Source organism: Nocardiopsis sp. N85, assembly GCF_028882275.1.
Classification (GTDB): domain Bacteria; phylum Actinomycetota; class Actinomycetes; order Streptosporangiales; family Streptosporangiaceae; genus Nocardiopsis; species Nocardiopsis lambiniae.
This window is the reverse complement of sequence record NZ_JARBUT010000028.1, coordinates 1-54,319: the sequence shown is the minus strand read 5'-3', so window position 1 is coordinate 54,319 and position 54,319 is coordinate 1. Positions and strand designations below refer to the sequence as shown.

At 71.8% G+C, this 54,319-nt stretch carries 62 protein-coding genes and 4 tRNA genes (1 of these 66 cut by a window edge); 37 read left to right on the top strand and 29 right to left on the bottom strand.

The window, feature by feature from the left end; genetic code table 11:
• On the bottom strand, positions 1-489 hold the 5' end (the start) of the coding sequence (locus PWG71_RS26980; RefSeq protein WP_274812840.1) for an MMPL family transporter. 2,016 nt of this gene lie to the left of the window's left edge; 489 of the gene's 2,505 nt are visible here — the first part of the coding sequence; the start codon lies at positions 487-489; the stop codon falls past the left edge of the window.
• Between the two features lie 59 nt (positions 490-548).
• Positions 549-1,214 carry a TetR/AcrR family transcriptional regulator gene (locus tag PWG71_RS26975; protein ID WP_274812839.1) on the bottom strand — a complete coding sequence of 222 codons (666 nt, stop codon included), beginning with the start codon at positions 1,212-1,214 and terminating at the stop codon, positions 549-551.
• 389 nt (positions 1,215-1,603) lie between these two features.
• On the opposite strand from PWG71_RS26975, the gene PWG71_RS26970 reads away from it, so the two are divergent.
• On the top strand, positions 1,604-2,815 hold the full coding sequence (locus tag PWG71_RS26970) for an MFS transporter (protein WP_274812837.1): 1,212 nt from the start codon (positions 1,604-1,606) through the stop codon (positions 2,813-2,815).
• Positions 2,816-2,911: 96 nt separating this feature from the next.
• Positions 2,912-3,808 carry a LysR family transcriptional regulator gene (locus PWG71_RS26965; protein WP_274812836.1) on the top strand — a complete coding sequence of 299 codons (897 nt, stop codon included), beginning with the start codon at positions 2,912-2,914 and terminating at the stop codon, positions 3,806-3,808.
• A 20-nt stretch (positions 3,809-3,828) separates the two neighbouring features.
• On the opposite strand, the gene PWG71_RS26960 is transcribed toward PWG71_RS26965, so the two are convergent.
• On the bottom strand, positions 3,829-4,680 hold the full coding sequence (locus PWG71_RS26960) for an NmrA family NAD(P)-binding protein (RefSeq protein WP_274812835.1): 852 nt from the start codon (positions 4,678-4,680) through the stop codon (positions 3,829-3,831).
• 219 nt (positions 4,681-4,899) lie between these two features.
• On the opposite strand from PWG71_RS26960, the gene PWG71_RS26955 reads away from it, so the two are divergent.
• On the top strand, positions 4,900-6,159 hold the full coding sequence (locus PWG71_RS26955) for an FAD-binding protein (RefSeq protein WP_274812834.1): 1,260 nt from the start codon (positions 4,900-4,902) through the stop codon (positions 6,157-6,159).
• A gap of 176 nt (positions 6,160-6,335) precedes the next feature.
• On the opposite strand, the gene PWG71_RS26950 is transcribed toward PWG71_RS26955, so the two are convergent.
• On the bottom strand, positions 6,336-7,301 hold the full coding sequence (locus PWG71_RS26950; protein WP_274812833.1) for a hypothetical protein: 966 nt from the start codon (positions 7,299-7,301) through the stop codon (positions 6,336-6,338).
• Positions 7,302-7,345: 44 nt separating this feature from the next.
• On the bottom strand, positions 7,346-7,897 hold the full coding sequence (locus PWG71_RS26945) for a TetR/AcrR family transcriptional regulator (RefSeq protein WP_274812832.1): 552 nt from the start codon (positions 7,895-7,897) through the stop codon (positions 7,346-7,348).
• Between the two features lie 93 nt (positions 7,898-7,990).
• On the opposite strand from PWG71_RS26945, the gene PWG71_RS26940 reads away from it, so the two are divergent.
• The 3 genes from PWG71_RS26940 (at position 7,991) to PWG71_RS26930 (ending at position 9,586) form a co-directional block, all read left to right on the top strand.
• Positions 7,991-8,611, top strand: coding sequence for a DUF2867 domain-containing protein (locus PWG71_RS26940; protein ID WP_274812831.1), 621 nt, complete (start codon positions 7,991-7,993; stop codon positions 8,609-8,611).
• The gene (locus tag PWG71_RS26935) at positions 8,608-9,042 is read left to right on the top strand and encodes a DUF6463 family protein (RefSeq protein WP_274812830.1); all 435 of its coding nucleotides are present in this window, start codon (positions 8,608-8,610) and stop codon (positions 9,040-9,042) included. Before PWG71_RS26940 ends, PWG71_RS26935 begins: the two co-directional genes overlap by 4 nt.
• A gap of 67 nt (positions 9,043-9,109) precedes the next feature.
• Positions 9,110-9,586: a DUF4240 domain-containing protein gene (locus PWG71_RS26930; protein ID WP_274812829.1), complete on the top strand. Its 477-nt coding sequence runs from the start codon at positions 9,110-9,112 to the stop codon at positions 9,584-9,586.
• Here PWG71_RS26930 and PWG71_RS26925 read toward each other — a convergent pair.
• A complete protein-coding gene (locus PWG71_RS26925) occupies positions 9,550-10,506 on the bottom strand; it encodes a 1-aminocyclopropane-1-carboxylate deaminase/D-cysteine desulfhydrase (protein ID WP_274812828.1) in 957 nt (318 codons plus the stop codon). The genes PWG71_RS26930 and PWG71_RS26925 overlap by 37 nt on opposite strands.
• A gap of 59 nt (positions 10,507-10,565) precedes the next feature.
• Here PWG71_RS26925 and PWG71_RS26920 point away from each other — a divergent pair, with 59 nt between their 5' ends.
• Both PWG71_RS26920 and PWG71_RS26915 read left to right on the top strand, forming a co-directional pair.
• Positions 10,566-11,663: a CdaR family transcriptional regulator gene (locus tag PWG71_RS26920; RefSeq protein ID WP_274812827.1), complete on the top strand. Its 1,098-nt coding sequence runs from the start codon at positions 10,566-10,568 to the stop codon at positions 11,661-11,663.
• Between the two features lie 64 nt (positions 11,664-11,727).
• Entirely contained in the window at positions 11,728-12,942 is a 1,215-nt protein-coding gene (locus tag PWG71_RS26915; protein ID WP_274812826.1) for a glycerate kinase, read from the top strand.
• Positions 12,943-12,975: 33 nt separating this feature from the next.
• Here PWG71_RS26915 and PWG71_RS26910 read toward each other — a convergent pair whose 3' ends face one another.
• Together PWG71_RS26910 and PWG71_RS26905 are read right to left on the bottom strand one after the other, a co-directional pair.
• Positions 12,976-13,212, bottom strand: a complete 237-nt coding sequence (locus tag PWG71_RS26910) for a hypothetical protein (protein ID WP_274812825.1) — start codon at positions 13,210-13,212, stop codon at positions 12,976-12,978.
• 24 nt (positions 13,213-13,236) lie between these two features.
• Positions 13,237-14,133, bottom strand: a complete 897-nt coding sequence (locus tag PWG71_RS26905; RefSeq protein ID WP_274812824.1) for an EamA family transporter — start codon at positions 14,131-14,133, stop codon at positions 13,237-13,239.
• Positions 14,134-14,201: 68 nt separating this feature from the next.
• Here PWG71_RS26905 and PWG71_RS26900 point away from each other — a divergent pair, with 68 nt between their 5' ends.
• Positions 14,202-15,080 (top strand): LysR family transcriptional regulator, encoded by an 879-nt coding sequence (locus PWG71_RS26900; RefSeq protein ID WP_274812823.1) that lies wholly within the window; start codon positions 14,202-14,204, stop codon positions 15,078-15,080.
• On the opposite strand, the gene PWG71_RS26895 is transcribed toward PWG71_RS26900, so the two are convergent.
• A complete protein-coding gene (locus tag PWG71_RS26895) occupies positions 15,077-16,489 on the bottom strand; it encodes an alpha/beta hydrolase family protein (RefSeq protein WP_274812822.1) in 1,413 nt (470 codons plus the stop codon). The two genes, PWG71_RS26900 and PWG71_RS26895, sit on opposite strands and share 4 nt — an antisense overlap.
• Positions 16,490-16,684: 195 nt before the next feature.
• Complete coding sequence (locus PWG71_RS26890; RefSeq protein ID WP_274812821.1) at positions 16,685-17,203, bottom strand: lamin tail domain-containing protein; 519 nt, start codon at positions 17,201-17,203, stop codon at positions 16,685-16,687.
• 796 nt (positions 17,204-17,999) lie between these two features.
• Here PWG71_RS26890 and PWG71_RS26885 point away from each other — a divergent pair.
• The 3 genes from PWG71_RS26885 (at position 18,000) to PWG71_RS26875 (ending at position 19,255) form a co-directional block, all read left to right on the top strand.
• The gene (locus PWG71_RS26885) at positions 18,000-18,608 is read left to right on the top strand and encodes a TetR/AcrR family transcriptional regulator (protein ID WP_274812858.1); all 609 of its coding nucleotides are present in this window, start codon (positions 18,000-18,002) and stop codon (positions 18,606-18,608) included.
• 261 nt (positions 18,609-18,869) lie between these two features.
• Positions 18,870-19,130, top strand: coding sequence for a PspC domain-containing protein (locus PWG71_RS26880; RefSeq protein WP_274812820.1), 261 nt, complete (start codon positions 18,870-18,872; stop codon positions 19,128-19,130).
• Positions 19,130-19,255, top strand: coding sequence for a hypothetical protein (locus PWG71_RS26875; protein WP_274812819.1), 126 nt, complete (start codon positions 19,130-19,132; stop codon positions 19,253-19,255). Before PWG71_RS26880 ends, PWG71_RS26875 begins: the two co-directional genes overlap by 1 nt.
• An 85-nt stretch (positions 19,256-19,340) precedes the next feature.
• Here the strand turns inward: PWG71_RS26875 and PWG71_RS26870 are convergent, their stop codons facing one another.
• Positions 19,341-20,654 (bottom strand): MFS transporter, encoded by a 1,314-nt coding sequence (locus tag PWG71_RS26870; protein WP_274812818.1) that lies wholly within the window; start codon positions 20,652-20,654, stop codon positions 19,341-19,343.
• A gap of 345 nt (positions 20,655-20,999) precedes the next feature.
• Positions 21,000-21,350, bottom strand: coding sequence for a metallopeptidase family protein (locus PWG71_RS26865; protein ID WP_274812857.1), 351 nt, complete (start codon positions 21,348-21,350; stop codon positions 21,000-21,002).
• 137 nt (positions 21,351-21,487) lie between these two features.
• On the opposite strand from PWG71_RS26865, the gene PWG71_RS26860 reads away from it, so the two are divergent.
• From PWG71_RS26860 to PWG71_RS26845, 4 genes are all read left to right on the top strand, one after another.
• Positions 21,488-23,020 (top strand): metallophosphoesterase family protein, encoded by a 1,533-nt coding sequence (locus PWG71_RS26860; protein ID WP_274812856.1) that lies wholly within the window; start codon positions 21,488-21,490, stop codon positions 23,018-23,020.
• Between the two features lie 105 nt (positions 23,021-23,125).
• Positions 23,126-23,198: transfer RNA gene (locus PWG71_RS26855), tRNA-Glu, on the top strand.
• An 84-nt stretch (positions 23,199-23,282) separates the two neighbouring features.
• Positions 23,283-23,357, top strand: a tRNA-Asp gene (locus tag PWG71_RS26850).
• 25 nt (positions 23,358-23,382) lie between these two features.
• Positions 23,383-23,456 (top strand) — tRNA-Phe (locus PWG71_RS26845).
• Between the two features lie 139 nt (positions 23,457-23,595).
• On the opposite strand, the gene PWG71_RS26840 is transcribed toward PWG71_RS26845, so the two are convergent.
• Positions 23,596-23,751 (bottom strand): hypothetical protein, encoded by a 156-nt coding sequence (locus PWG71_RS26840; protein WP_397221037.1) that lies wholly within the window; start codon positions 23,749-23,751, stop codon positions 23,596-23,598.
• Between the two features lie 6 nt (positions 23,752-23,757).
• On the opposite strand from PWG71_RS26840, the gene PWG71_RS26835 reads away from it, so the two are divergent.
• Entirely contained in the window at positions 23,758-23,988 is a 231-nt protein-coding gene (locus PWG71_RS26835; protein WP_274812817.1) for a hypothetical protein, read from the top strand.
• 241 nt (positions 23,989-24,229) lie between these two features.
• Here PWG71_RS26835 and PWG71_RS26830 read toward each other — a convergent pair whose 3' ends face one another.
• From PWG71_RS26830 to PWG71_RS26795, 8 genes are all read right to left on the bottom strand, one after another.
• On the bottom strand, positions 24,230-24,751 hold the full coding sequence (locus PWG71_RS26830; RefSeq protein ID WP_274812816.1) for a GNAT family N-acetyltransferase: 522 nt from the start codon (positions 24,749-24,751) through the stop codon (positions 24,230-24,232).
• Between the two features lie 13 nt (positions 24,752-24,764).
• Positions 24,765-26,342 carry an asparagine synthase-related protein gene (locus PWG71_RS26825; protein ID WP_274812815.1) on the bottom strand — a complete coding sequence of 526 codons (1,578 nt, stop codon included), beginning with the start codon at positions 26,340-26,342 and terminating at the stop codon, positions 24,765-24,767.
• A 40-nt stretch (positions 26,343-26,382) separates the two neighbouring features.
• A complete protein-coding gene (locus PWG71_RS26820; RefSeq protein WP_274812814.1) occupies positions 26,383-26,541 on the bottom strand; it encodes a hypothetical protein in 159 nt (52 codons plus the stop codon).
• 232 nt (positions 26,542-26,773) lie between these two features.
• On the bottom strand, positions 26,774-26,956 hold the full coding sequence (locus PWG71_RS26815; RefSeq protein WP_274812813.1) for a hypothetical protein: 183 nt from the start codon (positions 26,954-26,956) through the stop codon (positions 26,774-26,776).
• A gap of 276 nt (positions 26,957-27,232) precedes the next feature.
• Positions 27,233-27,802, bottom strand: coding sequence for a hypothetical protein (locus PWG71_RS26810; RefSeq protein WP_274812812.1), 570 nt, complete (start codon positions 27,800-27,802; stop codon positions 27,233-27,235).
• Positions 27,802-28,047 (bottom strand): hypothetical protein, encoded by a 246-nt coding sequence (locus tag PWG71_RS26805; RefSeq protein ID WP_274812811.1) that lies wholly within the window; start codon positions 28,045-28,047, stop codon positions 27,802-27,804. The genes PWG71_RS26810 and PWG71_RS26805 overlap by 1 nt, the downstream gene beginning before the upstream one ends.
• 139 nt (positions 28,048-28,186) lie before the next feature.
• The gene (locus PWG71_RS26800) at positions 28,187-28,432 is read right to left on the bottom strand and encodes a hypothetical protein (protein ID WP_274812810.1); all 246 of its coding nucleotides are present in this window, start codon (positions 28,430-28,432) and stop codon (positions 28,187-28,189) included.
• Between the two features lie 8 nt (positions 28,433-28,440).
• Entirely contained in the window at positions 28,441-28,830 is a 390-nt protein-coding gene (locus PWG71_RS26795) for a hypothetical protein (RefSeq protein ID WP_274812809.1), read from the bottom strand.
• 225 nt (positions 28,831-29,055) lie between these two features.
• Between PWG71_RS26795 and PWG71_RS26790 the strand changes: the two genes are divergently transcribed.
• Positions 29,056-29,907, top strand: a complete 852-nt coding sequence (locus PWG71_RS26790; protein WP_274812808.1) for a helix-turn-helix domain-containing protein — start codon at positions 29,056-29,058, stop codon at positions 29,905-29,907.
• Positions 29,908-29,926: 19 nt separating this feature from the next.
• Positions 29,927-30,127: a DUF397 domain-containing protein gene (locus tag PWG71_RS26785; protein ID WP_274812807.1), complete on the top strand. Its 201-nt coding sequence runs from the start codon at positions 29,927-29,929 to the stop codon at positions 30,125-30,127.
• A gap of 166 nt (positions 30,128-30,293) precedes the next feature.
• On the opposite strand, the gene PWG71_RS26780 is transcribed toward PWG71_RS26785, so the two are convergent.
• Complete coding sequence (locus PWG71_RS26780; protein WP_274812806.1) at positions 30,294-30,605, bottom strand: hypothetical protein; 312 nt, start codon at positions 30,603-30,605, stop codon at positions 30,294-30,296.
• Positions 30,606-31,287: 682 nt separating this feature from the next.
• Between PWG71_RS26780 and PWG71_RS26775 the strand changes: the two genes are divergently transcribed.
• The 3 genes from PWG71_RS26775 (at position 31,288) to PWG71_RS26765 (ending at position 33,868) form a co-directional block, all read left to right on the top strand.
• On the top strand, positions 31,288-32,082 hold the full coding sequence (locus PWG71_RS26775) for a GntR family transcriptional regulator (RefSeq protein ID WP_274812805.1): 795 nt from the start codon (positions 31,288-31,290) through the stop codon (positions 32,080-32,082).
• Between the two features lie 126 nt (positions 32,083-32,208).
• The gene (locus PWG71_RS26770; protein WP_274812804.1) at positions 32,209-33,012 is read left to right on the top strand and encodes a nucleotidyltransferase domain-containing protein; all 804 of its coding nucleotides are present in this window, start codon (positions 32,209-32,211) and stop codon (positions 33,010-33,012) included.
• 34 nt (positions 33,013-33,046) lie between these two features.
• Complete coding sequence (locus tag PWG71_RS26765; protein ID WP_274812803.1) at positions 33,047-33,868, top strand: alpha/beta fold hydrolase; 822 nt, start codon at positions 33,047-33,049, stop codon at positions 33,866-33,868.
• Between the two features lies 1 nt (position 33,869).
• Here PWG71_RS26765 and PWG71_RS26760 read toward each other — a convergent pair whose 3' ends face one another.
• The 3 genes from PWG71_RS26760 to PWG71_RS26750 form a co-directional block, all read right to left on the bottom strand.
• Positions 33,870-34,574: a DUF2306 domain-containing protein gene (locus PWG71_RS26760; protein ID WP_274812802.1), complete on the bottom strand. Its 705-nt coding sequence runs from the start codon at positions 34,572-34,574 to the stop codon at positions 33,870-33,872.
• Between the two features lie 256 nt (positions 34,575-34,830).
• Positions 34,831-35,172, bottom strand: a complete 342-nt coding sequence (locus PWG71_RS26755; RefSeq protein WP_274812801.1) for a hypothetical protein — start codon at positions 35,170-35,172, stop codon at positions 34,831-34,833.
• Positions 35,173-35,534: 362 nt separating this feature from the next.
• Complete coding sequence (locus PWG71_RS26750) at positions 35,535-35,942, bottom strand: RNA-binding S4 domain-containing protein (protein WP_274812800.1); 408 nt, start codon at positions 35,940-35,942, stop codon at positions 35,535-35,537.
• A 119-nt stretch (positions 35,943-36,061) separates the two neighbouring features.
• Here PWG71_RS26750 and PWG71_RS26745 point away from each other — a divergent pair.
• The 13 genes from PWG71_RS26745 (at position 36,062) to PWG71_RS26690 (ending at position 48,037) form a co-directional block, all read left to right on the top strand.
• Positions 36,062-36,136, top strand: a tRNA-Asp gene (locus tag PWG71_RS26745).
• 199 nt (positions 36,137-36,335) lie between these two features.
• Positions 36,336-37,061 (top strand): rRNA methyltransferase, encoded by a 726-nt coding sequence (locus PWG71_RS26740; protein WP_274812799.1) that lies wholly within the window; start codon positions 36,336-36,338, stop codon positions 37,059-37,061.
• Between the two features lie 364 nt (positions 37,062-37,425).
• Positions 37,426-37,821, top strand: a complete 396-nt coding sequence (locus PWG71_RS26735) for a hypothetical protein (RefSeq protein WP_274812798.1) — start codon at positions 37,426-37,428, stop codon at positions 37,819-37,821.
• Between the two features lie 129 nt (positions 37,822-37,950).
• Positions 37,951-38,793, top strand: a complete 843-nt coding sequence (gene narJ / locus PWG71_RS26730; protein ID WP_274812797.1) for a nitrate reductase molybdenum cofactor assembly chaperone — start codon at positions 37,951-37,953, stop codon at positions 38,791-38,793.
• Positions 38,794-38,873: 80 nt separating this feature from the next.
• Positions 38,874-39,017 (top strand): respiratory nitrate reductase subunit gamma, encoded by a 144-nt coding sequence (locus PWG71_RS28890; protein ID WP_446725106.1) that lies wholly within the window; start codon positions 38,874-38,876, stop codon positions 39,015-39,017.
• Positions 39,018-39,290: 273 nt separating this feature from the next.
• Complete coding sequence (locus tag PWG71_RS26725; RefSeq protein WP_274812796.1) at positions 39,291-39,572, top strand: GNAT family N-acetyltransferase; 282 nt, start codon at positions 39,291-39,293, stop codon at positions 39,570-39,572.
• A 201-nt stretch (positions 39,573-39,773) separates the two neighbouring features.
• A complete protein-coding gene (locus tag PWG71_RS26720) occupies positions 39,774-40,373 on the top strand; it encodes a GNAT family N-acetyltransferase (protein ID WP_274812795.1) in 600 nt (199 codons plus the stop codon).
• A gap of 237 nt (positions 40,374-40,610) precedes the next feature.
• Positions 40,611-40,826: a heavy-metal-associated domain-containing protein gene (locus tag PWG71_RS26715; protein ID WP_274812794.1), complete on the top strand. Its 216-nt coding sequence runs from the start codon at positions 40,611-40,613 to the stop codon at positions 40,824-40,826.
• Between the two features lies 1 nt (position 40,827).
• Complete coding sequence (locus tag PWG71_RS26710; RefSeq protein ID WP_274812793.1) at positions 40,828-41,019, top strand: hypothetical protein; 192 nt, start codon at positions 40,828-40,830, stop codon at positions 41,017-41,019.
• The gene (locus tag PWG71_RS26705) at positions 41,016-43,232 is read left to right on the top strand and encodes a heavy metal translocating P-type ATPase (RefSeq protein ID WP_274812792.1); all 2,217 of its coding nucleotides are present in this window, start codon (positions 41,016-41,018) and stop codon (positions 43,230-43,232) included. The genes PWG71_RS26710 and PWG71_RS26705 overlap by 4 nt, the downstream gene beginning before the upstream one ends.
• Positions 43,233-43,576: 344 nt before the next feature.
• The gene (locus tag PWG71_RS26700; protein WP_446725105.1) at positions 43,577-44,848 is read left to right on the top strand and encodes a cytochrome P450; all 1,272 of its coding nucleotides are present in this window, start codon (positions 43,577-43,579) and stop codon (positions 44,846-44,848) included.
• Positions 44,849-45,050: 202 nt separating this feature from the next.
• Positions 45,051-46,115 (top strand): cytochrome P450 family protein, encoded by a 1,065-nt coding sequence (locus PWG71_RS26695; RefSeq protein ID WP_274812854.1) that lies wholly within the window; start codon positions 45,051-45,053, stop codon positions 46,113-46,115.
• A gap of 239 nt (positions 46,116-46,354) precedes the next feature.
• Entirely contained in the window at positions 46,355-48,037 is a 1,683-nt protein-coding gene (locus PWG71_RS26690) for a serine/threonine-protein kinase (protein WP_274812791.1), read from the top strand.
• A gap of 62 nt (positions 48,038-48,099) precedes the next feature.
• Here PWG71_RS26690 and PWG71_RS26685 read toward each other — a convergent pair whose 3' ends face one another.
• The 3 genes from PWG71_RS26685 to PWG71_RS26675 form a co-directional block, all read right to left on the bottom strand.
• Entirely contained in the window at positions 48,100-49,023 is a 924-nt protein-coding gene (locus PWG71_RS26685; protein WP_274812790.1) for a glutaminase, read from the bottom strand.
• Between the two features lie 189 nt (positions 49,024-49,212).
• Positions 49,213-49,899, bottom strand: coding sequence for a response regulator transcription factor (locus PWG71_RS26680; RefSeq protein ID WP_274812789.1), 687 nt, complete (start codon positions 49,897-49,899; stop codon positions 49,213-49,215).
• Positions 49,896-51,077 (bottom strand): sensor histidine kinase, encoded by a 1,182-nt coding sequence (locus tag PWG71_RS26675; RefSeq protein WP_274812788.1) that lies wholly within the window; start codon positions 51,075-51,077, stop codon positions 49,896-49,898. The genes PWG71_RS26680 and PWG71_RS26675 overlap by 4 nt, the downstream gene beginning before the upstream one ends.
• Before the next feature lie 143 nt (positions 51,078-51,220).
• On the opposite strand from PWG71_RS26675, the gene PWG71_RS26670 reads away from it, so the two are divergent.
• Positions 51,221-52,033: an NAD-dependent epimerase/dehydratase family protein gene (locus PWG71_RS26670; RefSeq protein ID WP_274812787.1), complete on the top strand. Its 813-nt coding sequence runs from the start codon at positions 51,221-51,223 to the stop codon at positions 52,031-52,033.
• Between the two features lie 72 nt (positions 52,034-52,105).
• Here PWG71_RS26670 and PWG71_RS26665 read toward each other — a convergent pair whose 3' ends face one another.
• Positions 52,106-53,263 (bottom strand): acyl-CoA dehydrogenase family protein, encoded by a 1,158-nt coding sequence (locus tag PWG71_RS26665; RefSeq protein ID WP_274812786.1) that lies wholly within the window; start codon positions 53,261-53,263, stop codon positions 52,106-52,108.
• A 148-nt stretch (positions 53,264-53,411) separates the two neighbouring features.
• On the opposite strand from PWG71_RS26665, the gene PWG71_RS26660 reads away from it, so the two are divergent.
• A complete protein-coding gene (locus PWG71_RS26660; protein WP_274812785.1) occupies positions 53,412-54,143 on the top strand; it encodes a TetR/AcrR family transcriptional regulator in 732 nt (243 codons plus the stop codon).
• Positions 54,144-54,319 lie beyond the last annotated feature (176 nt).

The following is a 54,319-nucleotide window of genomic DNA, read 5'->3' as shown; positions in this document are numbered from 1 at the left end:
CGCCTCGGTCAGGTCGAGTGTCCCGTCGGCCTCCGCCTGCTCGCGGGCCGCGTCGAGCTCCGCCTGCCCGGCGTCGAGTTCTTCGAGTCCCTCGTCGATCTCCGCGCGGCCCTCCTCCAGCTCCCGGGCTCCGTCGGCGCGCTCGGCCTCGGTGGCGAACGGGTCGACGGCGGCCGAGACCCCGGGGACCTCGGTGGCCCGCTCGGCGCGGTCGGCGATCGCCTCGCGCTGCTCGTCGGTGAAGGGCGATCCGCCCTCGGTCCGGTACACGACGGTCCCCGCTCCGCCGCCCATGTCCGAGAACTCCGCGGACCGGAGTCGGTCCACGTCGTCGGTGGGTGTGCCGGGGATGGAGAAGCCGCCCTCCAGCTCCCCGGAGAAGAGGAGGAACGCGGCGCCGGACGCCACGAGCAGTGACAGCCAGATCGCGATGACGGTGCGGGCGCGGTGTGCGCACGCCCGTCCGAGTCCGTAGAGCAGTTCAGCCATGGATGTGCCTTCGCCGAAGGAGAGAGGGATGGGGAGGAGTGGTGGGGGCACGGGTGCGCTCAGGTGGTGCCGACCGAGCCGTAGCCGTCGCGGGTGACGGTGAGGATGCGCTCCAGCAGCGTGGACCAGACCCGGCGGGACGCGTCGTCCAGGGCCCCGCCGGTGATCCGCTCCCAGTGCTCCACGATGACCGCGCCGCCGCCGATGACCGCGCCGCACATGAGGTCGACCACGAGCGGGTCGGCCCGCGGGTGGCGGCGCATCACGATCGCCGACAGCCGTGTTCCCACGTCGGTCATCGCCCGCTCGAACAGCGCCGCCCGGCCGGCCGGGGGCGTGCCGCCCCCCTGCCGGACGAAGTGCTTGAGCCGGGTGATGGGGGTGAGCAGGTCGGTGCCGCGGATGGCGTCGGCCAGGGAGTCGAAGATGTTCGCCCCGTCGTCGTCGGTGCCGTCGTCCGCCGCGTCGAGGTTGGCGCCGATCCCGTCGACGATCTCCTCCAACATCCGGCCGAACACCTCCAGGAGGATGTCGTCCAGCGACCGGAAGTGGTTGAACACGGTCCGCCGGGAGACGTCGGCGCGCTCGGCGAGCTGCTCGACGGTGAAGCCGGTGTCCCCGCGCTCGGCCGTCAGCGCGGCGGCGGCGTCGATGATGGCCCGGCGGTGGCGGGACTTCAGGGCCTCGCGCCGGTCGGTCGGGGGTGGAATGGGCCGATCGTTCACGGTTCCACGCTAGACACCTGAGTGCACTGAGTGCAACGACGCACTGAGTGCACCGTGTCACACTCGCCGGACGGCCCAGCGCGTCGTGCACGGCCCGGCCGACCGGCACGCGCGGGGCCCGCCGCGCCCCTTCGGACGGTTCACCGGCCGAACACGGCGGCCCCTGGACCCGTGGCGGACGTCGCCGGTGAGCCGATGCCCGGTGCCGGCAGGGGGATCTCCGTGCGGCCCCGAGCGCGCGCCCCGGTGCTCCGAGCGCGGGAGAGCCTTTATGGAATTCACGATGACCACAATGGGAACGGGCGGCACGGGCACGCATCTCCGATCACGATGGATCCCATGAAAAGAATGCATTGGACGTCCGGTATTTCCCCGCCGACGATGAATGCATGACGAATCCCCTTTCCGATGCCGGGGCGCGGACACCCGCCCGCCGACCGCGCACCTCCCCGGTCCTGGCGGTCATGGCCGTGGCCGCGGGTCTGTCGGTGGCGGGCAACTACTTCGCCCAGCCGCTGCTCGGCCTGCTCCGCACCGAGCTGGGCATGACCACCACCGCCGCCGGCCTCACCGTCGCGGCGGCCCAGATCGGCTACGCGATCGGCCTGGGCCTGCTGGTCCCCCTCGGCGACCGCTACCCCCGACGCGGCCTGGCCGCCACGCTGTTGGCGGCCACCGGCCTGCTGCTGGCCGCGGCGGGCACGGCGCCCACCGGGTGGCTCCTGCTGGCGGCCACCGGCCTGGCCGCCGTCACCTCGGTCGGTGCCCAGGTCCTCGTCCCCTTCGCCGCCGAGCTCGCCCCGCCGCAGCGCCGGGCCCGCGACATCGGCATCGTCATGGCCGGAGTCCTCGCCGGAGGCCTGCTCGGCCGCGCCGCCTCCGGTGTGGTGGCCGAACTCGCCGGGTGGCGGACCGTCTACTGGGCCACCGCCGTCCTGCTGCTGGTCACCGCCGTCATCGTCCTGCGCGTCCTCCCCGGCGGCGGTGGCGACCGGAGCGAGGCCACGCGCCCGCTGCGCCTGTGGCGTTCCACGGCCGCCCTGCTCGCGGAGCTGCCCGGGCTGCGCCGCCCCATCGCGATCGCGGCGCTGACCATGGCCTCCTTCACCGTCCACCTGACCGTCGTGACACTGCTCCTGGTCGACCATCCCTACCGGTGGTCCCCGGCGACCATCGGCCTCGTCGGCCTCATCGGCGTGATCGGCCCCCTCGCCATGCCGCTGGCCGGGCGCCTCGTCGACCGCGGGTACCCGCGCGCCGTCCTCGTCACCGGCCTGCTCTCGGCCGCCGCAGGGTGGGCCGTGATGCTCCCCGCGCAGGGCGGCGGGGTCGGCTGGCTGCTCGTCGGCCTGGTCCTGCTCAACGTGGGTCAGACCGCCGTCCTCAACGCCTCCCAGACCACCGCCTACGAGCTGCGGCCCCGGGCGCGCAGCCGGATCAACGCCGTCTTCATGACCCTGTTCTTCGCGGGGGGATCCGTGGGCGGGGCGCTGGCCCCCGTGGTCTGGGTGAACGCCCACTGGACCGGGGCGTGCCTGCTGGGGATCGGCCTTGTCGGGACCGCGCTGCTCGTCGCCGCCGTCCCGCGCCGCCGGGCGTGAACGGCCCGGGCACGGTCCGCGAGGAGGCGCGGGGAGCGGGTCTCCACGCCCTTTTCCACCGGGAGGTCCGGGAAGAACGGTCGTTACGCTACCGCCATGGAACTCCAGCAGATGCGCTACGTCGTCGCCATCGCCGAGACGAGCAGCTTCACCCGGGCGGCCGAACGCTGCCTGGTCGCCCAGTCCGCGCTCAGCCACCAGGTCGCGCGGCTGGAGCGGGAGCTGGGCGCGAAGCTCTTCGAGCGCACCAGCCGCCGGGTGCGGCTGACGGCGGCCGGCGCGGCGTTCCTCCCCGCCGCCCGCCGGTGCCTGGAGGCCGCCGAACAGGCGGCCTCCGACGTCGCCGCCGCCGTCGGCGAGGTGCGCGGGCGGCTGGAGGTGGGCCTCATCCCCACCGTCGCCGCGGTCGACGTCCCCGGCGCCCTGCGCGACTTCCGCCGGCGGTACCCGCAGGTGCGCATCGGTCTTCGGGTGGGTGCCAGCGACGACCTCGTCGAACGGGTCAAGGCGGGGGACATCGAGGTGGCCTTCCTCGGGCTGCCCACCACGGCGCACCCCCAGGGCGTCAACGTCCGCGAGCTGGCCTGGGACCGGCACGTCGCCGTGGTCGCCCCCGACCACCCGCTGGCGGTGGAGAAGGAGGTGAGCCTGGAGCGGCTCGCCTCGGAGGTGTTCGTGGACATGCCCGCAGGGACGGCCGGACGCGTCCAGTCCGACCAGGCGTTCGAGGCCGCGGGCCTGGTCCGCGACGTCGCCTTCGAGGTGACCTCCGCCGAGTACATGGCCCGGCTGGTCGGGGAGGGGCTGGGCATCGGGCTGCTCCCCTCCGCCTACGTACCGCAGCTGACGGGCGTGACCACCATCGAGGTCACCGACGTGACGGGCCGCGTCGAGTACGTCGTCTGGGCCCGGAGCGGCACCACGCCCGCGGCCCGCGCCTTCCTCGACATCCTCGGCCTCCCCGAGCCGGGGAAGACGGCGGCCGCGGGCTGAGCCCGTGGCCGCCGCCCGTGTCACGGCCGGCCCAGCCACGCCTCCAGGGTCAGCAGCCCGGGGTGGCGGGCGCGAAGCCCCGCGATGTCGGCTCGGAAACCCTTCCCGCCGATCCAGGCGAACATCTTGGCGACCTCCGGGCTCCCGGCCCGCAGTTCCGCGTCCGCGAGCCGCTCGAAGCGGGTCGGGACGCCGTCGGCCGCGGTGAACACCTCGGCGATCCGACGCACGGTCAGCTCGTCCCCGGCGATGTCGATCCGACGGCCGGCGAACTCGGCTGCCCCGTCGAACACCGCAGCGGTGATCCGCCCGATGTCGGCCAGCGCGATCATCTGTAGCGGGGCGTCCGCGTCCAGCGCGAGCGGGACGACCCGCTCCCCGTTCCCCGGCGTCGGCAGGGTGTGCCGCCAGTTCTCCATGAAATAGACCGGACGGAGCACCGTGGCGGGTACGCCGACGGCGCCGACGTACGCCTCGATCTCCTCCTTGGTCTCGAAGTGCACCACCCCGGACCCGTGCCCGGCGGCCGCCGCGGAACCGTAGACCAGGTGCGCGACGCCCGCGTCGGCGGCCGCGTCGGCGACGTTCCGCCCCCGCCGCACCTCCGTTACGGGATCCGGGTCGGCCAGATCGCAGGGCTGGACGCTGAAGACGCCGTGTGCGCCCCGCGCCGCCGTGCGCAAGGACCCCGGGTCGTCGAGGTCGCCGGTGACCGTCTCCGCGCCGAGCGCCGCGAGCGCGCGGGCCGCGGGGGCGGCCGGGTCGCGCACGAGGGCGCGCACCGCCCATCCGCGGTCGAGCAGGGCGCGGGCGACGGCACCGCCCTGGCCGCCGGTCGCGCCCGTCACCAGAACGGTTCTCTTCGTGTGCACGCTGTTTTCCCTTCGCTTTCCCGTATTTCCGGGAAAAGCATCTCGGGAGCGGCGTCGCGCGTCCAATGTCCATTTTTCATTCCACCGATCGAAAAAGGAGATGGATGGCGGACCTCCGAGCGGTGCGGGTGCGGCGGGGTCTCCCCCGGAACGCCCGGTTCGGTAGCGTGGGCGGCCGACGCCCTCGGACTCCGCGGGCCGCGCACCCCTGGAGAGCCCATGTCCGCCCCGCCCCCTCCGGTCCACAACTGGGCCGGGAACCTCGCCTACGCCAGCCCCCGCATCCACCGGCCCGCCGACCCCGACGCCCTCCGCGCCCTGGTGCGCGACACCCCGCGGATCCGGGCCCTGGGCAGCGGCCACTCGTTCAACCGGGTCGCCGACTCCGACCACGACCTGGTGCGCCTGGACGCCCTGCCCCGGGAGATCGAGGTCGACCCCGTCGCGGCGACCGTGACGGTCTCCGCCGGGGTCCGCTACGCCGAGCTCTCCGCCGAACTGCACCGGCACGGTTCCGCCCTGGCCAACCTGGCCTCGCTGCCGCACATCTCGGTGGCCGGGTCCTGCGCCACCGGCACCCACGGGTCCGGGGACGGCCTGCGCTGCCTGGCCGCCGCCGTGCGCGGGCTCGAACTCCTGGGTCCCGACGGCGAACCGGTGCGGCTGGAGCGCGGTACCCACCCCGACGTCCTCCCCGGCGCCGTCGTGGCGCTCGGCGCCCTCGGCATCGTCACCCGCCTCACCCTGGAGATCGAACCGACCTTCTCGGTGTCCCAGCGGGTCCGGCTCGACGTGCCACTGGACGAGGTGGCCGCCGACTTCGACGCGGTGTTCGGCTCCGCCTACAGCGTGAGCCTGTTCACCGACTGGCGCGGGGACACCGGCCGGGTCTGGCTCAAACACCGCGAGGGCCTGCCGGAGGGCGCCTGGCGCGGGGGACGTCCCGCCGACACCCCTCAGCACCCCGTTCCGGGGATGTCCACCGACCCCGCCACCGCACAGCTGGGCCTCGCCGGCCCCTGGTTCGAGAGATTGCCGCACTTCCGCCCCGAACTCCCGCCGAGCGCGGGTGAGGAGTTGCAGTCCGAGCTCTACCTGCCGCGCGAGGCCGTCGCGGAGGCCTTCGCCGCCCTGCGCGGTATCGGACACCTGGTGGCCCCCGTGCTGCACGTCTCCGAGGTGCGCACGGTCCGCGCCGACGACCTCTGGCTGAGCCCCGCCCACGGTCGCGACTCGGTGACCTTCCACTTCACCTGGCTCCGGGACCCGGAGGCGGTGATCCCCGTGATCGCGGCCGTGGAGGAACGGCTCGCACCGCTGGGCGCCCGACCGCACTGGGGCAAGCTCACCACACTGCCTCCGGCGGACGTCGTCGGCTCCTACGAGCGCGCCGCCGACTTCGCCCGGCTTCTGGAGCGGTTCGACCCGGCGGGCAAGTTCCGCAACCCCTTCACCGACACGCTCTTCCCCCGCGCCTGACCCCTCCCGGAACACCTCGGGGACGGGGCCTCGGCGCCGCTCCCGCGGGGGTGGGGGCCCGGGGTACGGCCTCGGCGCGCGCGATCGTGCCCGTCGTGCCGGTCGCCTCCGCCCTGTTCCACGCGTTCCCCTTCGTGGCGTACGCGAGCGGCGACCTGCTCCGGGGTCCCCGCGCGCTACGCCGCGGGTCGCTCCGCGTCCCACCACGCGAGTACGCGCAGCGCGTGGAAGGTGAGCCACTTCGACGGCTCGCCCGGTGCCGCGTCCACCTCGAACCACACACGCCCCTCGTGCCGGCGCTCCTGGTGCCAGGTCCCGTCGGGGTCGCGGGCGTCACGGATGAGCCCGATCGCCTCCGCCATGCGCCCGTCGGGTCCGGTGCCGTCGTGCAGGGACGCCTCGCGGAAGTGGTCGGCGGCCTTGAGGACGCTGTAGAACCAGCGGAACGGGTAGGCGAAGTGCGTGGCCCAGGGCGCGTGCGACTCCCCGGTGGACAGCCGTCGGAACAGTCGCCGTTCCAGCAGGTACTCCTCCGCCGCGTGTCGGGCGTCGCGCAGCGCGCCGGTGCCGCCGGTGCGGATCTCGTGGTCGAGGATCCCCTTGATGGAGTTGAGCGTCGAGTGGAACGAGGAGCGGGTCGATCCCTCCACCCACGCGCAGTTCCAGCCCCCGTCGGGGAGCCGGTGTCCGACGAACCAGTCGGCGACGCGCGACACGTCGGCGCCCAGCCAGGCGCCGTTGGCGAGCGTGTAGCCGTTGACGCACGCGTCGACCTCTCCGCCCCAGTACGGCAGGTCGTCGTACTCCCAGCGGGCGTTCCGCGCCAGGAGGCCGGCGGTGTCCGGCCGGAGCGCGGAGGGTTCGACGCCCCACTCGCGCAGTGCGTTGAGCGACCAGGTGGTGGCCGTCCACGGCTGTCCCGGCTCGTCCGCCGTGGCGTCCGCGGGGAAGAAGGCGCCGCCCGCCCACCGTCCGTCGGGATCCTGTCTCGCGAGCAGTGCCGCCCCGAAACCCTCGACCGGAACCCGGGCGCGGGTCGCCCGCCAGGTCTCCTCGGGGGCGTACACGAGGTCGCGTTCCACCTGCCAGCGCAGACTCGGGTCGGAGTCGAGCAGCCAGTCGAGGACACGGGGTTCCGTCATGGCGGGAGGCTACCCCGGGACGGTGACGAACGACCTCGGGCCGGTCAGGGGCGGAGCAGGAACTCCCCCGCCATGCGGGCGTACTCGCGGTCGGTGCGGCCCGGGTGGTCCGCGGCGACGAAGTGGCGGCCGATCGCGAGCGCGAACATCAGCGCGCACCGCGCCTCGACCTCGTCCGGGTCGGCGATGAAGCTCGCGAACATCGAACGGAGGAAGCCCATCCGCACGTTGTCGATCCGTCGCAGCCGCTCCGCGACCTCCGGGTCCCGGCGGGCCCACTGGCGGACGGCGAGGTCGATGCGGTGCAGCTCGTCCGAGAAGGTCAGCTCCCCGGCGCGCCGGAGTTTCTCGACCGGGTCCCCGCCCTCGGCCTCGACGCGGGCGAGGACGTCGTCGGTGCAGCGCCGCTCCCACTCGTCGAGGAGTTCGGCGAGCAGTGCGGGACGGCCGGCGAAGTACCCGTAGAAACCGCCCTTGGTCACGCCGAGTTCGGCGGCCAGGGTCTCGACCCGGACCGCGTCCGGGCCGCCTCGGGCGAGGGCGTCGAGCCCCGCCTGGATCCAGCGGTCACGTGGGGTGCGGGCGGTGGGAGGCACTCGTTCACCTGTTCTCAGGGGTGTCGTTCCGTGCTTGTGTACGGTACCGTACATATGAAATATACGGCTTCGTATAGAACGAGGGGGCCGATCATGGAACGACTCGCGAAGTCCGCCCACACCGGGCATCCGTGGCGTGTGCACGACGTGGCGTCCGACTTCGAGGTCGAGGACGTCTGGGCGTTCCGCGTCCCCGGTGCCGGCCCCGACGACTTCCGGGCCGTGCTGGAGGCGATCCGCTCGTCCGGCGGGATCGATCGGATGTCCCCGCCGACGCGGTTCCTGTTCGCGGTCCGGTGGCGGCTCGGCGCGCTCTTCGGCTGGGACGACCCGGAGTCGGGCGTCGACGCGCGGAAGGCCTCGATCCGCCACCGCCTGCCCGACGACCTGCGTACCGCGCCACGGGGTCCGGATCACGCGAGCATGCCCCTGAAGGCGGTCTACGAGACCGACACGGAGGCCCTCCGCGAGCTGGTGAACCGGACCGCGCACGCCCTGATGCACCTCGGCTGGGTCCCGAGGGACGATGGCGGGCACGAGCTGCGCATGGCCGTCCTCGTCAAAACCGACGGCCGGCTCGGACGGCTCTACATGGCGGCCATCGCGCCCTTCCGCCACCTCATCGTCTACCCGGCCCTGGGCCGGCAGTGGGAACGGGCCTGGGCCGAGCGCGACAGGGTCGCGGAACGGCGCGACGAACGGGGTGGATCGTGAACGCCGAACGGAACCTGCTGCGTTGGGCGAGCGGCATCATGCTCGTGCTGGGCGTCGGACACCTGACGCTGCTGACGATCTCCTCGTGGTCGGACATCGTCGGCTGGGCCGAGCGGGGCGTGTGGGCCGCCGTCCCGCTCGGGTTGAACGAGACGGACCCGACGGTGGCGTATCTGCGGAACGAGGTCACCTTCTGGGCCGGTCCGGGAAGCTTCTCCGTCCCCCTGATCCTCCTGGGCGCCCTGATCCTGCACCTCGCCGGGCGCGGGGTGGCCGTCCCCGTCTGGGTCGGCTGGGGGTTCGCGGCATGGTGCCTCGTCGGCGGCGTCCTGCTCGTGCCGTCCCCCTACTTCGTGGGGGTCGTGGCGGGTGTGCTCATCGTCCTGGCGGCGCGGCGTCGGGCCCGCGCGGAGGAGACCGCCCCGGTGTGACCCCGGCGGTGCCGCCGATCGCCGTCCGGGCGGGACGTTCGTCGGCGACGGCGACGCTGCGGAGCGGGTGTCCCCGTCGGTGCCCTCCGGCATGCTGGACCGCATGGACGAGGACTTCTTCTGGCGGCTGATCGACGAGGGGCGCGCCGGATCCCCCACCCCCGACATCGACGCGGACCACCTGACCGCGTTCCTCACGGAACGGCTGTCGAACGGGACGGTGGCCCAGGTCGTCGGGTTCGCCGAGCAGCTGTCCCTGGCCCTGTACCGGCTGGACCGGCGCGAACACGGCGAGGCCCTGTCCTCCGACGCGTTCCTCTACAGTCGCGCCGCCGTCGTGGCCGACGGTCGGGAGACCTACGAGGCGGTGCTGGCGGATCCGGTGCTCTTCGCCCCCTACGCCGAGGAGCCGCTCTGGGCGGAGGGCCTGCTCTACGTACCGGACCGGGTCTACGAGCACCTCACCGGCGAGGAATGGCGACGCGACACCCGTCACTCCTACGAGTCCTACTCCAACCGGGACGGGTGGGCGTCGAGCCCCTGAGTTCCACGGCCCTCCCCGGTCCCGGTTCCACGCGGATCGGGAGGACCGGTGATCAGGGCGACCACCCTGGTACCGGGGCGCAGGCGCCCCCGGGCGGCCAGGTCGTAGATCCCCGCGAGCATCTTCGCCACGTAGACCCGTTCCGGTTCGATCCCGTGCCGGTTCTCGAAGTCGGCGACGAACGCCCGCAGCTCCGGCGGGTACTTCGCGAACCCGCCGAAGTGGTGGTCGGCGTCGATCGACCAGTTGTCCGTGACCGTGCCGGCCTCCCGTTGCAGTCGCCGCACCTCGTCGGCGAGGAACCCGCCGCCCTTGAGGACCGCGAACCCCAGGGCCCGGCGTCCCGGTCCCAGCCCGGCGGCCACCCCGGCGAGGGTCCCGCCGGTGCCGCAGGCGCAGCACAGAACGTCGAAGTCCACGCCGATCTCCCCGGCGACGGGCGCGCACCCCCGCACGGCCAGGGCGTTGCTCCCGCCCTCGGGCAGCAGGTGGAAGTCGCCGAACCGGTCGCGCAGAGCGGCGACGACCTCCGGGGTGTGCTTGGCCCGGTAGGCGTCCCGGTCCAGGTAGGTGAGTCGCATCCCCCGCTTCACGGCGAACTCCAGCGTGGGGTTCAGCGGTGGGCGCTCCTCGCCCCGGATCACCCCGACGGTCGCGAACCCGCAGGCCCGCCCGGCGGCGGCCACCGCACGGATGTGGTTGGAGTACGCGCCGCCGAAGGTCAGCAGGGTGGTGGCCCCGCGCGCGTGCGCCTCCCGGAGGTTGAGGTGGAGCTTGCGCCACTTGTTGCCGGGCACCTCGGGGTGGAGCAGGTCGTCGCGTTTGAGCCACAGCCGCACCCCGCGCAGGCGTGGGTCGTCGATCTCCGTCAGCGGAGAGGGCGACCGGACCGCCAGGTGACCGCAACCCGTGGACTCCATGCCGCCAGATTAGGGGCGGGGGAGGGACGGGGGCACCCGGGCTCCCTATCCTGGTGATCATGGCCGAGAACGCTGGTCGGACACCGTTGAGCGGGGCCCTCGCCCAGCGCGTGGTCGATCTGATCGCACCGACGATCAGCCACAACATCAATGTGATGGACGAGCACGGCACCATCATCGCCTGTCTGGACCCCGAACGCCGGGGCACCCTCCACCGGGGCGCCCAGCGGGTCATCGCGGAGGGGCGAGCCGTCCTCATCGACTCGCCCGAACCCGGGACCTCCGACCGCCCGGGCGCCAACGAACCCCTGATGATCGACGGTGAACTGCGCGGGGTCATCGGGATCACCGGCGACCCCCGGGAGGTCGCCCCGCTGGCGCGGGTCGTGGCGTTGTCCGTGCGGCTCCTCATCGCCCAGGAGGACGAACAGGACGCCGCCACCCGCCGCCACACCGAGGCCCGCGACCTCATCGCCGCCCTGACCTCGGGCACCTCCTCGGCCGAGTCCGCGCGGGACCGACTGGCCGCCGCCGGGCTGGCGCCGCCCTGGTCGCTGGCCCTGTGGACGGCGGCCGAACCCCGGCCGGACGGGGCGGCGGCCCCGCCGCCGCTCGCCGAGTCCATCGCGGCCCGCCTCAACACGGACCACGGGCGCCGTGCCGCCGTCCTGCACGGCGCCCTGTGGTCGGTGGGCTCGGGCGCCGCCTTCGCGCCTCCCGGCGTACCGTCGGGCGTCCGACACACCGCCACCGAACCCACCGACGACATCGAGGTGCTGTTGGCGCACGCCGAGGGGTCGCGGGCGCTGTGCCGCCGCGTCGGCCTCGTCCCCACCGCGGAGGACGCCGGACCCTGGTCGCGCGACATCGCGGTGGCCGTCGCCCACCTGCCACGGCGCACCCTGGAACATCTGGCCGGGCGGGCGTCGGCGCTGAGCGAGGCGCAGCGGCGGACCCTCGTCGCGGTGGCGTCGACGACCTCGATGCGCGCGGCGGCGGACTCGGTGTACGTGCACCGCAACACGCTCCTCCAACGGGTGGAGCGGATCCGCGCCGTCACCGGAGCGGACATCCGCCGCGCCGATCACCTCGCGGCCTTGCGGATGGCGCTCTACGCACACGAGGCACTGTGCCTTTCGCACACGAACGGACCATGAACCTCCGGGAAGTCCGGGCGGATCACCGTCGAATCGCACCGGTTTTCTCCCTAGGCTCTCCGTCATGTCCCATGCGTCGCACGTACACGACCAGGTCCCTCCCGTCCGCGTCGCCATCGTCCCGGACTCCTTCAAGGGCAGCGCCCGCGCCGTGGACGTGGCCGCGGCGATGGCACGGGGGGTCCACGACGCCTTCGCCGCCGCCGGCGTCGAGGCGCTCGTCCACTCCCTTCCGTTCGCGGACGGGGGCGAGGGCACCCTCGACGCGCTGCTCGGCGCCTGGGGCGCCGACGCGCTCACCGTGGACACCACCGACGCGCTCGGTCGACCGGTCCGGGCCCGCTACGGCCTGTCCCCGGACGGTCGGACCGGGGTCGTCGAGGCGGCCGAGGCCAACGGCCTGCCTCTGGTCTCCGACGTCCCCCTGCGCCCGCTGACCGCCACCACGCGGGGCATCGGCCCCCTGGTGACGGCGCTGCTGGACGCCGGGGTCGAGGAGATCCTCCTGTGCATCGGCGGATCGGCCACCACCGACGGCGGTGCCGGGTTGCTCTCCGCGCTCGGCGCGCGCCTGCTGGCGAGGGACGGTTCGGAGCTTCCCGACGGGGGCGGGAGCCTCGCCGACCTGCACCGCCTGGACACGGCCGGACTCGACCCGCGGGCCCGGTCCGTGCGTTGGCGGATCGCCTGCGACGTCACCAACCCCCTCCTCGGTGAGACGGGGGCCGCGGCCGTGTTCGGCCCGCAGAAGGGCGCCGCCCCCGACGACGTGCGCCTCCTGGACGCCGGTCTGCGCCGGCTGGCCGACGTGCTCGCCGAACTCAGCGGGGACGACGTCCGCGACCGCGCGGGCATGGGGGCGGCGGGCGGTCTGCCCGCACCGCTCACGGCGCTCCTGGGCGCCGAGGTCCTCCCCGGTTCCCGCATGGTCGCCGAGGTCCTGGACGCCGAACGCCTCATGGCCGACGCCGACCTGGTCCTCACCGGCGAAGGCCGGTTCGACGGACAGTCCCTGGGAGGGAAGGTGGTCGACGCCGTCCGCCGCCTCGCCCCGGCGGGCCGCCCCGTCGTGGTGATCGCCGGGGACGTCTCGGTGACCTCCGAGGAACTCCGGCGCTCGGGTGTCACCGCGGCCTTCTCCACCGCCCGAGGACCCCGCTCCCTGGAACGGATGCGGGAGGACGTCCTCGCCGACATCGAGTGGACGACCGCCAACTGCTGCCGTCTCCTCGCCCACCACTTCGCGTCCCCGGACGTGACGCGGGGGCCCCGACCGTGACCTCGTCGGCCCCGGCCCCGCGCCCGACCGCCTTCACGCCCCCGCCCGCAGGGGTGACACCAGGGGACGGTGCGCTCCGATCAGGCGGCAGACGAGGAGCAGACCCGCCGGCGCGGCCGTGACCACCGCGAGGACGAGGCCGAGCGGGGAGGGGAGTTCCTGGGTGAGCAGGAAGACGCCCACGACCGGCACGAAGACACCGAAGCTCCGACCCAGGGCGGATACGGACACCCGGGAGGTCAGCGGCGCGCCGACGAGCGATCCCGCCACGGCGGAGACCGAAGCCGACGTGGTTCACCGCCGGCCGTCCTCGGACCGTCCGGCCCTCGTCGCGCTCACCGCGTTCGCCGTCACCACCGCCGCGATCGCCGCCCAGTCCGGCCAGGCCAGGGACTGTTCCAGGACCACCAGCCCGGCCAACGCCGCCATCACCGGATGCACGCTCATGAACAGGCCGAAGAACCGGGCCGACACCCGTCGCAGGGCGTACAGGTCGCCCAGGAACGGCACCACGGAGGACAGGACCCCCGCCGCCACCGCACAACCCAGGGCCGCCCACGTCGGCGGCCCGTGCCACAGCACCCACATTCCGACCGGCAGGAAGACCAGCGCGGACACCCCCGCCGCGGCGGCCGCCCCCTCGACGCCCGGAACCCGCCGCCCCACCGTCCGATTGAGCAGGATGTAGGCCGCCCAGCAGGCGGCGGCCACCAGCGCCAGCCCGATCCCGAGATGGTCCTCACTGGGCCGGGGGCGCATGAGCACCGCCACGGCGCCCCCGGCGAGCAGCGCGCACACCAGATCCGGCCACCGTCGAGAGGAGGCCAACGCCACCGCCAACGGCCCCAGGAACTCCAGGGTCACCGCCAGCCCCAGCCCGATCCGGTCCACCGCCGAGTACAGGGTCAGATTCATGCATCCGAAGACCAGCCCCATGGCGACGATCGGCCACCACTGTTCACGGGTGAACGACCGTGGACGGGGCCGTACCACGGCGAACAACACCGCGGCCGCCACCCACTGGCGCACCGCCACCACACCGGCCGGGCCGATCACCGGAAAGGCCAGCGCGCCGACCGAGGCCCCGAGCTGATTGGACAACCCGCCGCCCAGCATCACGGCCACACCGGTGAGGCGTCCGTCCCCGAACCGGCCCGCGCCCTCGTCGCGCGCCTCCGTCGATGTCTCCATGCACGGATCATGCGGGCCCGCCGCACATGCGCAAAATGCATGCGACGCGTCTCACATACGCTGAGCGCATGGATGTGGAACTGCGGCACCTGCGCTGCCTGGTCGCCATCATCGACACCGGGACCTTCACCGACGCCGCCCTCGAACTGGGCGTCTCCCAAGCGGCGGTGTCCCGGGGCCTGGCCGCCCTCGAACGGGCACTCGGGGTCCGACTGCTGCACCGCACCAGCAGGGAGGTGACCCTCACCGCCGCCGGTCGACGTGTCCTCGCACGCGCCCGGACGGTCCTGGCCGAGGTCGACGACCTCGTGCGGGAGGCCACCGGCGGTCACCGTCGGCTGCGCCTGGGCCACGCCTGGTCGGCGGTCGGGCGGCACACCCGCCGGTTCCAACGACTCTGGGCGCAACGCCATCCCGATGTGGAACTGCACCTGGTCCGCACCAACACCCCCACCGCCGGGCTGTCCGAAGGACTGTGCGACCTGGCCGTGGTACGCGCCGGTGTCGACGGACGCCGGTTCGACGGCGCCGTCGTGGGCCATGAACGCCGCGTCTGCGCCCTCGCCTCCGACGATCCCTGGGCCCGACGGAGGTCCGTGCGCCTGGCCGAGATCGCCGATCGGCGCGTGCTCATCGACCGCCGTACCGGTACCACCACCGCTCATCTGTGGCCCGTCGACCGGCGACCGGTCATGGAGCACACACGGGACATCGACGACTGGCTCGCCGAGATCGCCACCGGCCGCAGCGTCGGGATCACCGCCGAGGGCACGATCGCCCAGTACCGGCGCGACGGGATCGTGTTCCGCCCGGTGCGCGACGCCCCGCCCATCCCGGTCCGCGTGATCTGGCGGCCCGAGGACCCCCACCCGGCCACCTTCGCCGCGGTGGCCCTGCTCGCCGAACTGTACGGCGGGGACCCACCCTCGACACGCCCCGCCGGCTAGGGCATCGGGGTCACCTCTCCCAGGGGCGCGAGGGCGGCGTCGAGGTCCACGTCCGCCCCCTTCAGGGTCGCGTCCAGGAAGGCGAGGGAGGCCGCCTCGGTGATCCGGGCCGGCTCCGCGCGTCCCAGGGAGCCGACGAGCGACGGGAACGGCGGGATCAGGAACGGGGAGTCGCTGAACGACAGGTGCGCGGTCCCCGGCACGGAGAGCACGTGACCGGGCGCGGTCGACGCCGCGAACACGCCGTCCAACGCCACGGCGTAGCGGATGTCGCCCTCCGGACTCCCCGTTCCGGCCGCCGCGACCAGCGCGAGCACCGGCTGCGACAGGGACGCCCCCTGGGGCAGCCGCGGCAACCCGTCCAGATCGATGACGGCGTCGACCCGTTGATCCCCGGACGCCGCCAGCAGTGCGGCCGCCCCGCCCAGTGAGTGTCCGGCCACGGCGACCCTCTCGGGGTCCACCAACCCGGAGAGGGGACCTTCGTCGGCGTTGGCCTCCTCCACCAGTCGGGTGAGCACCAGTCCCAGGTCGTCGGCGCGGATCCGCGTCCACTCGTCGGCGAGGCGATCGTCCTCCTCCGGGTCCCCGGTCGCGGTCAGGGCCCCGCGCACGACCGTGCCGTCGTCGAGGACGACGACCGCGGAGTCATAGGGGTGGTCCACCGCCACCACGACGTACCCGTGGCTCGCCAGGCCTTCCGCCCACACCGTGTTCTGGGTGCGGACCCCGCCCAGCCCCGGTGAGAAGAGCACCAGGGGATGGCGCCCCGCTGCGGGCGGAGCGTCGGGGACCGCGTGCGCCCGGGCCCGGGACGCGTCCTCCAGGACGAACCCGGGCATGCCCAGGCCGGTGGCCAGACCCTCGGCGACGATGTCCGCCTCCCGGGCGTCGCGCCCCAGGTAGAGCGCGCGCTCGCCGTCGGCCCCCGGTGCGGCCGGGTACCAGATCCGGGCGACGACGGTCCGCCGATCGGCCGGGTCGTCGGTCCAGGTCTCCTCCCGGTCGGGGTCCGTCCACTGCGCGGTGACCGCGCCGACCGGATGCGGACCGGACGGGACCGGGAAGACGGGAACGGGGATCGCCCACGCCATCGCGCCGCCACCGGTCGCCGCGACCAGACCGAGGAGGAGGGTCAGGACGATGACGGTCCTCCGCGTCCTTCCGCGGGGCGCGGGGCCCGTGGCGGGGGGCCACAGACGCAGCACCCCGAGGACCACCATCACGAGCGCGCCCACGGCGATCGGGTACCACTGCCAGCGCGGACCGGACACGAGACCGGCGACCGCGCAACCCGCGACGAGGACCAGCGCGGCGCACACCAGGGGGCGGCGCGCCCGGGCCGGGGCGCACAGGGCGAGGAGCAGCGGCGCGATCGAACCGAGGAGCGCGATCTCGGACCACGTCATGGGCGTCCTTCCTCCCGGTCGGGCGCGCCGCGGCGGCGGGCCCGCGATGACCCTACGAGGAGGCGGAGGGCGGGCGCATCGTCCTGTGGGAGGGGATTCGGGACCGGTCGACGGTGACGATCGTCGAGGTCGCCCGGACATGGAAGACCCCCGGAGGTCGCGGGTCCGGGGGCGTGCGGGTGCGGTGACGCGGGTTCAGCAGGCGTAGGTCTTACCGTCGGCGGCCTTGCCCCAGTTGCAGGAGCTGATCGCTCCGGTGGCCGTGTTGTCGTCCCGTGAACCCGGCTTCTTCAACCGGATGTCGGGGTTCTTCTTCGTGCCGTCGTTGGGTAGCACGTGACGTCCGTACCCCCGGTAGACGTGGTGGTTCCCCTTGGCGTCCCTGTGGTGGGTGCCGCTGCCGGTGTGCACGTACACCTTGGCCCCGGCCGGGAGCCTGTAGGCCGGAAGGGCGCGGCCGTAGGTGTTGGTCGTGATGTCGGGGACGTAGCCGCCGAGGTCGACCGTCTTCTTCGTGACGTTCTTGAGGACGAAGTACTCGCCGTTGAGGTTGACCTGCTTGTTGTTCTTGATGTCCGCGCCGGCGGCGTTGGGCCGCACGTGCGTGATCATGAGGGCGCCGGTCGTGGAGGCCGCCTGAGCGGGGGCCGGGACGACCAGGGTGGCCAGGGCTGCCGCTGCGATGAGAGCGGCACGCAACCTTTTCCGTGCCACATGGGCTCCTTGAGGTGACGGACCGAGGTCCGATGTCCGAAATACAGGAAAAGCGCACCCGCTGTTGAGGAGACTGTACTGATCGACGCCGGGCGAGGTGGCATGTTCCAGTTTTTTTCCGGATATTCGGTTGTCAGGTTTCTTTCCTTCGTGACTTCAATTTCGGTTGACCTTTTCGGTGATGGGTGGAAAGGGGCGTCTCCCGGTGTCGGATTCCTCACGAAGGAGGCGCCACGCCGACCGTGACGGTCACCGGTCCGCGTGTCCTCGGCCGGGTGTGCTCGCACTCACCGCCCCGTACCCGGCCGGTGACGGAGGAGGCGGTCGCGTGGCGTCGCCGGAGCGCCCGCGGGAGATCCCGTGCAAGCCCGCGTTCGCGCAGGTGGCCACCGTCGGATCGAACGCGGGGCCGCAGGTCGGCCCGGTACGGGCCGACGGGGGCGGGGAGTTCCTCCGGTCCGGTCGGACCACCGCCCGGCGGAAGCCCGCGAACCCCTCGCGGGACGGTCGGATCGCGGTCCGTGTCCTCGGCCCGAGCGATCCGTACGTGTGCGTCGAGTGCGGGGGACGGTGACGGGACCGGGGGAGGGCGACGGGGCCTTCATCGACGCGATGGCCCGCGAGCACCTCGACACCTCGTAATCCCTGGCACAGTGACGGTGAGAAGCGCGTGATCGTCCGCGTCCGCCTCGGGCGGTTCGCCGGGCGGTGATCCGGAACGGCCCCGACGGAGGGGCCGCGCCGCGCCCGGGAGAGGAGCACGACGGTGACCGAGGGTCGGATGGAGGGGGAGCGAATGGGGCTGCGCGAGCGCAAGAAGCTGGCCACCCGGCGCGCCCTCCGGGAGGCCGCGGTGCGGCTCGTGCTCGAACACGGCCTGGAGAACGTGACGGTCGAGGAGGTCGCCGCCCAGGTGGGCGTGTCCACCCGGACCTTCTTCAACTACTTCGGGACCAAGGAGGAGGCGCTCCTCGGGGATGTGCCCGGGGCCTTCGACGAGGACGACATCCGCGGATTCGTCCGGGGCGGTCCGACCGGAGACTTCACCGAGGATCTCATCACCCTGCTCATCGCCTTCCTCGTGGACACCGAGGACCTGGCCGCCCAGCGCGAGGAGATGCGGCTGCGCAAACGGCTGATGGACCGGGAACCGCAGCTCGTCCCCGGGGTGCTGGCGCGCTTCCACGATGTGGAGCGGGTGGTGGCCGGGGCCATCGCCGAGCGCCTGGGGGAGTCCCCCGAGGCGGACCGGCCCCAGCTGGCCGCGGTGGCGGCGATGGCGGTGATGCGCCACACGATGCGCCACCTCCACTATTCCGAGGAGGAGGACGTGGAGCGGGTCCGCGACAGGGTCCGTTCCGCCTTCCGCGTCCTGGGCGAGGTCTACGGCCCCGGAACGGGGTGACCGGGGCGGCCGGCCGCCCCGGGCGGGTGGGAACGCCCGGACCGGTGGGCGGGAACGACGCCCGTTCGTCGTACCCGGCCCCTAACGTGTTCCATGACTCACCGACTTCGTGGAACGCCGGAGACGGCGGCGACGTCGGATGTCCGCGGGCCCCTTCGGGGGTACGCCCCGCAGCCCCTTCAGGGGTGTCGGGGAGATGTCAGGGACGCTCCAGGGCTCTCCCCGATGGGAAAAGGCGCGGCGAACGGGCAGGCTGAGAACATGAACGATGAACTTCAGGGCAAGCGCTTCCGGCGCAGTGACGACAACCGCTTCCTGGCGGGCGTGTGTGGCGGTATCGCCGACTACCTCGGTGTCGACGCGAACATCGTCCGACTCGTCTTCGTGGCCCTCACCCTGCTCGGCTTCAGCGGCGTCTTCGTCTACATCCTCGCCTGGCTGATCATGCCGGGCGAGCACGAGCAGCACTCTCTGCTCGAACAGATCATCCGTAACTTCCAGGGAAAGCCGAGTCGAGACTGATGTGGAGCCTCAGAGCACACCCCGGGTGGGAACGCCGCGAACTGCGTCTGCCGCGCCAGGAGCGCGAGGTCGAAGAAGAGCGCGAGTCCGTCGTCGAGTGCGGCACGGAGAACAGGGGCCGCTGACCCCGCCCTTCGGGGCGGGGCCCGCGGACCACGGTCGTCCCGAGAGAGGCCGGGACGGCCCGGGGGTCGACCTCGGCCTTCGGGATCAGGCCGCGGCCTCGCTCTCCTGCATCTTGCGCGTGACCTCGCCGCTCATCCGTGACCAGGGGAGCGTCAGCAGCACCGCGCACGTGATCCCCAGCACCCCGGCGCTCACCACGACGGCGCCGGTGCCGAAGAACTCGGCGAAGAAGCCCGCCGCGAGGATCCCCAACCCCTGAGCGGCCTGGAGTCCGGCGGCGACCAGGCCGAAGGCCAGCGCCCGGCCCTCCTTGGGCACGCACAGCACGAACGCGGCGTTGGCCACGAACTGGTACGAGCCCGCGGCACCGCACAGGGCCAGCGCGGTCACCATGAGCCACAGCGGCGGTTGGAACAGCCAGATCAGCAGGGGGATCGAGGTCATGACCGCGAGCGGGCCCAGCAGACGGATCCGCGTCGGCGGGGGCACCAGCCGGGTCAGGATCAGCCCACCCACGAAGGCGCCGATCGGCGTTCCCGCCATGATGAGCCCGGCGGCCGCCTCGCCGCCACCGGCCTCCGCGGCCAAGGGGTTGGCCAACCCGTAGGGGACCATGTAGAGCCCGGCCAGCCAGGCCATCAAGGCCAGTGTGCGCAGCTTGGAGTCTCCGAAGACCAGCTTGGCGCCGCCCCCGGCCATCTTCAGGAAGCCGCCACCGCCTTCGCCCTGTCCCTCCCGGGCCGGGGCCGGTCGCGCCTTGACCCCGAACAGCACGATGAGGGCGGTCATCACGAAGACCGCTCCGTTGGACATCACGGTGATGTGCGGGCCGACCAAGGCCACGATGACACCGCCGGCCACGAGCCCCAGCAACATGCCGATCTGCGCGGTGAGCTGGATGATGGCCGTGCTGGCCACGTAGCGCTCGCCCTGGACGATCTCGGTCAGCATGGCGGCACGGGCCGCGGCGAAGGGGAGCGAGGGCAGGACCGAGCAGAACAACAGCGTCCAGATGGCCCACACCGGCATGCCGGGGATGCCGATGGACACGATGAGCGCGGCGCGGAGGAGATCACAGACCACCATCACCTGACGGCGGGGGAAGAGGTCGGCCAGCCCGGAGAGGAGGGGGCCGGCGATGATGGGGGGCAGGAACGTGACGGCGATGGTGATGCCGGCCGCCAACGGGGAGTCGGTCAGCTGGAAGACGAGGATGCTCGTCGCGATGTTGAGGAGGTTCCCGCCGATCATCGAGAGGGCGTGGGCCAACCAGACGGCGCGGAATTCACCGATCGCCATGACATCGCGGTAGCTGCTGCGCCAGGCGTCCTGCTGAGGGGAGGACGAGGGCTCGTGACCCTCGCCGTCAGGTGTCTTGTCGAGGCGCGGATTGGCCATCCGGCACTCCCTTACTGTTACAGGGTTGAAATCACGCTGTGTCGTGTCCCAATGACCAACCGTCCCGGAACGTGCGCCCCCTCGCAAGCCATTGAGGTGAATTCGTGTCTGATTCGTTGCTGCGCGTAATGGGTGGTGGGGTGATAGGGCGTTATGTGCGTGTTCGTGCCGTGCGTTGTCCGCGCAGTTCACTGCGGAATCCCCGTGTGAAAAGGGGACGCGCGCCCGCGCCCGGGGCGGCCGCGCGGAGGCCGCCCGTGCACGGAGAGCCCCGGAGGCGGGACCGGGTACCCATGGGGATGGAGGTTTCGGACGGTCACCCTGAACCGATCGGGGTGGCCGGGATCAGCCCCACCCCAGCTGATGGAGGCGTTCGTCGTCGATGCCGAAATGGTGCGCGATCTCGTGGACCACGGTGATCAGGACTTCTTCGACGACGTCCTCGCGAGTCTCGCAGATCGCGCAGATGTTGAGGCGGTAGATGAAGATCTGATCCGGCAGCACGCCGAAGTACATGTCCCCCCGCTCGGTCAGCGGAATGCCCTCGTAGAGGCCGAGCAGCCCGTCCGGCGACTCGTCCTGGACGGTGATCACCACGTTGTCCATGAGGCCCGCCAGCTCCGGCGGGATCTCGTCCAGCGCGTCGGCGACCAGTTCCTCGAACTCCCTGCGCGTCAGTTCCACCACACCCGCCATTGTGCTGCCCGGACGGTGGGCGGCGACACCGGGGGAGCGCATCCATGGACACAGGACGGGCACGGGATAGCGACATAACACACTGGACGGGAGGAAACATTGGGAACGATCCCCGTCAGCGGCATGATGGGGGGGTGTTGTCTTGGGAAACGATCCGCGCGTACGACTTCCGAGGAGCCGCAGGGCGGCTTCGCGAGGGCCTGATCCGGGTGCGTGACGGGCGGGTGTGGCGATGGTCCTGCGTCGTCGTCGCGGGGCTGGTCGGCGGATGGCTCGGCCTCGCCCTGGCCGGGCAGGTCGTCACCCCCATCGGGCCCGCCGACGTCACCTTGAGCCTCAGCCCCCAATGGCACGGTGAGACCGTCGTCAACGTGGCGCCCCTCGGACAGCTCGCCTTCGACACCCACAACGCGCCGTTGCGGCTGGAGGCGACGATCTCCGACATCCGGCTCTCCGCCGCCCAGGAGATGTTCGCCGACCCCGACGCCATCAACCGGATGGCCGCGGGGATCGGCTCCGATCTCCGCGAAGGCGTCATCGCCCTGATCGTGCGATCGCTGCTGGCCGCCGTCCTGGGCGCCGCCCTCATGGGTCTGCTGCTGTTCCGGAGCGCCTGGCGGGCGCTGGCCGGGGCCGGGGTCTCCCTGGCCGTGCTCGTGGGTTCGGGGGCCGCCGCCGGGCTCACCTTCAACCCGAGCGCCATCGCGGAACCCCGCTACACCGGCCTCATCGCGGGGGCGCCCCAGGTGGTCGGCAGCGCCGAGGAGGTCGTGGGCCGGTTCAGCGAGTACCAGGAACAGCTCGCGGGGCTGGTCGGCAACGTCGCGATGATCTACGAGGCCACCTCCACCCTGCCGGTGTACGAGGAGGACGAGTCGGTCATCCGGGTGCTGCACGTGTCCGACATCCAGCTCAACCCGGCGTCGTGGAGCATCATCCGCACCCTGCGGGAGCAGTACGCCGCCGACCTCATCGTCGACTCGGGAGACCTCACCGACCGGGGCAGCGCGGCGGAGGACGTCTTCGCCGACGAGATCGGCAAACTGGACGTCCCCTACGTGTGGGTGCGCGGCCGACACGACTCCATGGGCACCCAGCGCGCGGTGGAGGCCCAGCCCAACGCGGTGGTGCTGGACGGGGACGTCCTCGAAGTCGCCGGACTCACCCTGTACGGGGCGGGCGACCCCCGGTACACGCCCGACGCGACCCGGCTCAACCCGACCCTCCAAGGGGTGGCGGCGTTGGGCGAGGAGCAGGCCGCGGAGGTCATCGGCTCCCAGGAGGAGGTCGACCTCGTCCTCATGCACACGGGTACCCAGGCGGAGGCCTTCGACGGGGTCGTCCCGTTGGTCCTGACCGGCGGCGACCATCGGCGCTCCACGCGGCTCACCGACCTGGGCACCCGTTTCCTCGTCCAGGGCTCGACCGGCGGCGCCGGTCTGCGTGGCCTTGATCACGGTACGGGCAGACCGACCCCCTACCAGGCCTCGGTGTTGTACTTCGACTCCGAGACCGGGCGTCTCCAGGCCCGCGACGACATCGATCTGGGCGGGGTCGGCCTGACGTCGGCGCAGGTCGAACGGCACATCGAGGCCGACCCGGACCGCTCGCTGGGAGAGCCCGACCCCGATGCCGAGGAGGAGGGCCGGGAGGACCGGCGCACCCCCTGACCCGAAGGGGGGTGCGTGTTCCCGCAGGTGGCGAAGCCGCTGTCGGGCCGGCCGAATCGCTTTGGCGTTGGTGGGAATCTCCCCTATGCTGGACCTGTCACACGGGCCCCCATCGTCTAGCGGCCTAGGACGCCGCCCTTTCAAGGCGGTAGCGCGGGTTCGAATCCCGTTGGGGGTACGAAGCGGTTCGACCACTGTCGGATGTCTGGCAGAATGGAACCGCGGACGCGGACCGGGGAAACCCGGGACGACGACCGAATAAGGTCCTGTGGAGCAGCTAGGAGTGCTCGCCACCCTGTCAAGGTGGAGGCCGCGGGTTCAAATCCCGTCAGGACCGCGCTCGCCGATCGATCGGCGGATTCGGCTAGGTAGCTCAGTTGGTACGAGCGTCCGCCTGAAAAGCGGAAGGTCGGCGGTTCGACCCCGCCCCTAGCCACAAACCCAAGACATGCAAAAAGGCCCCGCCACCTGCGCAAACAGGTGACGGGGCCTTTTCGTGCCTCGGTGGTTGTCGGTGGACGGCGGCGGGTCTCGGTGGACACCCGCGCTGAATACGCGCTGAAGTTCCAGGCGGCTCAGTAGCGGCGGCGGGTCTCCTCGATCTGGCGCTTGGCGCGGTCCTCCTCGCCCACGAGGCACTTGGCGTAGATCTTCTTGAGTACGGCCACGCTGTGCCCCGCCCACTGGGCCACGAGCGTCTCGGAGACGCCCGCGTTGAGCCACGTGGACACGCAGGTGTGCCGGAGGTCGTAGGGCCGCTTCGCGAGCGGAGAAGCCGCCTCGGCGTCGACGGCCGCCTGGACGATTTGACCGCCAAGGCGGTCCAGCGCGCTCTGGGCGTGAAGGACGACGGGGTGTGGGGGCCGCCGGTCACGGTCCGGGCGATGCAGATCCGGTGCGGTCTGCGCGGTGCCGGGGTCGACGGCATCCTGGGGCCGCAGACCATCCGTGCCGTGCAGCGCCGGTGAGGTCTCACCGGCCGGGCGGTGGACGACATTTGGCCGTCCATCCGGTCCGTGTCGGCGAAGGGGATCGTCACCTTCACCAGCGCGGTGGTCTCCCAGACCACACGGGGGTTGCAGGAGACGGTGAACGCGGGCCGCTTCTGATCTGTCGGTGTCGACGGCTACCTTCTATCCGCCCTGAGGGCGGACGTACAGAGCCCCACTCCCCCGTAAGGGGGGCGGGGCTTCCTTCGTCATGCCGGGGTCAGACGGCGTTCTCTGTGACCCTGAGCTGGGCGAGGTCCAGGTGTTCCGCGCGGCGCGCGAGCAGGTACAGGTGCCTGGCGCTCCGCTCTTGCTCCTTGACCAGGGAGAACCCCTGGGTCTCGTAGTACTTGACCAGCTCAGGGAAGAAACAGCCGCGCCGCACCCACCGACGTCCCTGCTGTGCCGCCCGGTCGACCGCCCACAAGGCGATCAGCGTACCGGGCTTGTGCTCCCGGTATGCGGGGTTGGTGACGGTCGTGAACAGGTACAGGGACTCCTCGGCGGCCTCTTCGGGGGTCCAGTCCTTCGGTGGCGCGTCCGTCGTCACCGTCGTGCATCCGACGATGCGATCCTCGGCTTCGAGCACCCACATGAACCCGGCCCCGGCCTGCCCGGCGAGGTCGTCGACGTTCTCCCGCCAGGACACCAATCCGCGCTCTTCCATCCACGTACAGCGTGCGGTGATCATCGCAGCGACGTCGGGGGTGTCCGCCTCGGTCGCGGGACGCATGGTGAACACGGGCAGGGTCCTCTCAGTACAGGAAGGCGGTGACGGACAGGTGCAGGCTCAGGACCTCCAGGATCTTCGCGTCCTGCTCCTCGGAGTAGGTCGCCGGGTCCAGCCGTGCGGCCGACCGGCGCAGCCCGTCGGGGTCCACCAGGCCCTCCTCGAACAGGGGTGAGCCCTCGGCCAGCATACGAGCGAACAGCTTCGGCGCGTGGGTGGTCAGGGACGCTGCGATGACCTCGGCGAAGGACTCCCGCTCGACCGGGTGCACGACGTCCTCGCTCATTCCGAGCGCCCGCAGGCGGCGCCGCTGGAGCTGCTTGAACTCCCGCCACGCGTAGGGGAGTTGTTCGCCGAGTACGACCATGCCCGGGTCGGCGAACGGGTGCACCGGCCACAGCCCGTGCCGCAGCAGCACGGGGGCGGTGGTCTCCAGGGAGAGCAGGGTCATGGAGTTGATCAGCGCCGGGGGTGCGATCCCGTCGTCGGAGAACTCCAGGACGCCGCGGGCGCGCGGCCCGACCCAGGGCAGGATCTGGGCGTCGGTGATCTCGCCGAGCCCCTTGTGGGGTTCTTCCTCCTGGGTGAGGGCGACCATCTCATCCCCGCCCAGGCCGGTCACCACCGTGCGGGCTCCGCTGGCGGCGACCATGCGCGCCATCTCCACGAACGGCACGTGCAACGGCTCCTCGTAGGGGGAGACCACGAGGCCGTTGACCCAGGGGCAGTCGGGCGAGAGCGGGAGGTGGCGCATGGCGTCGACGACGAGGTCCGGTTCGGCGAACGCCACCCGGGAGCGCATCTCGGCGCGGCGCCGGATCTGCTGCTCGCGCCCCGGTCCGCCGATCAGCAGGGTGGCCGTGGGGAACCGGCCGGGGTACCGCTCGGCGGCCCGGGTGGCCACGGTGCCCGAGTCGAACCCGCCGGTCAGGTGGAACAGGGTGGTGTCGTGCGCCCAGGGACGGCGGTCCATCGCCGTGTCCATGGTCGCGATGAACGCGTCCAGGACATCGGCGTTCGGTGCCAGCTCGCGGGGGGTTCGGTGCAGGGCGGGCTCGGGATAGGTGATCCACAGGGACCCGCCGAAGTGCGCGACCGCGCGCTCGGTGAGCCGGTGCACGCCCCGGTACAGGGTCTCGGCGGAGTACCGGGGCCGGTAGATCAGCAGCCGGGCGGCCTCCTTGGGGTTGATGCCGGTGACGTGGCCGCGAAGGTCGGCCATGTCCCAGGACCCGATCAGAGTGGTGTCGTCGGAGGCCAGGTACAGGGGCGTGGTCCGGGCCGGTCCGGCGGTGACGCGCACCGGCAGGCCGGGTTCGGCCTCCACGAGCACGAAGTCGGTCGGCCAGCCGGTGACGGCGCCGAGGGCCTGGTCGTACTCGGCGGGGGTGAGGGCCCGGACGCCGGGGTCGCAGGCCGGGCGGTCGGCGACGCGCTCGCGGACCACGAGCAGGGTCCGGCGCCCGTCGGTCGCGGCCAGGTGTTCGACCATCGGGTGGTCGAAGGGCTCGACCGTGCTGCGCTGGTCGAGGGTGCTGTAGCACGCCCCGGACCAGTGCCAGGTCGGATTCTCGCTGTAGGGGGTCAACTGCAATCGCAACATGGGAGGCTGCTCCAGGGCGTGCGCTCAGCGGATCAGATGACTAGACGGCGGTGGTGTCGTAGGTGTGCGCGGCGTCGCTGCTGCCCGCGCACTTCTTGTACTCGTGGCTCTGCTCGGCGCTCTGTACGACCGAGCGCCCGGCCGTGGCGAACAGGCCGGTCGGCGGAGCCGTGCTCGGCGGCGGCATGAAGTCGCTCATGTCTCTCCTTCGGGTTGTGTGGGTGAAAGGTGCCAGAGGGCTTATTCCCTTTGGCGTGCCGTCCCCTCCTTGGTGAGGAGGCGGCCCCGCGCGGCCGGGCAGGACGGGCATGCGCCCAACCGCGCGGGAGTTTGCTGGGAGGTGGGGTGGGGCCACCGGCTCTCCCCGGTCCGGTGACCCCACCGGGATCGGTCACGCCCCTCTCCTCACAAGGCGTGATCTCCATGAGGGTCTACGGGGTGTCGGCTAGGTCGGTCGCGTCGAGGATCGCCATCGCCAGGGATCGGTCCGCGCCCGCGATGGTGAGGAGCGCGGAGAACTGTCGGGCCTGGTCGACATCGAGCGCCAGGCGGATCTTCTTGGGGCCGACGGCCGCCGTGGTGACCACCTCGGTGGTCTGCGGGGGCCGGTCCACGGGTCGTCGCGGAGCAGGCTCACGGTCACTCCCGCGCGGGTGGCCACCTCGTGTGTGTGGCGCAGGGTGGTGTCCTCGGTGCGGTGGTCGCTCATGCACCACCGGGGGCACAGGTCGGGCATCGTCGTCGGCTTTCGTTGTTGTTCGGGCGGGCCCGCGCACCCGGGGGGCTCGGGGTGTGCGGGGGTCTAGTCGTCGGGGTCGTCCACGGGGCTTTTCCTTCGGGGGGTGGAGCCCGCGCACCCAGGGGACGGTCACCGGGTGCGCGGGGGCCTGTCAGGCGCCCAGGCTGGCGTCGATCAGCTCGGCGGCCTTGGTGAGCGCCGACGCCACATCGCCGTCCTGCCGGGTCGCGGTGAGGAGCACGGCCAGCGCTCGGGCCTGCGCGGCGTCCAGCCGGAGCTGGACGGTCTCGGGTTCGACCCAGGTGGTGACGCAGACCTGGGGACGGCCCCTCTGGCCGGTCACCTCGTCGTCCTGTTCGACGTAGACGGTCACCGGGTGTCCGGTCTCGTCGTGCAGGAGCCGGATGTGGTGAGCGACGTCGGACGAGGGCTCCAAGGTGTGGTCGTTCTCGCACCACTTCGGGCAGGAGAGCATGGGCGGGGCCTTCCGGGGGCGGGGGAGCTGTTCGAGGGGGGACACCCAGCGGGCCGGGTGGAGTCGTTCCGGGGCGGTGCGGCAGACCCGCAGGTGTGGGCCGAGCATCGCCCCGTACACCTCTCGGCCCTCGATGTCCGAGCCCAGGTGGTGGATGGTGACACCGAGCTGGTGGGCCCATCGCCACAGGGCGTTGCGGGTTTCGGTCTCGCGAACCTCGAACACGGTGCGGGGTCGGGTGCTCATCACTGGCGCACCTCCCGTATCCGGGCCCGGCGCAGCTCGGCGGCGGCGGACACCGCCAGGTCGGCCAGCCGCTCCAGGGCGGCGATCCGCTCGTCCGGGTCGTCCGTGCGGACGACTGTCGGGGTCACGTCGATGTAGCACCCGGCGACGACCAGGGACATCGCCGATCCGTTGACCAGGTCGTGGGTGAGGCGGACGTCGTCCTCGGTCAGGTCGGTGACGGTGACGACGGTGGTCGCGTTCATCGGGGTCCTCCCCGGAGTATCTGGTGGGCGTCTCGTACGAGTGGGAGGACCGTCTCAGCGGAGGTGACCCACATGGCCGTCAGGTCGGGGAGGAAGGGACGGAGCCGGTTGGCGCGGCGGCGCTTCTGCTTCGGGGTGTTCACGATGCGCTCACCGCCTCGGGCATCCGCTCGCGGACAACGATGAGCGCCGTGATGAGCGCTTCCACGTACGGGGCGTCCAGGTCGTCCAGCTCGGTCTGCAGGTGCAGGGTGACGCCCGGGGCGAGGTCCATCAGGACGGCTCCAGGGCTCATGCCCGGCACATCGGCGGCCCAGGTGAGGGCCACGTCGGCAGCGTCGGGCTGGGTGATGGTCACCTGCCGCACGTGGGTTTGGGTGGTCACCAGGCCGCTCACACTCCCACCCCCAGGTGCTGCCACTGGCGGACGGCGGTGCCCAGCTCCCGCAGGTCGGGGTGGGGGAGCTGGGTGGAGATGTCCCGCAGAACGGCGATTCCCAGCCGGTCACGGTCCTGGGCGCGGCGGCGCCGCTCCTCTTCCCAGGCCCGGTAGTAGGGGCGGACCGGGGTCTCATCGAGGACGGGCGGGCGCCACGTCGGAGCGGAGAGCGGGGCGGTCCACCTCGGGGGGTGGGTGACGGGGATGCGCCGGGCGGTGCGGCCGTGCAACGGCGGCCGGGGCCGGCGCCCGGGCGCGGGCTGGGTCGGCCGGGCGTGGCGGCCCCGCGGGGGCGGGGCCAGTCTGCGCCACAGCATCACGAAGAACTGGATCAGGTAGCGCACAGGGCGCCTCCTCGTTCGGGCGCCGGATGGGTGGTCCGGCAGGGGCACTTAGGTGCCTCCATGGTGTCCCATCGTCACCAAATCTGCAATATCCATCTAGGGTGAATAATGAGATCTAGATGAACTGGTCGCCAAGTGTGAACGGTGCGAGAAATGTCTGATTCGCAAGCACGGAGCGTAGGATCGAAGGCCAAGAAGTCCGCCAAAGCAAGGAGTCTTGCGCCGTTGCCCGCCAGCCCGACGTTGAGAAGAAAGCGCCTGTCGCGGCAGCTCGACGCGCTGCGCGAGGCGAACCATCTGACCGTGGATGCCGCTGCGAAGAAGGCGAAGTCGCTCCGGCCGGATCGACCGTGGTCAGCGGCCAAGATCACCAGGATGGAAAACGCAGACTGGAAGAGACTCCACACCGATGACGTCCTGACGCTGCTCGACGTCTACGGGGTGACCTCCAAGGCAGAACGGGCGTCCTACGTGCGCACCGCCACGGAGGCGTCTCAGACCGGGTGGTGGACCAACTACAACGACGTCCTGGGCGCGGGTCTCTACGTGGATCTGGAGACAGAGGCGATTCGTCTCCGCACTTACGAGTGCCTGTACATTCCCGGCCTACTGCAGACGGAGGAGTACGCACGCGCCGTCATCAGTGCTGGCACTGCGGACGAACGAGAGGTCGAGCGCAGGGTTGAGGCGCGCATGATGCGGCAGACCTTGATGGAGCACGGGCAGGGCCCGAGGCTGTGGGCGATCATCGACGAGGCGGCATTCCACCGGATTCCGCCCGAGGTCATGGACGGCCAGATCCAGAGGCTCCTTGATGCGCAGTTGCCGTCGCGGCGTGTCCAGATCCAGGTGCTGCCTTACAGTGTCGGTCCGCATGCCGCGATGACAGGCCAGTTCGTCATCATGGATTTTCCTGCTGACCCGAGCACCCTCTACCTCGAACAGGCCATGTCCAGTCTGTTCCCTGAGGATTCGGTGGTCCTGGAACACTACGAGGGTCTGTATGACCGCGTACACGCGCAAGCGTTGTCCGTGGATGACTCGTGCCGCTTCATGCAGGAACTCATCACCAAGTAACCGAGTAGAGGACCGTCCGATGCTTACCGACACCCACACCGAGCCGATCTTCCGTAAGTCTTCCTACTCCTCCGCGCAGGGCGAGAACTGCGTGGAGGTCGCGGACTTGCCCAGCGGCGCTGCGGTTCGCGACAGTCAGCACCCTCAGGACGGCCACCTGACTTTCTCCGGCGACCAGTGGTCTGCGCTTCTCGGGGCGGTGCGCTCGACCAGCCTGTAGTACGCATACGAAGAGGGCCCCCGACGACGTCGAGGGCCTTCCCCGTGCTTTACCTAAGCACCCACCACGGAGTGTACTCGCGTTCGGGCGCCTACTGCTAGCCGTCGGGATGGAGCGATGATGCCCAGTCTTGATGCTCAGAAAATGCCCAGAAGTGAGGAGGGTGTCACTCGAAGGTGAGGTCGGTCAGCGTCCACTCCTCGCTGCTCTCGTCGGTGGCCACCGTGCAGGTGTAGGAGGTGCTGGCGCCGTCGTGGGTGACATCCCCCGTCACCTCGTACGTCCACACGTCGGCGTCGGCGACGGCCGCCTCGGTGCCGGAGAACTCGGCGGTGGTGTCCAGCTCGCGCTGGACGAAGTCCTCGCACATCACCTCGGCGTCGACGGTCATGCTCTCCGGGGTGGTCTCGCCGCCTCCGCACGCGGTCACCGCGGCGGCCAGGAGGAGGGTGGTGGGGATCAGGGCGCGGGTGCTCATCACGGCTCCCTCGGTCGGGGGGTGTTGTCGGCATCCTGGCACGGCGGCGGTCGGTGCGGTAGCGGTTCTCCGGAAGGGGTTGCGGTGGCGGACGCTCGCCGCTACTGTCTGATCCACATTCCGCCTATGCGTTTCTCGCTCAGGTCGGACGTGGAAAGACGCAGGTGGCTACATCGCTCAGGCTTTTAGACCTGAAAAGCGGAAGGTCGGCGGTTCGACCCCGCCCCTAGCCACAAACCCAAGACATGCAAAAAGGGCCCGTCACCTGTGCGAACAGGTGACGGGCCCTTTTTGTGCCTCGGTGGTTCTCGGTGGACGGCGGCGGGTGCCGGTGGACACCCGCGCTGAATACGCGCTGAATTTCCGGTCGGCTCAGTAGCGGCGGCGTGTCTCCTCGATCTGGCGCTGCACGTACACGACGCCCAGATCGGCCTGCGCCGCCCCCGTGGGCCCGGCGGTCGGGCGAGCTGCTCCGGGCTCCGCGCCGCCCTTCTGGCGTGGGCGCCGGGCGTTCGCGGACCACCGGGCACGGCAGGCGTCGTGTGGGGGCGCTCCGTTCCCGGCCGTCCCTTCCGGCTTTTCCGAGAACCCGAGGGGGACGCGGCGGCCTTCGTGTTTATGGTCGGAGTCTCTCGGTGATGAGGGTCGATGGTGGCGAGGATGAGGACCGGGGGGGTCGCCGATGACCGGCGAGAAGGCGTACGAGCGGATCGCGGAGGACCTGCGGGGGCGGATCCGGTCGGGGGAACCGGCCCCGGGAGACCGACTGCCTTCGGAGGCGGCGTTGGGCGAGCGCTACGGCGAGGGGCCGCCGACGGTGCGGCGGGCGCTCGGTCTCCTCTTGGGGGAGGGGCTGATCGAGAGGCGGCCCGAGGGCGGCGACGTGGTGCGCGAGCCCGGGAGCCGGGTCCGGCGTTCCAACGACCGGCACCAGTGGGAGAAGAACCGTGTCCGGGCGGATCTGGAGGAGCGACTGTCCACGGGCGCCATCGAACGCGACACGGGCCTGGACGTGGACGACCTCGTGTTCAGCGCGACCTACGAGCGCGTGAAGGCGGACGCCGTGCTCGCGGGGGTCTTCGGGCTGGCCGAGGGGGACGACCTCCTGGAACGCCGCTACCGCACCCGGCACAAGGACGGACGCTTCCCCTTCGAGCTGGTGCGCTCGTACCTGGTGGTCGGTCTCATCGAGGAGAACCCGGACCTGTTCGACCAGGCCGCGGAGCCGTGGCCGGGAGGAACACAGAGCCAGCTGGACAGCGTCGGCATCGAACTCGACCGTGTGGTGGAGCGCGTCATCTCCCGCCCGCCGACGGTGGAGGAGGCCGGCGAACTCGGTCTGAGCGCCGGGGTGGCGGTGATGGACGTGCGGAAGACGTCGATCGACACGCTCGGGCGGGTCGTCGAATGGTCGGAGATCGTTCTCTCGGGTGATCGGACCGAGGCGGTCTTCACGACCCGCCTCGACCGTTGGTGATCGATGTTCCGGGTCGGACCGCGGTCGCCGCGTGACGGCGTGACGGCGTGACGGCGTGGCGCGTCGGTGGCGGGCGGGGTCGGAAACCCGTTGCCGCCCCGCCGGGGCCGCGCCAGGGTGGACACCATGGACGAGCATGAGGACAAGGGACTGAACGCCGACGGGACGATCGCCCGGGAGGGCTCTCTCGATCTCGTGGACCCGGTGTTCGCGCCGGTGGTCGAGGCGGCGCGGGAGCGGATCGCCCGGACCTACGGCGACGCCCTGCACGGGGCCTACCTGTACGGCAGCGTCCCGCGCGGGACGGCCCGCCCGGGGCGTTCGGACCTGGACCTCATGCTGGTCTTCCACGAACCCCCCACCGAGGGGCACCGGGCCGCCGCCCGGCTGATCGAGGCGGAAATCGACGCCGCCTTCGAGCCGGTGGACGGGGTCGGTGTCCTCCTGGAGGGAGCGGCGGCGATCCTCGACGACCCCCACGACGGTGGTTTCTTCGTCTCGCGCCTGTGCACGCCGCTGTTCGGGGCCGACCTCGCCGACCGGCTGCCCGCCTACCGCCCCACCTCGCTGCTGGCCCGGGAGACCAACGGCGACCTGTACCTGTTCCCGGAGCGCTGGCGGGCGCGGGCGGCGGACGCCGACACCGAGGCGGCCGTGCGCGCCCTCGTGCGCGGTTCCTCCCGCAAGACCCTCCGCAGCGCCTTCACCCTGGTCATGCCGGTCTGGGGCGGGTGGACCAGCGATCTGACGCGATCGGCGGAGGTCGTCGGCCGGTACCACCCCGAGTGGGCGGGGCCGCTGTGGCGCACCGCAGAGGTCGCCCTGGACCCCGCCGCGGACCGGGGGACGCTGCGCATGATCATCGACGACCTCGCACCCCGTGTCGCCGACGAGTACCGCAGGGTCCACGGGGAGAAGGCGCCCCGGTGACCGGGACCACGGCCGATGGGCGGTTTTTCAGGTAATGTCCGGCTCCGTGAGCCACGTGACCGCTTCCGACGGAACCCGCATCTGGTACGACGTCCTCGGAGAGGGCGACCCCCTCCTGTTGTTCAACGGCCAGTCCCTGGACCACGAGATGTGGGACGGGCCGCACGCCGCCCTGGCCCGTCGGCACCGGGTGGTGCGGATGGACTTCCGCGGTACCGGGGACAGCGGCGCCCCGCTCGACGAGCCCTACACCCTGGACCTGTTCGTCGACGACGCCCTGGCCGTTCTCGACGCGCTGGGCATCGACCGAGCCCACGTCTACGGGTTCTCGATGGGCGGCAAGGTCGCCCAGCGGTTCGCGGTCCGCGCCCCCGAACGCCTGGGCGCCCTCGTCCTGGGCGCCACCGCCCCGGGCGGCCCCCACGAGGTGGAGCGCCCCCGCGAGTCCACCCTGGCCCTGCGCCGGGCGGGCACGGCGGCCGGGCGCGAGATGATCGGGCCGCTCTTCTACTCGTCGGGGTGGGCGGCCGCCCACCCCGACACCGTCGCCCGCGTCCTGCCGCGCGGTCCGCTGCGTGCCCAGCGCCTGCACTTCGGGGCGAGCGGCGGCCACGACGGATGGGACGCGCTGCCCTCGATCCAGGCGCCGACCCTGGTGGTGCACGGAGAGGACGACGAACTCACCCCGGTCGGCAACGCCGCCCTGCTCGCCGAGCGCATCCCGAACGCACGTCTGCTCGTGCTGCCCGGCCTGCGCCACGGTTACCTGCACGAGGACGAGGCCAAGGCCACCCGTGAGGTCCTCGACTTCCTCGCCGGGCACCCGCTGGGGTGGTCGGCCGACCGCTCCCGCTGACTCAGCCCCGCACGTCCCCGGCCGGGGCGGGCTCCCGGACGTCGGTCCGGCCTCGACGCCGCAGGTACAACTCGGCGATGAGGAGGTTGGGCACCCAGCACAGCCACGCGATCGCCGGATAGACCGCGACGAAGAGGTCCTCCTCCCCGTACTCCGGGCCCATCAGGGGGGCGAGGGCGGCCATCGACAGCGGCAGCAGCACTCGCAGCATCACCCCCGCCATGGTCAGCGAGAACGCGCGCACCATCCACTTCCGGTGGTCGGCGTACCGTCCGCCCCTGACCGCCCGCCACCCCGCCGCGGCGGTGGTGAACCACAGCACGGCCAGGAGAATGAAGCCCGTCTGCGCGATCGGGCCGTAGGTGCTCATCACCGCGACCACCAGCCCCGAGACCGCGCCCGGGAACACCCCCGCGAACAGGTGGATCCGGCCGATCACGCGGTGGGCCCCGCCGCGCCGCAGCGCGGGCCACAGTTGCAGCGGAGCGGTCACCAGGGCGATCACCGAGCACATCACATGGACGACGAGGAACGGGTAGTGCAGGGCCCAGGGGCGCAGGCCGACCCTGGACTCGTCCGGATCGAGGCCGACGTAGGCGCCGACGGACACCAGGGCGATCAACGCGCACAGGACGGTCACCGCCGTGAGGGAGACCACGCCACGACGTCGGCGGGCGGTCGGAGCGGCGGGGGGAGGAGACGGCATCGGTGGTCCCTTTCGAGGGGTGAACGCTTCGTCTCCACTCTGTTCGCCCCCGGGCCGTGGCGGTATCGGGATCCCCCCGGAAGATTCCGGCCCCGCGGGCCCCCGGCCGACACCCCTCCCCGAGTACCCCTGGGGGATCTCAGGGTCCTTCCGGGTCGGCGTGTGCGGACACGGCTCCCCCGGAGGGACCACCGGCCTCAGGCCTTCGGCGGAGGGCCCTTCGGGCCCCGTCGGCGGGCCGGTCGCGGTCCCCGGGTCACATCGATCCGGCCCGGTCGAGGATCCGGGCGGCGGACGCGGTCAGGGCCGCGGTCTCCTCGGGGGTCTGATCCGGGTCGGTCGAGCGCGTCCCCATCGCTTCGTCCACCGGTCTCACCGCGTCGCCGTCGGTGCACGCCGGGGAGGCGTCCGGCAGCGCGCCGGCCGCCGCGCGCACCGGAGGCGGGAACGTCCCGGCGAGCGACACCTGCGCCAGGATCAGCGCCGACATCGACACGTCCAGGTCGGCCTCGCCCACCCGCGCGTTCGTCCGGTCGATGAGCACCGGACCCGCGTCGGTCAGCACGATGTCGTCCGGGCGCGGGTCCACGTGCGGCATGGACCCTGCACCTCCGCCGGGCGCGGGCGGGGCGTACAGCCGCGTCCGGAGGTCGGCCGTCACCCGGGTCGTCTCCCGCGCGGAGATCCCGTCGGTCAGCGCCGCGTGCGACAGGGGCGGTCAGTGCGGCCGCTCCATCACCGGTTCGGGCCCGTCGACGGCGTGCACGCGCGGTACGGGGAGACCGAGACCGGTCGCGTGCCGCGTCATCGTCGCCTCGGCGGCAGGGGAACGGCCGTCCCGGTCGCGGCGGAACACCGGCGGATCGTCCAGGGCGAAGACGTCGGCGTCACGGCCGGACGTCAGTGGTTCGGATGCCGGGGGCTCGGGAGCGGCATGGGGGATCTCTAGTGCCGGAACCGTCAGACGGGTGGGGGAAGGTCGCAGCGCAGCCGGTCCAACAGGCGGCGGTCCTTCTTGGTGGGTCGGCCCGCGCCCCGGTCCCGCCGGATGACGGGGATCGTCGCCTGGGCCGGGAGCTCGGGCGTGTTGTCCACGTAACACCGGGCCGCCAGCGGCGCGCCCACCCGCTTCTCCAGGACGTGGCTCACCTCGACGATCCGGGTGGTGCCGTGCAACCGCACCCGGACCTCGTCGCCGGCCTTCACCACGGAGGCGGGTTTGGCCGGGCGGTCGTTGACCCGCACATGGCCGCCACGGCAGGCCTGGGCGGCGTCGGACCGGGTCTTGGTGAGGCGGACGGCCCACAGCCAGCGGTCGACCCGGGTGCTGTCGGGGCCGGACGGAAGGGGGGCCGATGCGTCGCTCACGCGCGGGATCCTCTCCGAGGGACGGGAACACGGTCGGACGTTCGAGGCGTCTTGAGCCACTTTATGGGGACGACGGTACGAACCACTCCGGAGTCGCGCTAGAGTTGTACCAGCAACGAGGTCCTGTGGAGCAGCTAGGAGTGCTCGCCACCCTGTCAAGGTGGAGGCCGCGGGTTCAAATCCCGTCAGGACCGCAGTGGAAGGCCCGGCACCCCAGGTGTCGGGCCTTCGCCGTTCTCGGGGCTGCGATCGCCACCACGGGGGCGGTGCGTGCGGGGCGACCGAGAGCGGCCGGGGGACGATGGGGAACACGGCGGGCACGGACGGGGCGGAGCCGTTCACCGGAGGCGGGGAGCGGGCCGTCGGGCACCACCGCTCGGGGGAGGCACGACCGTGACCTATCGGTACGCCGTGGAACGGACCGACCGTTCGGCGTTGGCGAGCGGGCAGGTGCTCCGCTCGGCGCCGGGCTTCCCGGGTTTTCCGGTGCGGCTGGCGAGCGAGCTCTTCCAGCGGGCCGCGGTGCACGTCGGGCGCACGAGCGTACGGCTGTGGGACCCCTGCTGCGGGAGCGGATATCTGGCGACGGTCCTGGGCCTGCTCCACCGGGAGCGGATCACCGCCGTCCGCGCCACCGATATCGACCCCGACGCGGTAGGGCTGGCCGCGCGCAACCTGCGGCTGTTGACCGCGGAGGGCCTGGCGGAACGCGAGGAGGAGCTGCGCCGCGCGGCACGCGACTTCGGCCGCCCCTCCTACGTGGAGCGTGCCGAGGACGCCCGGGGCCTGGCCCGAGGGCTGGCCGAGGCCGGAGGCGACCTGTCGCACGAGGCGGCGGTCGCCGACGTCTTCACCCTCACCGAGCCGGTCTCCGCCGACCTGGTCGTCACCGACGTCCCCTACGGCGACATGACCCACTGGTCGGGCGAGGTCCCGGGCTCGGACCCGATGGGCGCGACGCTCGCCTCGCTCGGCCGGGTCCTGCCCCCGGAGGCCGTCATCGTGATCACCGCGCGGACGCGTCGCGTCGCCCTGCCCGAGGGCGTGCGCGCGCTGGAGCGGGTCAAGATCGGCAACCGGGCCGCCGCGCTGGTGCGCGCCCGCGACCTCGCCTCCTGACCGCGCCCACGGGACGTGTCCCGGCGGCCCTGGGCGGACCCGCGACGCGATCGGGATCGTCGTCCGCGTCGGGCGGCGCCGGCTCTTCCGGGCGGGGCCGGCTCTTCCGGGCGGGGCCCGGACGACGGACCGCCGAGGTCCCGTGCCCGCACGGTCGGCGTGAACACCGCGTCGACCGTACGGGATCGCCCCGCCGTACCGTAGTGCGACGGCCACCGTCCGACTTCCGCCCGTACGGCGGTCCCTTGCCGCGGATGTCGACCTCAAGGTCGGATCTGCCGCGATTGTCACCCTTGTCGGTGTGGGACGCGTGACTTCCGAGTCGGACCAGGCATATTCATTAAGGGAATGCGGCAGGTGCCGGATGCGGGCCTTCGAACGGGGTGTCATCTTCATGGAGGCGAATGGCAAAGCGAGTGCCGTGCTGTTCCGCCTTGATGCGCGTTCGGCCCGCCCGCAGGCCTCGGAAGACGGTGGGGAGCAGTTCGGATGCGTCGATCCTGAAGGTGATGTGTTCTACCGCGACCATTGGAGTCACGGCCGTACGGCGCGTTCGGCATTCTTTGTCAACCGCACCGTGTTCTTTTTTCGGGATGTTCGTGTAAAAGGCGAGAACATCACGTGGGAAACCCGCGAGGCCGATGATCCGCCGTCGGGGGCGGGTCGCCCCGAAGGCGAGGCCCGACGTCGTCCGCGCGGTGCCGCCTCAGACCTTTCACACGCTGCGCCACCGGCGGTCGAGCAGGGGAGGGGCCCGTGAAGGATCGGGTCGGTCTCCTCGACCGGGAGGGCGACGGTCGCCCCGACGGGCTCTCACCGACGCGCGGTGGCGATCACGGTACCGACGACGGCGGAGGCGGTTCCGGCCGCACCGCGCGAGGAGGTTGCAATGAGGACCACAACCGACCGGTCCGGGGCGGAGGACGCCGTGCCGGCCACCGATACCGGGTCGACCACCGGGTCGACCCGGACCGGCTGGCTCGACACGAGCCGGTCCGCCCGGCGTGCCCACCGCGGGGCGGTCACCCACCAGGTGGCGTCCGTCCTGCTCGGTTACCCCGACCACGTCTTCTTCGAGAGGCTGCCGCTGGTGGCCCGGGCCATCGCGGAACTGCCCCCGGGGGCGGTCCACGACGCACTCCGGGAGTTCTGCGTCTACGCCTCCGTCACACCCGAGGTCGATCTGTGCCGGCACCACGTCGACGTGTTCGACCCGCGTCAGGGCAGATCGCCGTACATGACCTACCACACCGGCGGGGACACCCGTCGGCGTGGCCGGGCCCTGGCCGAGATCGAGGCCCTCTACCGGGAGGCGGGCTGGGACGTCTCCGCCGGTGAGCCGCCCGATCACCTGGCGGTGGTGCTGGAGTTCGCCGCGCGCGGCGACGCCCGCCGGGGCGGGGCACTGCTGTCGCGCCTGCGACCCGGACTGGACCTGCTGGCCGCCGGGCTGGAAGGGTACGGGACGCCGTACACCCTGGTCGTGAACGCGGTCCGGTGGACCCTGCCGCCGCGGAGCGCGGACGACGGGGAGGCGATGCGCCGCCCGCCCGCGCAGGGACCCCCGGCCGAGGAGGTCGGCCTGGGACCCTACGGGGTCCGCCGCACGCCGCCGATGGGCGGCGGCCGCGATCACGGTCCCGAGGTGCCGCGCCCACGCGCCGCCGGGGGGCCGGACGACTCCGGGTGGACGGGCGCCGAGGGGATCGACCGCGACGGGAACGCGCGGTGAACGGGCGGCCCATCCGGATCCTTCGCCCGGACATCGCCGCGAGGGCCGCCGCCCAGGCCCCGTAGCGATGGCACGCGCTCCTGGGGTGGCGCCGTTCGTCCTGGTCGCCGTTCACTCGAATCGTGCACGTCCTCAGGGCTCCGGTCGGCCACCTCTTCCGGTCCCACGCCGTCCGTCGCACCCGGGGCCCGCGCCCCGTCGACACGGGCCGACGGGACCGGTAGCCCGTTCCGGACGGCGGGCGGGCCCCGCAGCCGACCTTTCGACGAGGAGACGGTCGCCATGGAGCTCTTCCCACCGTTCTCCCTCGAAGAGTGGAACGACACCGATCCTTACCAGGGGGGCCGTTCCGGGGCCTGATGGCGTCGTGCGGGGCCGCGGGCGACCGCGGCCCTTCGTGTGTTCGGGGCGAAGCGGCAGGTGTGGGCGGGGGGTCCGGGTGGGAAAGTGGCATTCGTGAGGTGTGTGCACAAGGCGCACATGAGTGAGGGAGAGCCATGGACCTGACGGTCGTCGACGTTCCGGACCGCTCGCGTTACGAGGTCAGCGTCGACGGGAAGGTGGTCGGCTTCTCGGCCTACCACCGCTTGGAAGAGGGCGTGCTGGCGCTTCCGCATGTCGAGGTGGACCCCGCCCACCAGGGGCGCGGGGTGGCCGCCGAGCTGATGCGCCGCTCGCTGGAGGACGTGCGGGCGAAAGGGCTGAAGGTGATGCCGATCTGCCCTTACGCGCGGGCGTACATCGCCAAGAACACGGAGTACGCCGACCTCGTTCAGTGAGCGGGATCGCCTGACCCGTAACGTGTTCCGACGGTCGCCCCTTCGCGACCGTCGGGACGAGGGGGACACCAGGGCACTTTCGGGATGTTCGTCGAGAAAGCGTGCATGTGATTGCATCCGTGTTCTTTCCGTCACGGCGAATCACCGCTAGTGTTCTGGATCACAGTCGTGGCGGCCACTGTGACCGAGAGGGAGCCCCCCATGCCCATCGTCTCCATCGAGCCCGCCACCGCCGAGCGGTGGAACGACCTGGAGAACCTGTTCGGACCCACCGGAGCCTACGGTCACTGTTGGTGCACCTTCTTCCGCAGGCGGGCCAAGGACTACACGGAGAGCACCACGTGCGAGCGGCCCAGACGCGGGTCGGACAACAAGGACGAGCTGCGTCGCCTCACCCTCGACGGCCGGGTGCCGGGGCTGATCGCCTACGACGAGGAGGGGCCGTGCGGCTGGGTGTCGGTGGCGCCCCGGGGGGACTACGTCCGCCTGGCCCGTTCGCGGACCCTGCGCCCCGCCGATCCCGCCGAGCCGGGGGTGTGGGCCCTGGTGTGCTTCTGGCTGCCGCCGCGCCGCCGGCGCCGAGGGCTCGGGAGTCGACTGTTGGACGGGGCGATCGAGTACGCGCGGGCGCAGGGGGCGCGGGTGCTGGAGGCGTATCCGGTGGACACGGCCGGCGGTCGCGCGCCCAGCGCGGAGGTCTACGCCGGGACGGTGGAGATGTTCCGGCGGGCGGGGTTCACCCTGGTGGACCACCACACCAGTGAGCGCACCATCGCCCGGTTGGAGCTGAAGCAGGAGTAGTCGAGGCGGTCCCGCCGGCGCGGTCGCGCGGTGGGAGCGCTCACGCGGGCGCCACGGTCCCCGGTGGGGGCCGTGGCGCCCGCGTGTTCCACGGGCCTCGTCCGAGAGCGGGGTACCCCCCTGGGGTAATGTGAGAGGGGACACGGTGTCCGGAGGTGGGGACGCTTGACGCTCTCATACCCCCTAGGGGTATAGTCGGTCGTGCCGGAACAGTCACACGTCACTACAGGAGACGAAATGGCCACCACGACCACCGCTGTTTACACCGTTGACGGCATGAGCTGCGGTCACTGCGTCAACTCCGTCACCCAGGAGGTCGGCGGGGTCACCGGCGTCACCGAGGTGCAGGTGGACCTCGGCGCCAAGCGGGTGACCGTGATCGGCGAGGGTCCCGTGGACGACGCCGCCGTGCGCGCCGCCATCGACGAGGCCGGCTACGAGGTGCGTGACTGAGATGAGAGTGATCACGAAGCTCGGGCTCTACGCCCTCGGCCTCGTGGTCGTGTTCGCCGCGATGTTCGGGGTCGGCTCATGGGTCGGCCCCGTCCTCCCCGCACAGCAGGACCACGTGGAGGAGACCACCGGCGGAGGCGATCACCCCGATCCCCGGGACGCGGACCACGACGGAGAGGAGCACGACGGATGAGCACCCCCGTCGAACTGGCCATCGGCGGCATGACCTGCGCCGCCTGTGCCAACCGTGTCGAAAAGCGCCTCAACCGGATCGACGGCGTCACCGCCACCGTCAACTTCGCCACCGAGAAGGCCAGGGTCGCCTTCGAGGGCGCTCCCGTCGCCGTCGATGACCTCATCGCCCAGGTCGAGAAGGCCGGTTACACCGCCACCGTGCCCCGGAGGAAGGAGCGACCCCCGGGTGACGATGGACCCGAGGACCCCACCCGGGCGCTGCGCGACCGCGCCGTCGTCTCACTGATCCTGTCGGTGCCCGTCATCGCCATGGCGATGTTCCCCGTGCTCCAGTTCACCCACTGGCAGTGGGCCTCGCTCACCCTGGCCGCGCCGGTCGTCGTCTGGGGCGCCCTGCCCTTCCACACCGCCGCCTGGAAGAACCTGCGCCTGGGCACCGCCACCATGGACACCCTCGTCTCCCTGGGCGTGTCCGCCGCTTTCCTGTGGTCCCTGTACGCCCTGTTCCTGGGCACCGCCGGCGAACCGGGCATGACGCACGCCTTCGAGCTGACGATCGCACGCACCGACGGTTCCGCCGACATCTACCTGGAGGTCGCCGCCGGCGTCACCTCCTTCATCCTCCTCGGCAAGTACTTCGAGGCCCGTGCCAAACGCCGGGCCGGCACCGCCATCAAGGCCCTCATGGAGCTGGGCGCCAAGGAGGTCGCCGTCCTGCGCGGCGACCGCGAGGTCCGGATCCCCGTCGACGAACTCGCGGTGGGCGACCGGTTCGTCGTGCGCCCCGGCGAGAAGATCGCCACCGACGGCGTCGTCCGGACCGGCACCTCCGCCGTCGACATGAGCATGCTCACCGGTGAGTCCGTGCCCGTGGAGATCGCCCCCGGCGACGCCGTCGTGGGCGCCACCGTCAACGCCGGCGGCCGCCTCGTCGTCCGCGCCACCCGGGTGGGTTCCGACACGCGTCTGGCACAGATGGCCCGTCTGGTCGAGGAGGCGCAGAACGGCAAGGCACAGGTCCAGCGCCTGGCCGACCGGGTCTCGGGGGTGTTCGTCCCCGTCGCCATCATGATCGCGATCGGCACGCTCGGCTTCTGGCTCGGCACCGGCGAGCCCGTCACCGCCGCACTCACCGCCGCGGTCGCCGTCCTCATCATCGCCTGCCCGTGCGCTCTGGGCCTGGCCACCCCGATGGCCCTGATGGTCGGTACCGGGCGCGGTGCCCAACTCGGCATCCTCATCAAGGGCCCGGAGGTCCTGGAGAGCACCCGCCGCATCGACACCATCGTCCTTGACAAGACCGGTACCGTCACCACCGGCACGATGGCGCTGGCACAGGTCGTCGCCGCCGACGGAGAGGACGAGGCCGAGGTCCTGCGCCTGGCCGGTGCCCTGGAGAACGCCTCCGAGCACCCCATCGCCAAGGCCATCGCGGCCGGAGCCGCAGCCCACGGCACCCTGCCCGTCCCCGAGGACTTCGCCAACCTGGAAGGCCTGGGCGTCCAAGGGGTCGTGGACGGGCACGCCGTCCTGGTCGGCCGCCCCTCCCTGCTGGAGGAGTGGTCCCAGCCGCTGGGGGAGGACCTCTCCCAGGCGATGAAGGAGGCCCGCGACCTGGGCCGTACCGCCGTCGCCGTCGGATGGGACGGCCGCGCCCGGGGCGTGCTGGCGGTCTCCGACACCGTCAAGCCCACCAGCGCCGAGGCCGTCCGCTCCTTCCGGGAACTGGGCCTCACACCGATCCTCCTGACCGGGGACGACGGGGCGGTCGCCCGCGCCGTCGCCGAGGAGGTGGGGATCACCGAGGTCATCGCCGAGGTCCTGCCCAAGGACAAGGTCGACGTCATCGAACGACTCCAGGCCGAGGGCCGCGTCGTGGCGATGGTCGGCGACGGCGTCAACGACGCCGCCGCGCTGGCCCGGGCCGATCTGGGGCTGTCCATGGGCACCGGCACGGACGTGGCCATCGAGGCCTCCGACCTCACCCTGGTCCGGGGTGATCTGAGGTCCGCCGCCGACGCCGTCCGGCTCGCGCGCCGTACCCTGACCACCATCAAGGGCAACCTGTTCTGGGCCTTCGCCTACAACTCGGCGGCCATCCCGCTGGCCGCGGCCGGGCTGCTCAACCCGATGCTGGCCGGTGCCGCCATGGCGCTGTCCAGTGTGTTCGTGGTGACCAACAGCCAGAGGCTGCGCCGCTTCGGTCGCTGACCGCCCGCCCCGCGCACGGGGACACCGTGGAGCGCCCGCCCCCTCGAAACCGACTCCCGGGGCGGGCGCTCTCGCGTGGCCGACATCGGCCGGGGTCGCGATCTCCCAGGTCACGATGGCCACAGGGGCCACGAATCCCCCGAGGGAGGGGAACCGGTTCTCGCATCCGCGCGATCCATGACGCTAGTGTGAGCCCGGACACGCACCCGTTGCGGTTCCGGGCCGAGTACGTCCGGAGCCGTCGTGTCCCGGACCGCGTAGCCCCACTCCCCGAGGTCGCCGTGTCTTCAGGATGTCCCCGCGCCGCGTTGTACCTGAGCGAACCGCACCCCGACCCCTACTCGGTGTACGCGAAGATGCGCGCCGAACACGGGCCGATCATCCCGGCCGAACTCGCCCCCGGAGTGCGCGGCTGGCTCGTCACCGACTACGCCACCCTCATCTCCTGGTCGCGGGACACCACCACCTTCAGCCACGACGCCCGGTTGTGGCGGGACTTCAACGAGGGCCGGGTCGACCCCGACAGCCCCCTGCTGCCGATGATGGCGCCCCGGGCCAACGCCCTGTTCGTGGACGGCGTCGAACACCAGCGGTTGCGCCGGGCGATCACCGACGCCCTCGGCGCGGTCACCGCCGGCCACCTCGCCGCGATCACCACCCGCTACGCGGACCGGCTCATCGACGAGTTCTGCGAGCGAGGGCAGGCCGACCTGCTCAACGAGTACGCGCGCATGATCCCGCTGCTCGTCATGAACGACCTGTTCGGCATGGACGAGGACCAGGGGGTCCGGTTCGTCACCGCGATGCGCAACCTGTGGGCCGGCGTCGACGCCGAACGCTCCAACGCCGAGGCCGAGCGGGCGCTGTCGGAGGTGGTGGACGCCAAGCACCGCGATCCCGGCGACGACCTCACCAGCCGACTGATCCGGCACCGTGCCGGGCTCTCGGACGAGGAGGTCATCATGCAGCTCCTCCTCATCATCGCGGCGGCCAACGAGCCCACCGCCGCCCTCATCGACTCCGCGCTGCGGGCCGTGCTCGCAGATCCGGCCCTGCGCACCGCCGGTGGGGCCTCCGTCGCCGTCCTCGACGACCTGATGGGCCGTGTGCTGTGGCGCGATCCCCCGATCACCAACTACCCGGTCATCTATCCGCGCGTGGACGTCCCGCTGGAGGACGGCCGCGTCATCGAGGCGGGATCGCCGATCCTGCTCGGCTTCGCCGCCGCCAACCACTTCTTCCAGCGGGAGAACGCCGAACGGATGGAGGACAGCGCCAACCGCGCCCACGTGGCGTGGGGCGCCGGCCCCCACCGCTGCCCGGCCCGGGACGAGGCGACCGCGATCGCCACCATCGCCACCCGCAGGATCCTCGAACGGCTGCCCGAGCCGACCCTGGCGATCCCCCCGGAGGGACTGCGCTGGCAGCTCGCCACCCTGTTCTGGGCGCCGGTCACCCTGCCGGTCCGCTTCGTCCCGCGCCCGCCCGCGACCCCCGCGAGCGCCCCCGGACCCGTGCCCGCCGCCTTCGACACCGCTCCGGACCCGCGCACCCCGGCGGCCTCGGGGTTGTCGTCCCTGTCGAACTTCCTGGTGAGGCTGCTGCGCCGGTCGTGACCGGGCCGCCCTCGCCCTTCCACTCCGTACCTCGCCCCACCCCCTCAGCGGAAGGATCTCCGTGGAACCCGTTCGCCTCGCGCCCGGAAACCTCAGAGCCCAGACGGCACACCTGCGCGAACTCGGTCCCGTCGTTCCCGTCGTCCTCCCCGGCGACGTCGTCGCCTGGGCGGCCACGACCCACGCCGCCGTCACCGAGGCCCTGGCCCATCCCCGGGTCCAGAAGGACAAGAGGCACTGGAGGGCGTTCAACGCCGGCGAGATCCCGCCGGACTGGCCGCTGATCTCCTGGATCATCGCCGAGAACATGCTCACCAGCGACGGGGAGCAGCACACCCGGTTGCGCAGGCTGGTCTCCAAGGCGTTCACCCCGCGCCGCATCGAGCACCTGCGCTCGGGCATCGTCGGCATCGTCGAAGGACTCCTGGACGGACTGGCCGCCGAGGCGGAGCGGAACGACGGCGTCGTCGACCTCAAACCGCACTTCGCACAGCCGCTCCCGATGACGGTCATCAGCGACCTGTTCGGACTGCCGACGCGGGACCGGGGGGAGCTGCACCGGCTGGTGGGGGTGTTCTTCGACCAGAGCATCACCCCCGACGCCGCCATGGCCACGTTCTTCGAGATGTGGACGCTCCTCACCACCCTGGTGGCCGCCAAACGCGCCGAACCCGGTGACGACCTCACCTCCGCGCTCATCGCCGCCCGCGACGACGAGGACCGGCTCAGCGAGGACGAGTTGATCTGGAGCCTGGTGCTCATCATCAGCGCCGGCTACGAGACCACGATGAACCTCATCGCGAACGCCGTGCGGGCCCTGCTCATCCACCGGGACCAGCTGGAACTGCTGACGAACGGTGAGGTCGCGTGGTCCACGGCGGTCGAGGAGGTGCTGCGCTGGGACGGTCCGGGCGAGTTCGTGCCGATGCGCTACACCACCGAGGACATCGAACTGGCCGGGGTGGCGATCCCCGCCGGCGAACCCCTGTTGATGGGGTACGCCTCCGCCGGTCGCGACCCGGGCCGCCACGGCGACACCGCGCACCTGTTCGACATCACCCGCGAGGACACGTCCCACCTGGGCTTCTCCCACGGGCGGCACTACTGCCTGGGGGCGAACCTGGCCCGCATGGAGGTGAACGAGGCCCTACCGCGCCTCTTCGAACGCTTCCCGAAGCTGGATCTGGCGATCCCGGTGGAGGATCTGCCGCCGCTGCCGTCCATCATCGTCTCCGGTGTGGAGAGCCTGCCGGTGCGTCTGACCTGACACGCCCGGATGGGCGATCCCGTCCGGCGAGTGCCATATCGGCACTTCGGCGGGATCGTCCCATGTCAGGGGTGATGTACGGATTCATGTCACCTCAAGGGGACAGGGCCGGCACCTTCGGGAGGAGCGTCGCGTGCCGTCCGGGGAACCTAGACTTCTCTCTCGGTCCCCCCGGCCGTGCACCCTTCTCCCCCGACGTCTCCCCGTACGCCCTTCCCCCGTAGAGGAATCGCGCGCCCATGAACAGTTCGGAAGCCGACTCCGGTCGACTCCTGGCCAACCGGTACCGCCTGGACGAGGTGATCGGGGCGGGCGGTATGGGCCGCGTCTGGCAGGGGGTCGACACCCTCCTGGACCGGCCGGTCGCCGTCAAGGAACTGACCTCGCCGCCGAACCTGCCCGCGCACGAGGTGGAGGTCCTGCGCACCCGCATGCTCCGCGAGGCGCGCAGCGCCGCCCAGCTCAGCCACCCGTCGATCATCACCGTGTTCGACGTGGCCGAGGAGGACGGCCGCCCGTGGATCGTCATGGAACTGGTCCCCGGCTCCTCCCTGGGCGACCTGATCCGCGACGAGGGGGCCCAGCCGGTCGGTCGGGTCGCCGACATCGGCGAGCAGATGGCCGCCGGGCTGTCGGAGGCGCACGGGCGCGGCATCGTTCACCGCGACGTCAAACCCGGCAACGTGCTCATCAACGCCCGGGGGCGGACGGTGCTCACCGACTTCGGCATCGCCCACCTGGACGGGGCCACCCACCTGACCAGTACCGGGCTGCTCATCGGTTCGCCCAGCTACCTCGCACCGGAGATCGCCCACGGGCATTCGGCGACCCCGGCCTCGGACGTGTGGTCCCTGGGCATCACCCTGTTCCAGGCGCTGGAGGGCACCCTGCCCTTCGACCGGCCCACCCCGATGGCGACACTGACCGCGATCGTCACCCAGGAACTGCCGGCCCCCGTCAACGCCGGGCCGTTGGCACCGCTGCTGCGGGAACTGTGCGCGAAGAAACCGGAGGACCGGCCGGGCATCGACACCGTCCGGGCCCGGCTGCGGGAGATCCGGGACCGCGCGGAGACGGTCGAGTCCGCGGTACCGGTGACGCCGACCCTCACCACCACCGCGCCCGCCGAGGAACCCGTGGTGGAGACGGCGATGGCGGCCGAGGCGCCGCCGCCGGAGAAGACCGGGCCGCCCGCCCCCCGCCCGGCCCGAGCCGAACGGGAACGCGGGAACCGGCGCACCCTGCTGCTGGTCGCCGCCGTCCTCGTCGTCCTGGTGGTCGCCGCCGGGGCCACGCTCATGGTGAGCATGAACCGCGACGGGGCACCCGACGCCGGACTGGCCTCCGAACAGCAGGCCGGGGCCGCGCCGGACGAGGAGGAGTCCGCCCCGCCCGCGTCGGAGGAGGCCTCGGAGGAGGGTGAAGCCGAGGAGAGCGCCTCGGAGGACGAGGAGCCCGAGGAGGACGAGGCCGACCCCTGGGAGGGTGAGCTGGAGGTCCACGAGGACTCCAGCGGGTTCACCGTGGAGTATCCGGACGGCTGGACCTACGAGCGGGACGGCGGCATGGTCTACTTCCGCAACCCCGACGGCGGTTACCTGCTCATCGACCAGACCGACGCCCCCGGCCCGGACGCCGCCGAGGACTGGCGCGACTTCGAGCCCCGGGCCCGGGGGAACTTCCCCGGCTACGAGCGCACCGGTATCGACGAGGTCGAGGGCGGCTGGGCCGACTCCTACCTGACCGCCGCCGACTGGGAGTTCACCTTCGACGGACGCAACGGGCGCATGCACGCCATCAACCGCGGCTTCCACACCGAGGCGAAGGGGTACGCGCTGTTCCTGGTGGCGAGCAACGATCACCCCGACCTCAACCGGCAACTCCTCGACCGGCTCTCGGAGACCTTCGTCCCCGCCGCCTGAGAGGACCGGCGCGGTCCCCGGGACGCCCCGGGGACCGCGCCGGTCCTCGCCGCATCGGGCGATCAGAACACCGAGCAGCTCGTCACCTGGGTGAACGTGTCCAGGGCCAGCGCCCCCGTCACCGAGTTGCCCTTGGCGTCCAGGCCCGGGCCCCAGGCGGCGATCGAGTAGCGCCCCGGCACGATCGCCAGGATGCCGCCGCCCACCCCGCTCTTGCAGGGCAACCCCACGCGGTAGGCGAAATCGCCCGCGGCGTCGTAGGTGCCGCAGGTGAGCATGATCGCCATGATCCGCCGGGCGGCGTTACGGTCGATCATCCGGGTCCCGTCCGCCCGCACACCGTGGCGGGCCAGCAGCAGGCCCGCCCGGGCCAGCTCCGTCGCGGTGATGGTGATGGAGCACTGCCGGAAGTAGTGGTCCAGCACCTCCGGCACCGGGTTGCGCATGTTCCCGAACCCGGCCATCAGGTAGGCCAGCGCCCGGTTGCGGTCGCCCGTCTCCAGCTCCGAGCGCGCCGTCACCTCGTCGGCGTCCAGCTCGGGGTTCCCGGTCTCGGCCCGCAGCAGCGCGCGCAGGGCCGCGAAGGCGTCCCCCGTGTCGCCCAGCAGTTCGTCGGTGACCACGATCGCGCCCGGGTTGATGAGCGGATTGCGCGGGATCCCGTTCTCGAACTCCAGCTGGTAGAGCGAGTTGAACGCGCTACCGGAGGGTTCCCGGTCCACCCGTCCCCAGATGTGGTCCTCGCCCTCCTGGTTGACCAGGGCCAACGTGAACACCTTGGTCATGCTCTGCATGGAGAAGCGGACGTCGGCGTCGCCCAGGGAACGGACCTCGCCGTCCACCGACGCCACCGCGAACCCGAACTGTTTCGGGTCCACCCGGCCCAGTTCGGGGATGTAGTCCGCCACCTTCCCCTCGCCGATGTGCGGGCGGACCCGTTCCATGACGACGGTGAGTGCGTCGGACAGGTCGATGTCGTCGCTCACGGTCCCTCCTTCCTCGACGTCTCCTTCGGTCTCCACGATGGACCATGAAGCCGCCGTCGTGAAACCGGCGCCGGGGGCGACCCGTGTGCGTTCCTCCGGGTCCGGGGCGTGCCCGCGCTCCTCCCCGCCGTGTTCACCGACCTCCCCGGGGCGTCGGGGGCGGCGTCACCTCCCGTTCCCGGAAGCCGATCACTCGTCCGGGACCAGGCGGGCGTCGTGCACCAGCAGGGCCACCTGTACCCGGTTGTTCAACCCCAGCTTGGTGAGGATGCTCGACACGTGCGTCTTGACCGTCGGCACGCTCAGGAACAGCGATGCCGCGATGTCCGCGTTGGAGCGACCTTGACCCACCGCCACGGCCACCTCCGACTCCCGGGCGTTGAGCGTGGACAAACGTGTCCGCGCCTGTTCGGCCCGCTCGTCGGCGTCGTTGTCGCCCACCCTTTGCACCAGCCGACGCGTCACCCTGGGGGAGAGCACCGACATCCCGCGCGCCACCTGGCGCACCGACTCCACGATCTCCGCCGGAGGGGTGTCCTTGAGGAGGAACCCCGCCGCCCCGGCGCGCAGGGCGCGCAGCACGTGCTCGTCGGCGTCGAAGGTGGTCAGGACCAGCACCTCCGGCGGATCCTCCAAAGCCCGCAGCCGCTCCGTGGCGGTCAATCCGTCCACCGTCGGCATCCGGATGTCCATGAGCACCACGTCGGGGGAGTGCCGGTCCACCAGGTCCAGGACCTTGCCACCGTCCTCGGCCTCGGCCAGCACCTTGATGTCCGGAGCCCCGCCCATCATCATCACCAGCCCCACCCTGACCAGTGCGTCGTCGTCGACGATGACCACACCGATGTCCCGGCGGTCCCGCTGTGTCTCGCTCATGCCGGCCACGGTAGCCAAGCCGACAGGCGCCAGCCACCATCGGACGTCGGGCCGTGCTCCAGCCGGCCCGACAGCAGGGACACCCGCTCGGTCAACCCCACCAGCCCCTGGCCGTCGGAACGCCCTCCGGAGCCGCCGACCGGGGCGCGACCGTTGCGCACCTCCACGGTGAGGCCCTCCCCTGGCGCCCCCCGCACCGCCACCCGGGTGTCCGCCCCCGGCGCGTGCTTGCGCACGTTCGTCAGCCCCTCCTGCACGATCCGGTACGCGGTACGGCCGGTCCGGTCCGGGACCGTGCCCTCGTAGTCCGTGGTGAACTCCACCCTGGCGCCCACGTCGTCGGCCTCCTCCACCAACTGCCGGAGATCGACCATCGTCGGTTGGGGGAGCTCGCCCACCGGGGCGCGCAACACCCCGATCACCTCGCGCAGGTCCTGAAGGGCCTGATGGGCGCTCTCCCGGATGACCTTCGCCGACCTGGCGATCTCCTCGGGCGGGGCGTCCGGCCGGTACTCCAGGGCCCCCGCGTGCACGCTGAGCAGCGACAGCCGGTGTCCGAGCACATCGTGGATCTCCCGCGCCATCGCCTCGCGCACCTGATGCTGGGCGTGCTCGGCGCGCAACTGCGCCTCCGTCTCCGCGTGCACCGCGCGATCACGCAGCGACTCCACCAACTCGCGCCGGTGGTGGACGGTCAGCCCCCACCCGATCACCGAGCCCTGGATCGCCACGCCCAGGAGAAAGGCCAACAGCGGCGGAATGTAAGGGTCGGGCACCACCAGCGACCGCAGGGCCACCGAACCGACGCCCAGACCGAACACCACCAGGCTGGTCCTCGGAGGGCGGTGCAGGGCCAGGGAGAACAACGAGATGAGCATCGCGCAGGAGGCCGGCTGGGACACGACCGAGATCACGATCAGCGCCACGGCGATTTGGGTCGGCCACCGACGCCGCCACCACAGGGACACGCAGGCCGCCAGCGCGACGATCCGTTCGACGATCTCCCACCAGGTGGGCATGTCGCGTTCGGGGAACGGTGGGATCTCACCGCCGGACGGCCCCGGCGGAGGGAAGTCCAGAACCGTCATGATGGCGTAGACGAGGGCGATCAGGAACATGGACAGGTCCACGATCCAGTCGCGCACGTCACGCCGATGCGGGCCGGTGCCGGTGTGCATAACAGCGCGATTCTACGATCCCCCGGGAACCGCGGGACCTCCCTGACGGGAGGACGATACCGACGACACCCGTTTCCCTACTTCGGTCACCCTCCGCGCGGTTCTCGTCCACTTCCGTCTCCGGCGTGGGTACGGTGGAGACGATGAAGACTCTGGTGACCGGAGCCACCGGCATGGTGGGCCGACGCGTCCTGACCGAGTTCAAGCGTCGGGGCCTGCCCGCCGTCGGTGCTTCGCGCACCGCCGAACGGCGACTGGACTGGACCGATACCTCCAACTGGGCGGAGGTGCTGGAGGGGACCACGCGCATGTTCGTGGTCACTCCGGTGGGGACCGCACTGGGGCACCGGGTGGCGGCGTTCCTCGAACGCGCCGCCGCCATCGGCGTGGAACGGGTCGTGGTCATGTCGGCCATGGGCACCGAGCACGCGCCCTCCGACTCCGACCAGCGGGCCGCCGAGTTCAAGGCCAAGGAGCTGTTCGAGCGGGTCACGGTGCTGCGCCCCAACTGGCTCTTCCAGGACTTCACCGAGGGCACCTTCGCGAACCTGGCGCGGTCCCGCAACGGGCGTCTGGAGCTGCCGGTCAAGCGGCGTACCGAGATCGCCTTCGTGGACGCCCGGGACGTGGCGGCGGTCGCCGTCGCCGCGCTGGTGGACGATCACGGCGGCAAGGAGTACACGCTCACCGGGCCGGAGGCGGTCACCGTCGGGCGGGTCGTGCGGTCGACCAAGGGCACCGACAGCCCGGTGTGGCGGTTCAAGCCGGTGGACGAGTCGCGCTTCTACTACCGGGCCTCCGACCGGGGGTGGAGCGACCGGTACATCGACACCCTCAACGAACGGTTCGCCGCCGCGGTCACGGGCCGCGCCGCCGAGACCACCGACGACGTCCACGCCGCGCTCGGCCGCGAGCCCATTCCCCTCGGCCGGTTCGCCCGCGAATCCACCCTCTGAGGGGTCTCGGGAACGAGAGGACGCCCGGCCCTCCGCGCTTGCGGAGCGAGGGCCGGGCGTCCGGTCCGTTGGCTACTTCTTGAGGAGCTGGCGGGCCATGACCAGACGCTGGATCTGGTTGGTGCCCTCGTAGATCTGCGTGATCTTGGCGTCGCGCATCATGCGCTCCAGGGGGAAGTCCTTCACGTAGCCGGCGCCGCCCAGCAGCTGCACGGCGTCGGTGGTGATCTCCATGGCGGCGTCGGAGGCGTAGCACTTGGCCGCCGCGCCGAAGAAGGACAGGTCGTCGTCGCCGCGCTCGGACTTGGCGGCGGCCACGTACACCATCTGGCGGGCGGTCTCCAGCTTCATGGCCATGTCGGCGAGCATGAACTGGACGCCCTGGAAGTCGGCGACGGCCTTGCCGAACTGCTTGCGCTCCTTGACGTAGTCCACGGCGTGGTCCAGGGCGCCCTGGGCGATGCCGATGGCCTGCGCGCCGATGGTGACGCGGGTGTGGTCCAGGGTGCGCAGCGCGATCTTCAGGCCCTCGCCCGGCTCGCCCACGATCCGGTCGCCCGGGATGCGGACGTTGTCGAAGAACAGCTCGCGGGTGGGGGAGCCCTTGATGCCGAGCTTGCGCTCGGGCTCGCCCAGGGTGAAGCCGGCGTCGTCGGCGTGCAGCACGAACGCGGTGATGTTGCGGCCGCGCGGGCCCTCCGGGTCGGTCACCGCCATGACGGTGTAGTACTTGCTGACGCCCGCGTTGGTGATCCACGACTTCTGGCCGTTGATGATCCAGTCGTCACCGTCGCGCACCGCCTGGGTGCGCATGCTCGCGGTGTCGGATCCGGCCTCGCGCTCGGACAGGCCGTACGAGAACATCGCCCCGCCGCCGGCCACCTCGGGCAGGTACCGGCGCTTGACGTCCTCGGAGGCGCCGAGGATGACCGGCATCGTGCCGAGCTTGTTGACCGCCGGGATCAGCGAGGACGAGGCACAGACGCGGGCGACCTCCTCGATGACGATGCAGGTGGCCAGCGCGTCGGCGCCCACGCCGTCGTACTCCTCGGCGATGTGCGGCGCGTGGAAGTCGGTGGCGACCAAGGCCTCCAGGGCGTCCTGGGGGAAGACGCTCTTCTCGTCGACCTCGGCGGCGTGCGGGGCGATCTTGTCCTCGGCGACGGAGCGCACGGCGGCGCGCAGCTCCTCGTGCTCCTCGGTGGTCTTGAACAGGTCGAAGTCGCTCATCTGCGTTCCTCCGTGGGAGGGTGCGCCACCCCCCGACTCGTGGCACTGCGTGCCGCTGTATGGCATTCAGTGCCAGAATAGGGGGTGAAAGGTGCGAAGTACACCGACCGGGGTCGGATACCTTTCGGAGGTCGAGGGGAGGGGAGCGATGGTCCGGGAACGATCGGGGGCCAGGGGGGCGTCCGTGCGCGTGCCCACCCGCGAGGTGGTGCTGGCCGCCGTCCGACTGTTCACCGAGGGCGGTTTCGAGACCACCACGATGGACGACATCGCCGCCGCCACCGGAGTGAGCCGGCGCAGCCTGTTCCGTCGGTTCGGCTCCAAGGAGGACATCCTCTTCGCCGAACACGACGAGCTCTTCGCCTCGGTCTCCCGTCATCTGGAGGCCGATTCCGGGGAGCCGCTGGACGTCGTCTTCGCCGCCGCGCGGCTGGTCCTCCAGGGCTACCTGAGCGACCCCGAGGTCACCGTGCCCCGCTATCACCTGGTGCGCGCCCACCCCCGGCTGCGCGACCGCGAGGTGGCCATGACCGCCCGCTACCAGGCCGCGTTCAGTCGCTATCTGGCCGCCCGGGAGGGCGAGGGCGGCCCGGAGGAGCGTTCGCTGGCCGCCGGGGTGACCGCGGCCGCACTCATCTCCGCGCACAACCACGTGCTGCGCTCCTGGTTGCGCCATCCCGGACAGGAGACCCGTGAGGTGTGGACGCGCTACGACTCCGCCATGGAGTTCGTCCGCCGGGCCGCCGGGCCGATGCTCCACCCCGCCGACGATCCCGTGCGGGACCGGGTCATGGTCGCCGTCTACCCGGCGGACCTGGGCCGGGAGGAACTGCTGCGCCGCCTCTCCGCCGCGGTCGACGGGGCCGTCCCCCGACACTGACCGCGTGGTCGGGACGGCCTCGGGGCAAGCGTAGGCTGGACGGATCGGACAGCGGGAGAGGCCAGGGGCGAGCGGCACATGAGTGTGGACACGACGGGTGCGACCCGACAGGCGGCCGAGGTCGCCGAGGAGGCCGGTCGGCGGCGGACGTTCGCGGTCATCTCTCATCCGGATGC

What these genes read in the sequence shown, in the direction of transcription:
- PWG71_RS26680 (WP_274812789.1), bottom strand. Translation starts at nt 49,899, where the DNA reads ATGAGCGAGACACAGCGGGACCGCCGGGACATCGGTGTGGTCATCGTC.
- PWG71_RS26920 (WP_274812827.1), top strand. Translation starts at nt 10,566, where the DNA reads ATGGCCGAGAACGCTGGTCGGACACCGTTGAGCGGGGCCCTCGCCCAG.
- PWG71_RS26965 (WP_274812836.1), top strand. Translation starts at nt 2,912, where the DNA reads ATGGAACTCCAGCAGATGCGCTACGTCGTCGCCATCGCCGAGACGAGC.
- PWG71_RS26955 (WP_274812834.1), top strand. Translation starts at nt 4,900, where the DNA reads ATGTCCGCCCCGCCCCCTCCGGTCCACAACTGGGCCGGGAACCTCGCC.
- PWG71_RS26735 (WP_274812798.1), top strand. Translation starts at nt 37,426, where the DNA reads ATGCGGGCCTTCGAACGGGGTGTCATCTTCATGGAGGCGAATGGCAAA.
- PWG71_RS26780 (WP_274812806.1), bottom strand. Translation starts at nt 30,605, where the DNA reads ATGAGCACCCGCGCCCTGATCCCCACCACCCTCCTCCTGGCCGCCGCG.
- PWG71_RS26875 (WP_274812819.1), top strand. Translation starts at nt 19,130, where the DNA reads ATGTGGAGCCTCAGAGCACACCCCGGGTGGGAACGCCGCGAACTGCGT.
- PWG71_RS26915 (WP_274812826.1), top strand. Translation starts at nt 11,728, where the DNA reads ATGTCCCATGCGTCGCACGTACACGACCAGGTCCCTCCCGTCCGCGTC.
- PWG71_RS26880 (WP_274812820.1), top strand. Translation starts at nt 18,870, where the DNA reads ATGAACGATGAACTTCAGGGCAAGCGCTTCCGGCGCAGTGACGACAAC.
- PWG71_RS26775 (WP_274812805.1), top strand. Translation starts at nt 31,288, where the DNA reads ATGACCGGCGAGAAGGCGTACGAGCGGATCGCGGAGGACCTGCGGGGG.
- PWG71_RS26895 (WP_274812822.1), bottom strand. Translation starts at nt 16,489, where the DNA reads ATGACGTGGTCCGAGATCGCGCTCCTCGGTTCGATCGCGCCGCTGCTC.
- PWG71_RS26755 (WP_274812801.1), bottom strand. Translation starts at nt 35,172, where the DNA reads ATGCCGCACGTGGACCCGCGCCCGGACGACATCGTGCTGACCGACGCG.
- PWG71_RS26705 (WP_274812792.1), top strand. Translation starts at nt 41,016, where the DNA reads ATGAGCACCCCCGTCGAACTGGCCATCGGCGGCATGACCTGCGCCGCC.
- PWG71_RS26675 (WP_274812788.1), bottom strand. Translation starts at nt 51,077, where the DNA reads ATGCACACCGGCACCGGCCCGCATCGGCGTGACGTGCGCGACTGGATC.
- PWG71_RS26905 (WP_274812824.1), bottom strand. Translation starts at nt 14,133, where the DNA reads ATGGAGACATCGACGGAGGCGCGCGACGAGGGCGCGGGCCGGTTCGGG.
- PWG71_RS26970 (WP_274812837.1), top strand. Translation starts at nt 1,604, where the DNA reads ATGACGAATCCCCTTTCCGATGCCGGGGCGCGGACACCCGCCCGCCGA.
- narJ (WP_274812797.1), top strand. Translation starts at nt 37,951, where the DNA reads ATGAGGACCACAACCGACCGGTCCGGGGCGGAGGACGCCGTGCCGGCC.
- PWG71_RS26925 (WP_274812828.1), bottom strand. Translation starts at nt 10,506, where the DNA reads ATGGAGTCCACGGGTTGCGGTCACCTGGCGGTCCGGTCGCCCTCTCCG.
- PWG71_RS26900 (WP_274812823.1), top strand. Translation starts at nt 14,202, where the DNA reads ATGGATGTGGAACTGCGGCACCTGCGCTGCCTGGTCGCCATCATCGAC.
- PWG71_RS26690 (WP_274812791.1), top strand. Translation starts at nt 46,355, where the DNA reads ATGAACAGTTCGGAAGCCGACTCCGGTCGACTCCTGGCCAACCGGTAC.
- PWG71_RS26715 (WP_274812794.1), top strand. Translation starts at nt 40,611, where the DNA reads ATGGCCACCACGACCACCGCTGTTTACACCGTTGACGGCATGAGCTGC.
- PWG71_RS26725 (WP_274812796.1), top strand. Translation starts at nt 39,291, where the DNA reads ATGGACCTGACGGTCGTCGACGTTCCGGACCGCTCGCGTTACGAGGTC.
- PWG71_RS26785 (WP_274812807.1), top strand. Translation starts at nt 29,927, where the DNA reads ATGCTTACCGACACCCACACCGAGCCGATCTTCCGTAAGTCTTCCTAC.
- PWG71_RS26760 (WP_274812802.1), bottom strand. Translation starts at nt 34,574, where the DNA reads ATGCCGTCTCCTCCCCCCGCCGCTCCGACCGCCCGCCGACGTCGTGGC.
- PWG71_RS26770 (WP_274812804.1), top strand. Translation starts at nt 32,209, where the DNA reads ATGGACGAGCATGAGGACAAGGGACTGAACGCCGACGGGACGATCGCC.
- PWG71_RS26710 (WP_274812793.1), top strand. Translation starts at nt 40,828, where the DNA reads ATGAGAGTGATCACGAAGCTCGGGCTCTACGCCCTCGGCCTCGTGGTC.
- PWG71_RS26765 (WP_274812803.1), top strand. Translation starts at nt 33,047, where the DNA reads ATGTCCGGCTCCGTGAGCCACGTGACCGCTTCCGACGGAACCCGCATC.
- PWG71_RS26820 (WP_274812814.1), bottom strand. Translation starts at nt 26,541, where the DNA reads ATGAGCGACTTCATGCCGCCGCCGAGCACGGCTCCGCCGACCGGCCTG.
- PWG71_RS26720 (WP_274812795.1), top strand. Translation starts at nt 39,774, where the DNA reads ATGCCCATCGTCTCCATCGAGCCCGCCACCGCCGAGCGGTGGAACGAC.
- PWG71_RS26670 (WP_274812787.1), top strand. Translation starts at nt 51,221, where the DNA reads ATGAAGACTCTGGTGACCGGAGCCACCGGCATGGTGGGCCGACGCGTC.
- PWG71_RS26940 (WP_274812831.1), top strand. Translation starts at nt 7,991, where the DNA reads ATGGAACGACTCGCGAAGTCCGCCCACACCGGGCATCCGTGGCGTGTG.
- PWG71_RS26950 (WP_274812833.1), bottom strand. Translation starts at nt 7,301, where the DNA reads ATGACGGAACCCCGTGTCCTCGACTGGCTGCTCGACTCCGACCCGAGT.
- PWG71_RS26810 (WP_274812812.1), bottom strand. Translation starts at nt 27,802, where the DNA reads ATGAGCACCCGACCCCGCACCGTGTTCGAGGTTCGCGAGACCGAAACC.
- PWG71_RS26870 (WP_274812818.1), bottom strand. Translation starts at nt 20,654, where the DNA reads ATGGCCAATCCGCGCCTCGACAAGACACCTGACGGCGAGGGTCACGAG.
- PWG71_RS26665 (WP_274812786.1), bottom strand. Translation starts at nt 53,263, where the DNA reads ATGAGCGACTTCGACCTGTTCAAGACCACCGAGGAGCACGAGGAGCTG.
- PWG71_RS26805 (WP_274812811.1), bottom strand. Translation starts at nt 28,047, where the DNA reads ATGAACGCGACCACCGTCGTCACCGTCACCGACCTGACCGAGGACGAC.
- PWG71_RS26885 (WP_274812858.1), top strand. Translation starts at nt 18,000, where the DNA reads ATGGGGCTGCGCGAGCGCAAGAAGCTGGCCACCCGGCGCGCCCTCCGG.
- PWG71_RS26825 (WP_274812815.1), bottom strand. Translation starts at nt 26,342, where the DNA reads ATGTTGCGATTGCAGTTGACCCCCTACAGCGAGAATCCGACCTGGCAC.
- PWG71_RS26865 (WP_274812857.1), bottom strand. Translation starts at nt 21,350, where the DNA reads ATGGCGGGTGTGGTGGAACTGACGCGCAGGGAGTTCGAGGAACTGGTC.
- PWG71_RS26660 (WP_274812785.1), top strand. Translation starts at nt 53,412, where the DNA reads ATGGTCCGGGAACGATCGGGGGCCAGGGGGGCGTCCGTGCGCGTGCCC.